Here is a 46,199-nt window from a genome sequence, read left to right as displayed (position 1 = left end):
CAGCGCGATTAAAGGAAAGAACCATGAATTAAGGGCAGGAAAGGTCTGTTTTTCGACCGACGCATGATTTTTTGAACCTCAAGTAGCGAGGGCATGAAAAATCGGCGGGTACTTCAGACCTTCCCTAGACAGGAACCCTATGAAGTGAACAAGCGAATTTACATAAGCGGAGCATCTGGAGCCGGAGTGAGTACGCTGGGAGCGGCATTGGCAGTAAAGCTTCAAGTACCTCACTTTGATGTCGATGATTACTATTGGCACCCCACAGAACCACCATTCGAGCAATCACGACCTCCCGCAGAAAGAGTCAACCTACTCAACCGGAGCCTGGCTGATGACCAATGGGTGCTTTCCGGCTCATTAGATGGCTGGGGAGACGAAGTGATTCAGTGCGCTGATCTGGTTGTTTTCATTGATACGCCGACACTGCTTCGAATGGAGCGTCTGAAATCGCGCGAATCACAGCGTTATGGTGAGCGTGTCCTGCCGGGTGGGGACATGCATGCGAACCATCAAGCGTTCCTCGCATGGGCCGAAAGTTATGAAACCGGCGCTCAAGCTGGTCGCAGTCGGCCACGGCATGAGCAGTGGCTCAAGCAGCTGACGCTACGCTCCCTTAGGGTAAGCGGAGAGATGCCGGTTGAGCACTTGCTCGCAGTGGTAACTGCTGCAATTCCGAGTTGATTTGACTTCGCAAGACCAGCGACCAAAGAGTGAATCAAAAAACGTGTCTACCGGACGGTTACGGCCGTGCTGCTGCATGACCGCGTGCTCGAAAGCGGTTGGCTTGCGGAGCCGCCGGAGGATGGCCAGGAATATCAGTTGAGCGAAACCGGTGAGCAGTTCTTTTCCGGGCTGGGCATCAAGGTCAAAGCGCTGAGTGCGCTGCGGCGACGTTTTGCTTGCCCTTGCCTGGATGGAGCATGCGCCGTCCGCATCTGGGCGGGGCCTTGGGCTCGGCGCTGTTGCAAACCGCCATCAAACGCAAGTGGGTGACGCAAGATCTGGACAGTCGCGCGCTGGCGTTGACGACGGTGGGGCGTAAAGAGATTGCTGCGCGGTTTGCGATTGAGGTTCCAGACCCGTCGAGTGAGAAGGTTCATTTGAGTTCAACCAGAACGCAAAAACACTCAAGTGACCTTCGAACGCCATAGCCGCTCAGGCCCTATTTCAAAAGGCTCTACGACCTATAGCGCAATAGCCTTTTGCGTTATGGCAGGTCAGCTATCGTCTTATTCGCCAGACCGAGATGCGCCATGACGGTGGTCGAGACCGGCGGGATCTGGGTTGATCAGTACGTCACACATGCAGGCATGTGTGGCGCTGACATGTGGCACCCCGACGCATTGCGTCGAAACCTTACAAGGAGTTTTTTACATGGCTATTCCGACAAAAAACTGCGACGTCCAGATTCAAATCTGGGTCGATGACAACGCAGTCACCAGTGGCAGTACCGCAGGCGTTTATCTGGTCGACAATCGGGTTGCAAGCGGCACCTCCAACGAGGGCACGGTAAACCTCAACACTGTTGCAACGAAGGGCAGCAATGTTTGCTGGCAGGTGTACCTGATCAATCCGAAGTCCACCTCCTCAGTGTCCATTGCCGCCATTGGCAACTCGGCCGCCTGGGGGTTCAGCGGTCAGCCACAAACAGCCCCGGATGATCCGAGCGCGTTTACCGGCACGCTGGAGAACGCCGTTTCGGCGTCCTACCCGGTGTCCATCAACGTGCAGGTTCAGGGCGGGTCCGGTGTGACCGTGAAGCTGAACCCCAGTGTTTCCGTTGCAGCATAAGGAAGGAGAACGACAATGACTGTCCAAAAGAAAACCGCCACTGTCTGGTCCGTTTATCCAGGCCTGGTGGGCGGCGCCCCCAATCCACAGACCTCTATCACTATTGCCATTGATACCTCGTATGTTCTCGGGACCGGCGGCGGTAACATTTCGAACGGCGTGTACATGTTCGATAACCGTCTGACCAATGACAGCAGAGGTGAAGGTTCACTTGAGCTGTACACCCACTGTAATCAAGGGGATTACATAGGCTTCGAGGTTGTGCCTATCAACCCGAACACCGGAGACTCGGTCGCCATAACCGGCTTCCAGGTCTCACAGGGCAGCGTGTTCGGCAGTGATGGCTATCCGATGCAGAAATCGGACGATGGTAGCTACTGGGTCGGTCTGGCGCGTAATGCGTCGTCCCAGACGACCTACCAGATTCAGGTCAAGGTGACCTCTGGTGGGCTGCGGCCATCGGTGCGATTCATTCAGTGGGACCCCTTCATCGGCACAAACTGATTAGCTGATCGCGGGCGGAAGGGGCATGGCTCCTTCCGTCATCAGCTGTTGTGGCGTCAGTCGGTTTTTCCTATTGAGTGGCCGAGGCCATGAAAACCCCAAAACAAAAGAAGGTCATGCCTGATAGCTTTCCTGCCAGCCAGCAAACTGTAGGAACAGACCAGTGCGAAGAACTGCCTGTAATAATTCCCGGAAGGTTTGATGAACTGCGTAAACACCGCCAGGAAGAAGTGGACGATGCCGATCGGGGACTGGAAAGCGGCCTTGAATCGCTTCAGTATCCAGTTCGAAGATCGGCTGTTTTTAACAGAAGTCCCGTTTACACAAAATCGGGTACACCCTCAGACAGATCTGAACGCAATTGGGGCATGATGTTTCCCGCTAATTGAACTAACCCAGGACATCCAATGCTCATCGTCTTCAGCGGATTACCCGGCACAGGAAAAACAACCATTGCCCGTGCGCTTGCGAGCCAATCAGCTGCGATTTATTTGAGGATCGATACCATCGAGCAGGCAATACGTGATGCGGGCATTCTGGTCGGTGACGTAGACACGGCGGGTTATAGAGTGGCGAATGCGCTTGCTCACGCCAATCTTTCCCTCGGCAATACGGTGGTCGCTGATTGCGTCAATCCGGTCGCAGAAAGTCGTCAAGCCTGGCAAAAAATCGCCGAGCAAAACGGTTCGTCATTGATTGATATCGAGGTTGTCTGCTCTGACATCGCCGAGCACCGACGAAGGGTCGAAACCCGCGAGCTAGATGTTCCTGGTCTGATCCCTGCGACCTGGCAATCGGTGCTCAATCATGAATATGAAGCATGGGGTTCCGGACCGTTGAGGCTGGATACCGCTGTTCTATCGCCAGAGGAGGCGGTGAACGCGATCATCGAGCATATTGGCATTTAATGTTTTAGATAAGCGCCCAGCATCGACGGCATTTCCTTCGGAATAAAAAAGCCCATCCACCGCCGAAGCGATGGATGGGCTGAGTGTTGCTTGGGGCCAGGTACCGCTAAATCAGACCTTGACGATCCAGCCCTCTGGCGGTTCGACATCGCCTGATTGCACGCCAGTCAGCTCGTTGTAGAGCTTTTGGGTGATCGGGCCGACGTCTGTCTTGCTGTAGAACACGTGCAGGTTGTCGTTGTACTCGATGCCACCGATCGGCGTGATCACGGCGGCAGTACCGCAGGCGCCAGCTTCCTTGAAGTCGCTGAGGCGGTCGATGAAGACGTCGCCTTCGGTGACTGTCAGGCCCAGACGGGTTTGTGCCAGTTCGATCAGCGACAGGCGGGTGATACCTGGCAGCACCGAAGGTGACTTCGGTGTGACGAACACATTGTCGTGGGTGATGGCGAAGAAGTTGGCCGAGCCGACTTCTTCGATCTTGGTGTGGGTTTGCGGGTCCAGGTAGATGCAGTCGGCGAAGTGCTTCTTCTTGGCCTCGGAGCCCGGCATCAGGCTGGCGGCATAGTTGCCACCGACCTTGGCGGCGCCGGTGCCGTTAGGCGCGGCACGGTCGTAGCTGGAGACCAGGAAATTGTGCGGGGTCAGGCCACCCTTGAAGTAGGCGCCAACCGGAATGCAGAAGATCGAGAAGATGAACTCGGGTGCGGTGCGCACGCCGATGTTGTCGCCCACGCCGATGACGAACGGACGCAGATACAGCGCGCCGCCGGTGCCGTAAGGCGGGATGAAGCGCTCGTTGGCGCGCACGACTTCCTTACAGGCTTCGATGAAGTCTTCGGTTGGCACGTGCGGCATCAGCAAACGGTTGCAGCTGCGCTGCATGCGCTTGGCGTTCTGGTCAGGGCGGAACAGGTTGATCGAACCGTCCTTGCAGCGATAGGCCTTCAGACCTTCGAAACATTGCTGGCCATAGTGAAGGGCAGTGGAGCCTTCGCTGATGTGCAGCACGTTGTCTTCAGTCAGGGTGCCTTTCTGCCAGGCACCGTCGCGCCAGTACGACAGAAAACGCTTGTCTGTCTTGATGTAGTCAAAACCCAGCTTGTCCCAATTAATGCTTTCGTTACCCATGACACCCTCTATCACTTAACAACCGTCGGAACGGTTCAAGGCTTCTGACGTTTTTTTGGATGGGGACAACAATACTTCATTCTTGGGCTATTTCGCAGCCCGAAAACGCGTTCCTTGTAGGAGCCGAGCTTGCTCGCGATGAACGATGATGCGGTGTATCAGACATACGGTGGTGCATTCATCGCGAGCAATCGAGCGTCGACCGGCTGCTCCTACAGGGGCGGTTACAGGTGCAACGCATGCCCCAGCGCCCGCAGTGCCGCTTCCTGGACCGCTTCACCCAGTGTCGGGTGGGCGTGGATGGTGCCGGCGATGTCTTCCAGCCGTGCGCCCATTTCCAGGGATTGGCCGAACGCCGTGGACAACTCCGAAACACCGACCCCGACTGCCTGCCAGCCGACAATCAGATGATTGTCGCGGCGTGCCACAACCCGTACGAAGCCGCTTTTCGACTCCAGGGTCATCGCCCGGCCATTGGCGGCAAACGGGAAGTTGGCGGTAATACACTCCCAACCTGCTGCTTTGGCTTCATCCGGGGTCTTGCCGACGACCACCAGTTCCGGGTCGGTAAAGCACACGGCGGCAATGGCGGTGGGGTTGAATTCGCGGTGTTTGCCCGAGATCAGTTCCGCAACCATTTCCCCTTGGGCCATGGCGCGGTGGGCGAGCATCGGTTCGCCACTCAGGTCGCCGATGGCCCAGACGTTACGCATGCTGGTCTGGCAACGGTTGTCGATCTTGATCGCCGAACCGTTCATGTCCAGGTTCAGGGCTTCGAGGTTCCAGCCTTGGGTGTTGGGCTTGCGACCGACGGCTACCAGCACCTGATCGGTTTCCAGATTAAGGATTTCGCCGTTTGGATCGCGCACTTGCAGGGTATGGGTCTGCGCATCGAAGCCTTCAACGCTGTGCTTCAGGTGCAGCTTCACGCCCAGCTGTTTCAGCGCTTCAGCGACCGGTTGGGTCAATTCCTGATCATAGGCCGGCAGAATGCGATCTTGAGCCTCGACCACGCTGACTTCAGCGCCGAGCTTGCGATAGGCGATCCCCAGTTCCAGCCCGATATAGCCGCCACCGACCACGATCAGCCGTTTCGGGACTGAGGTTGGGGCGAGCGCTTCGGTGGACGAAATGATTGGCCCGCCAATCGGCAGCATCGGCAGGTTGACGCTTTTCGAACCGGTGGCCAGCAGCAGGTGTTCGCACTGGATGCGGGTGTCGGCGCCTTCGACCTCAACGGTTTTGCCGTCGATCACTTTCGCCCAGCCTTGAATGACCTGGACCTTGTGCTTTTTCAGCAACGCAGCGACGCCGGTGGTCAGGCGATCGACGATGCCGTCCTTCCACTCGACGCTTTTGCCGATGTCCAGGGTGGGTGCTGAAACTTTGATCCCCAGCGCCGAGTTTTGGCTGTGGTGTTGGGTTTGATGGAACTGTTCTGCGACGTGGATCAGCGCTTTCGACGGAATGCAGCCGATGTTCAGGCAGGTGCCGCCCAGCGATTGGCCTTCCACCAGAATGGTCGGAATGCCCAGTTGCCCGGCACGAATCGCCGCCACATAGCCGCCAGGGCCGCCGCCGATGATCAGCAGCGTGGTGTTCAGAGTCTGTTGCATGCCTTGCTCCACAAATGCTTATTCCACAAACAGCGTGGCAGGTTGTTCGATCAGGCCGCGAATGGCCTGGATGAATTGCGCCGCGTCCATGCCATCGACCACGCGATGGTCGAAGGAACTGGAGAGGTTCATCATCTTGCGGATCACGATCTGGCCTTTGATCACCATTGGCCGTTCGACGATTTTGTTGACGCCGACGATCGCCACTTCCGGCAGGTTCAGCACTGGGGTGCTGACGATGCCACCAAGGGCACCGAGGCTGGTCAGGGTGATGGTCGAGCCGGACAGCTCATCGCGGCTGGCCTTGCCGTTGCGCGCGGCAGTCGCCAGGCGGGAGATTTCCGCGGCGCTGTCCCACAAACTGCGGGCTTCGGCGTGACGCACAACCGGCACCATCAAGCCGATGGCGCTTTGGGTGGCGACGCCCACATGCACCGCGCCGAGGCGGGTGATGACTTGGGCTTCGTCGTCGTAACGGGCGTTGATCTGCGGAAAATCTCGCAGGGCCACAACCATGGCGCGCACCAGGAACGGCAGCAAAGTCAGCTTGCCGCGCGTCGCACCGTGCTTTTCATTCAAGTGCGCGCGCAGTTCTTCCACAGCGGTGACGTCGATTTCTTCGACGTAACTGAAGTGGGCGGCGCGTTGAGTGGATTCCTGCATGCGCTGGGCAATCTTGCGGCGCATGCCGATGACCGGGATCTGTTCTTCGTCGTTACGTTCGGCGTAAGCGGCCACCGAAGTCGATGCATTCGATTGACCCTGAGCCAGATAGGCATCCAGGTCTTCATGCAGCACACGACCGGCAGGGCCGGTGCCGCGCACCAGACGCAACTGGATGCCGAGATCCAGCGCGTGTTTGCGCACGGCCGGGGAGGCCAGCGGACGCTCATCGGCATCGCGAGCGACCATCGGGCCCTGGCACACGGCCGGGCGAGGGGCGGCGACGGGTTTGCTCTGAACAGCCGCTTCAACCTTGGGCGCTGCAACCGGTGCAGGTGCTTCTTTAACCGCTGCAGGCTGAGCCGACTCTTTCAGGTTGCCCGCGCCTTCAACTTCAATGCTGATCAGGATGCTGCCCACTGCCATGACTTCGCCAGGCACACCGCCAAGGGCAATGACCTTGCCGTGAACCGGCGAAGGGATGTCGACCATCGCCTTGTCGGTCATGACATCGGCCAGCACCTGATCTTCGACGACCATGTCGCCGACCTTGACGTGCCATACCGACAATTCAACTTCTGCAATGCCTTCACCAATGTCCGGCATTTTAATAACGTGCGTGCCCATTCAGACCTCCATAACCCGATGCAAAGCCGCGCCCACACGGGACGGACCAGGGAAATACGCCCACTCTTGTGCGTGCGGGTAGGGAGTGTCCCAACCGGTGACGCGCTCGATAGGCGCTTCCAGGTAGTGGAAGCAATGTTCTTGCACCAGGGCGACCAGTTCGGCGCCGAAACCGCAGGTGCGGGTCGCTTCGTGAACAATCACGCAACGACGGGTTTTCTTCACCGAATTGACGATGGTTTCCAGGTCCAGTGGCCACAGGCTGCGCAGGTCGATCACTTCAGCGTCGACACCGGTTTCTTCGGCGGCGACTTGCGACACATAAACCGTGGTGCCGTAGGTCAGGATGGTCACATCCTTACCCGGACGAGTGATGGCAGCGACGTCCAGTGGCACGGTGTAGTAACCGTCCGGCACTTGAGCGGCCGGATGTTTCGACCACGGGGTTACCGGGCGGTCGTGATGGCCGTCGAACGGGCCGTTGTACAGGCGTTTTGGCTCGAGGAAGATCACCGGGTCATCGTTTTCGATGGAGGCGATCAATAGGCCTTTGGCGTCGTACGGGTTGGACGGCATGACGGTGCGCAGGCCGCAGACCTGGGTGAACATCGCCTCAATGCTCTGGCTGTGGGTCTGGCCGCCGTAGATGCCGCCGCCGCACGGCATGCGCAGGGTCATCGGCGCGGTGAACTCGCCGGCCGAGCGATAGCGCAGACGCGCCGCTTCGGAAATGATCTGGTCCGACGCTGGATAGACGTAATCGGCGAACTGGATCTCTGCCACCGGCCGCAGACCGTAGGCGCCCATGCCCACGGCCACACCGACGATCCCGCTTTCGGAGATCGGCGCGTCGAACACCCGGGAGGTGCCGTACTTGCTCTGCAAGCCTTCGGTGCAGCGGAATACGCCGCCGAAGTAACCCACGTCCTGGCCGAAGACCACGACGTTGTTGTCGCGCTCAAGCATCACGTCCATGGCCGAGCGCAGGGCCTGGATCATGGTCATGGTGGTTGTGGTCATGGCGGTTTCCGTGTCCAGCTGAATAGTGTTGTTGTGATCGTTCATGTCAGATCCCCAACTCCTGACGCTGGCGCTTCAAGTGCTCCGGCATCTCTTTGTAGACGTCTTCGAACATCGTCGCGGCGCTTGGCGTCTGGCCACCGGCGAGGGTGCCGTACTGTTCGGCTTCTTTCTGCGCAGCAATCACTTCGGCTTCCAGTTCGGCGCTGACGGCGGTGTGTTCCTCTTCGGACCAATGGCCGATGCGGATCAGGTGCTGCTTGAGGCGCACGATCGGATCGCCGAGGGGGAAGTGGCTCCAGTCATCGGCCGGGCGGTATTTGGACGGATCATCGGAAGTCGAGTGCGGGCCGGCGCGGTAGGTGACCCATTCGATCATGGTCGGGCCGAGGTTGCGGCGAGCGCGTTCGGCGGCCCAGGCAGAGGCGGCGTAGACGGCGACGAAATCGTTGCCATCGACCCGCAGGGAAGCAATCCCGCAACCGACGCCACGACCGGCGAAGGTAGTGGCTTCACCACCGGCAATCGCCTGAAAGGTCGAGATCGCCCACTGGTTGTTGACCACGTTGAGGATCACCGGCGCGCGGTAAACGTGGGCGAAGGTGAGGGCCGTGTGGAAGTCCGATTCGGCCGTAGCACCGTCGCCGATCCAGGCCGAGGCGATTTTGGTGTCGCCCTTGATCGCCGAAGCCATGCCCCAGCCCACGCCTTGTACGAACTGCGTGGCGAGGTTGCCGGAAATGGTGAAGAAGCCGTAGTCGCGCACCGAGTACATGATCGGCAGCTGGCGACCTTTGAGCGGATCGCGCTCGTTGGACAGCAGCTGGCAGATCAGGTCGACCAGCGGCACTTCGCGGGCCATCAGGATGCTTTGCTGGCGGTAGGTGGGGAAGCACATGTCGTCGATGTTCAGGGCCAGGGCCTGGGCGCTGCCGATGGCTTCTTCGCCAAGGCTTTGCATGTAGAACGACATTTTTTTCTGACGCTGGGCGACCACCATGCGGTTATCGAAAATCCGCGTCTTGAGCATGGCGCGCATGCCTTTACGCAGGATCTCTACCGGCACGCCTTCGGCCCACGGGCCAAGGGCATTGCCCTGATCGTCGAGCACGCGAATCAGGCCTTTGGCCAGGTCGGCGGTGTCGGCAGGTTCTACGTCGATAGGGGGTTTGCGCACCAGGCCGGCATCGGTCAGACGCAGGTAGGTGAAGTCGGTTTTACAGCCTGGACGACCGGAGGGTTCAGGAACGTGCAGGTGCAACGGTTCGTACGGTTGGTTCATGGCTTCTACGCTCGATCTTGTGAATTTCTTGTAGTGGGCGCGCTTAGCTGACAGTCATTCTTCGGGTAAAAGAAATCTTGTCCTACAACAATCATAGGCCTCGCCAAGAAGAATATTTCTCTCTGTTTCGTTGCGCTTTAAGCTGTTTGAGGATAAAAAATCTGCATAAACACAAAAAACAGGTGGTTTTGTCTCATGCGCAAGCTGGATCGTACCGATATAGGGATTCTCAACAGCCTTCAGGAGAACGCCCGCATCACCAACGCCGACCTCGCACGTTCGGTCAACTTGTCACCGACGCCTTGCTTTAACCGGGTCAAGGCGATGGAAGAGTTGGGGCTGATTCGCGAGCAAGTCACGCTGCTCGACGCCGAGCTGCTGGGGCTGCACGTCAACGTGTTCATCCACGTCAGCCTTGAGAAGCAGGTAGAGGAGGCGCTGGCGCAATTCGAGGCGGCGATTGCCAACCGGCCGGAAGTGATGGAGTGCTACCTGATGGCCGGCGACCCGGATTACCTGATCCGCGTCCTGGTGCCGACCATCCAGTCGCTAGAGCGTTTCATGATGGACTTCCTGACCAAGGTTCCGGGCGTGGCGAATATCCGCTCGAGCTTTGCGCTCAAACAGGTCAGGTACAAGACCGCGTTGCCGTTGCCGGCCAATGGTTTGACGCTGGCGGGGTAGCTCCATTAGGGGTAGCTCCAATTAGGGTAGCTTCATTTGGGATAGCCCCGTCCCTCATGGCAATGCTGTTCAGTTAAGCGAACGCTGCGACCCTGTAGGAGCGAGCTTGCTCGCGATGGATGTTAACGATAACGCGCGTTTTCTGAATAAACGCGCCGCCCTTGAGTCCATCGCGAGCAATCGAGCGTCGACCGGCTGCTCCTACAAAAGAGACCTCATTTCCTTAAGTGAACAGCATTGCGTCCATCATGGGACTTTGCCATAACGCTTGCGCGGTGCTTTATTCATAAAGGTGCATAAGAGAGCCAGTCGTCCTCATCTGCGCAAGCTGAAAGGCGTTGCCGAGTCTGAGGTGATGAGATGGGCAAAAGGGAGGTTTGCGAGTGTAAGGGCGCAGCTTCCTGGTCGGGTTGGCACAGGTTGCTCCCGGCGCTGCTGTTGTGCGTTGCCTCGCAGGTTGTACCTGCTCAAGATCGGCCCGTGCTGATCGACATCGCGATTCCCCATAACCCGACATTTGACCAGGCCGCGGGCGCTATCCAGACGGACCTGGAAGGCGTCGCAACCGTTAGAAACCTCGATGTAGCGTCTGCCGATAGCGTGATCAAAAGTGTCATGCAAGGGGAGACGGATTTAGCCATTGTCCCCGTTTCTGCCCTGAGCGAATTTGTTCCTGCGTTCGGAATCTACGGCCTGCCATTCACGTTCTCAGAGAACAAACCCTTTGCATTTTTCACAAGGTCACAGTTGCAGCCGCATTTGGCGGATCAACTTAAACAACAAGGATTACAGGCATTAGGAGGCGTCTGGTACGGGGGGGCACGGGTTATCGCCAGCCAGCTTCCCCGCCGTTCACCGCAGGACTTCAAGGACACCAAACTCGCGGTTGCCACCGATGATGGGCAGTTGATGGATTTTTCAGGCGTCGGCGCCACGTCTATCAAGATGGCGGATACGGACATGGCGTCGGCATTGGCCACCGGGGCGGTTGATGCGGCAGAAGTCCCCTGGGATCGTGTGACGAAAATCAATGCCGCATTCGTGACGCAAAGCGATCACCGATTCAGCGGGTTGATTGCCATCTACAAGGTTTCGCATTTTTCAGCATTGCCTGATCCAGCGCGTGAGCGCATCACTCAGGTGATGAATGACGCCGAGGAATATGTCACCTCGAATGTTGTCGCTCGGGAGCGTGAGGCGATCGATGCGGTGCAGTCGTCCCCGACCATCACCTGGATGGGCATTGATGAGGGTGTGCGTACTCAATGGCAGGTGGCATTGGCCAGTCGTCAGGCATCGGCTATCGAGAAGATTGGTCCATCGCTGGTGAGTGAGGCGAGAAGCACTCCGAGCTACACAATGAATTTGAGCAAGGCGAGTCCTACCTTTTCCATCAACTGGAATGCCTGGTTTCAATCCTCGCCCAGGCAGCTCAAGAATGTGTTGGTCGCAGGCAAACCCTATGATTTTGTGCTGGATCTTGGCCGGGGGATCTATCCCGGGGCATTGAGCAGCGGGATCAGTGGCCTGCTGCAGGAAGAAGTTGCGGCGGACCCGGACAGCGACGAGATCCACTTGCTGGTTCGGCCAGTGCTGATGGGCGCAATACTTGAGCCAGCACCTGAGTCGGATTTTCGGGCGCGCAGATTCGATGTCCACCGGGATCGCCTGGCGGCCAGGATCAATGACAAGTCTGTGCGGGATAAAGCGCGCAATCACCTCATCAGCTTGAGCGATCTGGCCAAAGAGTTGAGTGTCGATGCGCCCATGGTGTGGCCGCTTATCGCCCGTCGGGCGGGTTGTGCGCAGGTAGTCCTCTCGATTTGGGACGCTGCAGGGCTGCGCCCGCTGGACTACATCGTGGTCAGCGTTCCGGTGAGCGAAGTCGGTCAGCAGAATCCGCAGGCGTGCGACACCAGCCTCAGAGGCGGCGAACGGGTGTCCGGGTTGGAGAGGCTGCTGGAAGTGGGGAAAACTGCGCGGCAAACGTCGCCCACAGACGCGGCTTTGCATCTCTTTGACTCGATCCCGAAGGGCGAGGGGGACGCAACGACGGTGGCGGTGTTCGTCGATCGCTCGGAGTTTGACGCTGCAAAGCGTCAGGGCAAGACACCGCCCGTCTATGCGTGGGAGCTTGCCGGCAATCTGCCGCATTTTCTGGGGCAGGACTCGATGTTGCCGGCGTCCATTGCCAGCACCCGCCAACACTTGAAGACCCCCCAGCCTTATACCGAGGTCGTCAGGCAGATGAACAATATGCTGTTCAACGGCCGTACCCCGGCAGATCAGCGCAATGCCGATGGCGCAAGGGCGGCGATGCGGCGCCTGACCCAGCGGGTCGAAGCTCCGGTGGTGTTGGTGCGTTATTTCGATCCCTTTGGAGACATGCAGAACCTGCCGCTGGCCTTGTTGGGAGCCGATGCGCCTGACCAACTGTTCTCCCGTCGTATTACCGTTGTCCAGCCGTTACAGGACGTTCAGGTGCTCCAGCCCGGTGCCTGTTTCAGCGGTTGGGACTTTGCCATTCCCCGGGCGTTGGACGGTGTGAATGCCGAGTCCGCAGAGTTGTTGATGCAGGATGACTGGCGGATGCAAGGGCGTGACGTCAACTGGTACCAGGACAACACCGACTTGCTCAAATTCATGACCCAGGCTGACCCGCCTTCTGCGGTCAGCAGTGCCTTGGTCCTGCTGGCCCATCATGGCAAGGGCGATGTGACGTTTTCTGCGTCAGGGCTTCCCGGGAGGGTGCTGGACTCGGACATGAGAAGGCATTTCGCACCGGGTAGCGTGGCAGTCCTGGCGGCGTGTTCCACCCTGGGTGTCTCGGCGGCCAGCCAGACGTTCGCCAACAGGCTGGTGCGTCGAGGCGTGGGCGCCGTGGTGGCGTCACCTTTCGCGGTGGACAGCGATTTCGGCACGCGGCTGTCGGTCAGTTTCGTTGCGGTGGCTCAGCAGCTGCGGGCAAGCGGTGCGTCTGCCCGTGTCATCGATATCTTCAATCAGGCCTTGCAGAAAACCATCGATACCTATGGCAAAGGCTCGGGCTATGCCGATATGGCCCTGGAATTCCAGATCATAGGTGATCCTGAATTACGCATGTGTGCTGCCCCGACAGCTTCCAATCAGCAAACCGGAGGTCTGCAATGACCCGGTAACGCCTTATAACCGATTGATCGGAATCTTCAGATAAACAACTCCATTGTCTTCCGCGGGTGGCAGATTCCCTGCGCGCACGTTGACCTGGATGGCCGGCAGCAACAGCGTCGGCATACACAACCCGGCGTCGCGTTGAGTGCGCATGGCGACGAACGCGGCTTCGTCGATACCGTCATGTATATGAACATTGCTTTGGCGTTGTTCGCCGACCGTGGTCTGGCACTGCGCGGCGCGGCCGGCGCATGGGTAGTCGTGGCAGACGTATAGGCGGGTGTCGGGGGGAAAGGCCAGCAAATTGCGGATTGAGGCGTACATCTGGTTCGCATTGCCGCCGGGAAAGTCGCAACGTGCAGTGCCCACGTCGGGCATGAACAGCGTGTCGCCCACGAGAATCAGCTCATCCTCGATCAGGTACGCCATGTCCGCCGGGGTGTGGCCCGGGACGTGCAACGCCTTGGCCTTGAGGTTGCCGATGGCGAACGTCTCGTCTGGCGCAAACAGATGGTCGAACTGCGAACCGTCGACGGGAAACTCCGGCTCAAGGTTGAACAGGCGCTTGAACACCTCCTGAACCTTGCTGATGGACTGACCGATGGCGATTTTGCCACCCAGTTCCTGACGTAAATAGGCCGCCGCGGACAGATGATCGGCGTGGGAGTGGGTTTCCAGCAACCACTGCACCTGCAAGCGGTGTTCGTGGACGAAGGCGATCACTCGATCAGCCTGGGTGGTCGCAGTCCGTCCTGAGGCGGGATGGTAATCGAGCACCGAGTCGACGATCGCGCAGTGTCCGCCATCGTGCTCAAAGATTACGTAGGTGTAGGTCGACGACGCTTCGTCCAGGAAGGCTTGAATCAGGGCAGGCATGAGGGCGGATCCTTTCGGGATGTCCCCAAAGGTTAGGTACTTTATCCGCACACTGACTAGTCTTAATGTGATTTAAATGATGGACGCCCTTGTGGGCTGTATCGTGGGCGCCATTCCAGTGCCGGGTTACTTCCGGTTGTCTTTAAAGTTGATCAGAGCGTTTTATGCTGCTTGCAACATTCTTTGGTGTGGTCATGGGATTGGTCCTCGGCTTGACGGGGGCCGGTGGCGGCATTCTCGCGGTGCCAGCCCTGGTGCTGGGGTTGGGGTGGAGCATGACCCAGGCAGCGCCAGTGGCGTTGTTCGCGGTGGGCAGTGCCGCCGCGGTCGGCGCAATCGATGGCCTGCGACACGGCCTTGTGCGTTACCGCGCGGCGTTGTTGATCGCGTTACTGGGGGCTCTGTTCTCGCCGATTGGCATCTACTTCGCCCATCGTCTGCCAGAAAAGGCTCTGATGATTCTGTTCAGCCTGCTGATGATGGTTGTGGCGTGGCGAATGCTCCGGCGCGAGTCGCGAGATCCCGGGCCGAGTGATCATGGCAGTGCTTCCTGGGGGCAGAAAAACTGCATGCTTGATCAACAGACCGGGCGCTTCTCCTGGACCGCGAAATGCACGGCGACCCTGGCCGCCTTGGGCGCTGTCACGGGTGTTGTTTCCGGGCTGCTGGGTGTCGGCGGCGGTTTTCTGATCGTGCCGGCCTTCAAGCAACTGACCGATGTGCAGATGCGCGGGATCGTCGCCACCTCGTTGATGGTGATCAGTCTGATCTCGGCGATAGGTGTCGTCGGTGCGTTCCAGGCCGGGGTGTCCATTGATGCCACTGGATGGGTGTTCATTATTGCGAGCATTGTCGGGATGCTGTTTGGCCGACGGCTGACATCCTACGTTTCGGCCAGAGGATTGCAGGTGGGATTTGCCAGCATTTGCATCGTTGTGGCGGGCTACATGCTATTCAAGGCGTGACGGGGGAAAGCCTCTTTGAAGTAGGCGCAGGGCCTTGCTGATAGAAGTTCCTAAAGGCACATAATGTCGGATGCACCGGTGTAAACGGTGCAACTGGCAAGATGCACTCTGCTCAGGTTTACTAACAGCTCTGCAATGGCATTACTGTGCGTAGCCGTGGTCACAACGTGCGAGCACAGACATCAAGGTTTTTGAATGGACCACTACGCCCCACGTGCCTGGCAACCCCATGAGCGGCCCAGCTTGCCGGGTTCGCCGTCGACCCCGCTGCACTCCAACCGCAAGCGCCTGGCCTATGCGCTGGTCGGGCTGCTGGTGGCGTTGACCGGCGGCCTGGGTAACTCGCTGGTGATCGCCAATCTGCCTTACTTGCAAGGTGCGCTGGGGGCGACCACGGCGGAGATGGCCTGGCTGCCGGCGGCCTACGTCATGACCAACGTATCGATGAACCTGCTGCTGGTGAAGTTTCGTCAGCAGTTCGGTCTGCGGGCGTTTACTGAGGTGTTCCTGGTGCTGTATGCGCTGGTGACCTTCGGCCATTTGTTCGTCAATGACCTGAGCTCGGCGATTGCGGTGCGGGCAGCCCACGGCATGGTCGGTGCGGCACTGAGTTCGCTGGGGTTGTATTACATGATCCAGGCCTTCCCGGCGAAGTGGCGGATGAAGGCACTGGTGCTGGGGTTGGGTGCTTCACAATTGGCGTTGCCCTTGGCCCGGTTGTTTTCAGAAGACCTGTTGCAGATCGCTGAGTGGCGTGGGCTGTATCTGTTCGAACTGGGGATGGCGCTGACCTCGCTGGGTTGCGTGTTTTTGCTCAAGCTGCCGCCTGGCGACCGCTTCAAAACCTTTGAGAAACTCGACTTCCTGACGTTCACTCTGCTGGCCAGCGGCGTCGCTTTGCTCTGTGCGGTGTTGTCGTTGGGGCGTATCGACTGGTGGCTTGAGGCACCGTGGATCGGCATGGCTTCGGCCGGCTCGATCGTGCTGATCATGGCCGGGCTGGCCATCGAGCATAACCGCAGCAACCCGATGCTGATGACCCGATGGCTGGGCAGCGGGGCGATGATTCGTCTGGCGTTGGCGGTGATCCTGATTCGCATGGTGCTCTCGGAGCAGTCCACCGGGGCGGTGGGCTTTCTGCAGGCGCTAAACATGAGCAGCCAGCAGATGCGTACCCTCTATGCCGTGATGCTCCTGGGCAGTATTGCGGGCCTGGCTACCAGCGCCCTGACCATCAACCCTGCACACCTGCTCATGCCCTTGATCATCTCCCTGGCGTTGATGGCTGTGGGCTCGGTGATGGACAGTTTCTCGAACAACCTGACCCGCCCGGCCAACATGTACCTCAGCCAGTTTCTGCTGGCCTTTGGCGGGACGTTTTTTCTCGGGCCGACCATGGTACTGGGCACCCGCAATGTGCTGACCAATCCGCGAAATCTGGTGAGTTTCTCGGTGTTGTTCGGGATCTGCCAGAGCCTCGGCGGCCTGATTGGCGCGGCGCTGTTGGGAACGTTCCAGATCGTGCGCGAGAAGTTTCACTCCAACAACATCGTCGAGCAGCTGACCCTGCTTGACCCACGGGTAGCCAGCCGTGTGCAGAGTGGTGGTTCTGTTTTCGGATCAATTATCGCCGACCCGGACTTGCGCACCCTTCAGGGCATACGCAGCCTCGCCACTGCGGCGACCCGTGAAGCCAACGTGCTGGCCTATAACGATGTGTTCATGCTGATTGCGGTGATCGCCGTGCTGACCATGCTGTGGATTTTCGTCCGCAGCCTGTGGCTGATGAGCACCACCAAAGCGCTCGAACCCGCGGCTGCCGCCCGATCTCCCATTCAACCCAGTGGTGCCACTTCTCCATGACCGAACCGACGACCACGACCACCAATGCCATTGCCGCAACCCCCGAGGGCACCGAGCCGCCGTCAATGCCGGCAACCGAGCCGCGCTCGCTGCGGGTGCGGATTATCTCGTCCATGGGCTTTGCCGCCATTGCCATCGTCGGAGTGCTGATCGTGCTGTATGCCTGGCAATTGCCACCGTTCAGCAGCGCCGTCGAGACCACGGAAAACGCGTTGGTTAGGGGGCAGGTAACGATCATCGGTCCGCAGCTCAGCGGCTATGTGTACGAAGTGCCGGTGCAGGATTTCCAGTTCGTCAAAGCCGGGGATCTGCTGGTGCGTCTGGACGATCGCATCTACAAGCAGCGTCTGGATCAGTCGCTGGCGCAACTCGCGGTACAGAAGGCCGGGTTGGCCAATGTGGTGCAACAACGCAACAGCGCCGAAGCGACCATTAAATTGCGCCAGGCCGCATTGGTCGACAGCCAGGCCCAGGTCCGCAAGAGCGCGGCCGACCTGCGGCGCAACGAAGAGTTGATCAGCGACGGTTCGGTTTCCAGGCGCGAACTGGACGTGACCCTCGCGGCCAATGCGCAAACCGTCGCCGCCGTGGCCCAGGCCCAGGCCTCCCTGGAAATTGCCCGACAGGACCTGCAAACGGTGATCGTCAATCGCGGCTCGCTGGAAGCCGCAGTGGCCAGCGCCGAGGCTGCGGTAGAGCTGGCACGCATTGATCTGTCCAACACCCGGGTCATCGCCCCACGGGACGGTCAGCTCGGGCAGATCGGCGTGCGTCTCGGGGCCTACGTCAATTCCGGTGCACAGTTGATGGCGCTGGTGCCGAACCAGCTGTGGGTGATCGCCAATATGAAAGAAACCCAGATGGACAGTATCCATCTAGGCCAACCGGCGACCTTTACCGTCGACGCCCTCAATCACCAGAAATTCCATGGCCGGGTGCAGCGCATCTCGCCGGCCACCGGTTCCGAGTTCAGCCTGCTGCAAGCCGACAATGCCACCGGCAACTTCGTCAAAATCGCCCAGCGGGTGCCGGTGCGGATTACCGTCGACGCCGGTCAGCCACAAAGCGAACGGCTAAGGCCGGGGATGTCGGTGGTGGTCAGTATCGATACGGCGGGGAAGGGCGAGTATCAGGCAACAAGTGATGGGCAATAACAGGGAGTCGTGGTGCGCCGAAAAGATCGTCCGGACGATCTTTTCGGGCGCCCCATAATTCTACCGGTTACCCGCCAGCCACCATCGGTGGCATCGTTCCCAGCAGCGAAACCGCCGCCACGGCGGCAACGCCGAGCAGCCACTCGATCATCACACTGGTGCGCAGCGCCGGCAGGCGCTGCCCACAGTCGTTCACTTTCAATCGATTAAGCAGCGCGAGCGCGAGCATGCCGCTGACGAGGGCGACCTTGATCAGCAGGATCAGCGCAAAACCGGACAGCAACGGGGTCGGCCAAAAGGCGCCGGTGAGGACGCGGACGTTGATCAATCCAGTGACCAGCAAGCCCGCCACCAACCCGTAACCGATGCCACTGAAACGCAGCAGTATCAAACCCAGCGGATAGCTTGTCGGTTGCTGCAGGATCAATATCAGCAGCATCAATCCGCCTAGCCAGGCGCCAACGCACGCCAAATGAATGACCTGATTGAGGATCAACAGTTGGCCGCTGAGGCCGTCGAGCATGGCGCCGTGGCCGACCGGTGCCAGTGTTGCCAGCAGCAGACTGCTCAGGGCCAGTCGCAGTGCAAACGAGGTGCTTAACCGCGTGATCAGGCACACCACCAACAATAGATTGAGCAGCAGGTGCCAGCTCCAGACCTGCCCGAAAAAGGTATTGCTCAGGACTACTTGCACAGTCGGCAAGTCGAACGCCGCCTGCCACGATCCCGCCATGCTGGCGGTGATCAGCAGCAGCCAGCAGACTCCGCTGGCCAGGGCCAGCGAGGCAAGCAGCCGGGTGATGCGAGCCAGACGTCGATCCAGCGTGGCGAGCGCTTCAGTCAGCGGCTCGTGACCTAACAGCAGTGGCCTGAAGACACAGGCGCCAAACAGCATCAACACCATTGCGAAATGCAGGAAACGGCACAGCACCAGCGCGCTCGACATGAATTACTGGCCGACCTTGAAGGTGTAAGCACCATCGCTTTTGTGGGTGTCGACCGATACCGCGTGCCACTCGACCTTGTAGTCGCCCGCTGCCAACGGAGCTGTCGGAGTCACGATCAGGGTCTTTTTGTCGGCGCCTTCAGTGGCAATGCTTTTGACCACGACAGCCGTACCGTCCTTGCTGAGGCTGACTTTGGTGAAGGCAGCTTCCACCCCTTCGGAGAACACCAGACGCAGTTCCTTGGGCGCAACAACGGTGCTGTCAGCGGCTGGTGTTGAACTTTTCAGGTGGGCGTGGGCAAACACTGAGGACGCGGCGAGTAGCGAGCTCAGGAGGGCGGCGGTGGTCAGGGCTTTTTTGATCAGCATCGCTGGGTACCTTCAATGAGTACGAGGGGGCGTTAATAGAACATGAAGCAAGGGAGGTGTGAAATGGCATTCGCATTTTTCGCGGGGGAAGTCTGGCAAACGAAGTTTCGCTCTCGGCTGTCGCCCCGAGCTAGAGCGGATGCTAGTCTTGACCAACGCTGTCGTCAGGGAGCCCTCATGGGCAATCACAAGATTGAGATTCGTCGCAGTAACGTCGAGAAAATTCTTCTGGCAGCCGAAAAGATCTTCGCCGAGAAGGGCTATGGCAGTACGGCGATGGCCGACATTGCCAAAGAAGTACAACTGCCGCGCTCCAACCTGCATTACTACTTCAGCACCAAAAGCGAGTTGTACAGCGCTGTGTTGTTCGACCTGCTGGAAGTGTGGAAGCAGGACGCGTTGTGCTTCGAGATGTTTGATGACCCCCGGGTGGTGCTGAGCAGCTATATCCGCGCCAAGATGAATCACTCCCGCAGTCGGCCTTACGGCTCGAAAGTCTGGGCCAATGAAATCATCCACGGTGCACCGACCTTGGGGAAGGCGCTGGATGTCAGCCTGTACGACTGGGCGAAAATGAAGGAAGCGAAAATTCGCCAGTGGGTGGAAGACAAACGCATCCTGGCGGTGGAACCCTCGGCCCTGCTGTACATGATCTGGGCCTCGACCCAGCATTACGCCGACTTCGATCACCAGGTGATGATCCTCAACGATCACCAGCCGCTGTCGGACATGCAGTTCGAGCGAGCGGTGCAGACCGTGACCAGTGTGATTTTGCGGGGGATTGGGTTGGAGCCTTGAGGGTTGTGGTGTTCTCAAGGGCCCCATCGCGAGCAGGCTCGCTCCCACAAGGGATCTCCTTCATACACAAATCTTGTGAACGTCAGAGACCAATTGTGGGAGCGAGCCTGCTCGCGATAGTGGCGGAACAGACAACAACTATCTCGGCTCAAACCACCACGCTGTACGGATTCCTCGGATCGTGGTTCCAGTCCAGGAACGGCTTACCGGTGTCCATGGGCACCATCTCGATGCAGTCCTGAACCGGGCAGGTGATCTGGCACAGGTTGCAGCCCACGCACTCGTCGTCGATCACTTCATATTTATGCGTGCCGTCAGGTTGCTTGAGGCTGGCAATGGCCTGATGCGCGGTGTCTTCGCAGGCGATGTGGCAACGACCGCAACCAATGCAGGCAGCCTGGTCAATTTTAGCGATGACCTGGTAGTTCATGTCCAGGTACTTCCAGTCCGTGGTGTTGCCCACTGCACGTCCCGAGAATTCCTGTAGGTTGGCGTAGCCTTGGCTGTCCATCCAGCGCGACAGGCCGTCCTTCATCTCCTCGACGATGCGAAAACCATGCAGCATCGCAGCGGTACACACCTGCACCGCGCCGCTGCCCAGGGCGATGAATTCTGCTGCATCACGCCAACTGCCAATCCCGCCGATGCCGCAAATCGGCAGGCCACGGGTTTGTGGGTCACGGGCGATCTCGGCAACCATATTCAACGCAATCGGTTTGACCGCCGAACCGCAGTAACCGCCGTGGGTACTTTGGTTGCCGACCATCGGATGGGCGACCATGCGGTCCAGGTCGATGCTGGTGATGGAGTTGATGGTGTTGATCAGTGACACCGCATCGGCACCGCCACGGTAGGCGGCGCGGGCGGCAACGCGGATGTCGGTGATGTTCGGCGTGAGTTTGACGATCACCGGTAGCGAGCAGTAAGTCTTGCACCAGCGGGTTACCTGCTCGACGTATTCCGGAACCTGGCCGACCGCTGCGCCCATGCCGCGTTCAGGCATACCGTGGGGGCAGCCGAAATTCAGCTCGATACCGTCGGCGCCAGTGGCTTCCACCAACGGCAGGATGGCTTTCCACGACTCTTCGACGCAGGGCACCATCAACGACACGATCAGCGCGCGGTCCGGCCAATCCTTTTTGACCTGAGTGATTTCCCGCAGGTTGATTTCCAGTGAGCGGTCGGTGATCAGCTCGATGTTGTTGATGCCCATGACTTCGCGGTTGGCGCCGAAGTGGGCGGAGTAGCGCGACGATACGTTGACCGCCGCCGGGTCCTCACCGAGGGTTTTCCAGACCACGCCACCCCAACCGGCCTCGAAGGCGCGGACCACGTTATAGGCTTTGTCGGTGGGTGGCGCGGAGGCCAGCCAGAACGGATTGGGGGCTTTGATACCGGCGAAGACAATCGAAAGATCGGCCATTTACGCAGCCTCCACATTGAGCATGAGTTGGGTATTGATGGCTTCAGCGGCCAGCTTGCCGTGCTGCACGGCCTGGACCGTGAGGTCCTGCCCGAGGCTGGTGCAATCGCCGCCCGCGTAGACGCCGGGGATACTGGTCCGCAGTTGTTCGTCCACTAGAATCCGCTCGCCCTGGCGCTTCAGCTCACGTGCTAGCGGATCGTTCAGCGCCGCGTCATCGAAGGACTGGCCGATGGCTTTGAAGATCGCATCGGCGGCCAGCTCGAACGTCTCGCCAGTGCTTTGCAGGCGACCGTTCTCCAGTCGTGTGCGGGCAAAGCGCATGCCGCGTACCTGGCCCTTTTTGTTGAGCAACACTTCTTCGGGCTGGGCCCAGGTCAACAGACGGACCTGATTGGCCTTGGCAATGTCCTGTTCGTGTTCGGTGGCGCCCATTTCCTCCAGGCCACGGCGATACACCAGGTTCACGTCGCGAGCACCAAGGCGGGCCATTTGCACGGCCATGTCGATAGCCGTATTGCCGGCACCGAGGACGATGCAGTGATCAGCCAGTGGTAATTGAGTCAGGTCATCGGCCTGACGCAGTTCGCGGATGTAGTCGGTGGCGGCGAGCATACCGGGAGCATCTTCATGAGCCAGGCCGAGTTGCTTGCTGGCGGCCAGGCCAAGGCCGAGGAACACCGAATCGAATTGCTGATGCAGTTCAGTGAGACTGAGGTTATCGCCGAGTGTGTGCCCGTGACGGATCTCGATCCCGCCGATACCCAGCAGAAACTCCAGCTCTTGCTGGGCAAAGTCGTCCACCAGTTTGTACTTGGCAATGCCGTATTCGTTGAGTCCGCCGGCTTTCTCGCGGGCCTCGAAAATCACCACCTCATGACCATGCATGGCCGAGCGGTGAGCGCAGGACAAACCCGCAGGCCCGGCACCGACCACCGCGATGCGTTTACCGGTCGGCGCGGCGCGTTTGAACGGGTGTTCGCTGAACTGCGCATTGTCTACGGCGTAGCGTTGCAACAAACCAATCAGCACCGGCGCGCATTCCTGGGCGTTGTTGCGCACGCAGGCTTGCTGACACAGGATCTCGGTCGGACAGACCCGTGCGCAACTGCCGCCGAGGATGTTTGCCGAGAGAATCTTCTGTGCGGCGCCCTGAACGTTCTCCTGATGGATATTGCGGATGAACGAGGGGATGTCGATCTCGCTGGGGCATGCATTGACGCACGGTGCGTCGTAGCAATACAGGCAGCGCGAAGCTTCAAGTGTGGCCTGACGGGCGTTGAGCGGCGGCGCCAGATCGGTGAAATGACCGGCGAGAGCGGCTGCGTCCTCATGGGGATGCGGGAGGTGGTTCAGGGTCTTGATCACGGTGATGGCCTCACAGTTTTTGAGGTGCTGCCTCTGATGGGCATTGGTTGTTTCAGCGGGCGCGTTGCGCCCTTATCGCGAGCAAGCTCGCTCCTACAAATACCGCTCTTATGTAGGAGCGAGCTTGCTCGCGATCGGGCCGAAGGCCCGCTTATCGCTTCACGGCAACCGGCCTGTGCAACTCAGCCCGCTTACTCAGCAGATCGAACACCGCCGGGTAGGCCGGGCGCTCGATGTAACGCCCGGCACCGCGTTCGGCCCGCAGATCGCCGTCGACCCAGACCAGCCGACCCTGGCTGATGGTGTGGCTGGGCACGCCGCGCACGGTTTTGCCTTCGAAGATGTTGAAGTCAACCTGCTGGTGATGGGTCTTGGCAGAAATGGTCCGGGTGCCTTCCGGGTCCCAGAGCACCAGGTCGGCATCGGCACCGACGCGAATCGAACCTTTGCGCGGGTACAGGTTGAAAATCTTCGCGGTGTTGGTGGAGGTCAGGCCAACGAAATCCTGCATCGACAGCCGCCCAGTGTTCACGCCTTCATGCCAGAGCACGGCCATGCGGTCTTCGATACCGGCAGTGCCGTTGGGGATCTTGCTGAAATCGTCACGGCCGGCGGCTTTCTGCTCGGCGCAGAAACAGCAATGGTCGGTGGCGGTGGTGTGCAGGTTGCCCGATTGCAGGCCATGCCAAAGCGCTTCCTGGTGACCGCGAGGGCGGAAGGGTGGGCTCATCACATAACCGGCGGCGGTTTGCCAATCCGGGTGCTGGTAAACGCTGTCGTCCAGCAGCAGATGCCCGGCCAGGACTTCGCCATAGACCGGCTGGCCTTTGCTGCGCGCATAGGTGATTTCATCCAGCGCCTCGCGGGTCGAGACGTGGACCAGATACAGCGGTGTACCGAGGGTTTCGGCGATACGGATAGCACGGCTGGCGGCTTCGCCTTCAACCTGGGAGGGCCGCGATAATGGATGGGCTTCGGGGCCGGTGATGCCTTGAGCCATCAGTTTGCGTTGCAGGTGATAGACCAGATCGCCGTTCTCCGCGTGCACCGTCGGTACGGCGCCCAGTTCCAGACAGCGTTCGAAACTGGCCACCAGCGTATCGTCGGCGGCCATGATCGCATTCTTGTAAGCCATGAAATGCTTGAAACTGTTTACCCCATGGTGGCTGACCAGCTCAGCCATTTCCTCGCGAACCTGTTCGCTCCACCAGGTGATGGCGACATGAAAACCGTAGTCTGCGGCGGACTTCTCAGCCCAACCGCGCCACTGATGAAATGCCTCCAGCAATGATTGCTGCGGGTTGGGAATCACGAAGTCGATGATCGAGGTGGTGCCGCCCGCAAGGCCGGCTGCCGTGCCGCTGAAGAAGTCCTCACTGGCGACGGTGCCCATGAAGGGGAGTTGCATGTGGGTGTGGGGATCGATGCCGCCGGGCATCAGGTACTGACCGCTGCCATCTAGCACTTCGCAGTCGGTTGGAACATCCAGGTTGTTGCCGATTGCCTGGATTAAACCGTCAGCGCAAAGCACGTCAGCGCGGTAACTTTCATCATGGGTAACAACGGTGGCACCACGGATCAACAGAGACATTCCGAGTTCCTCACAGGCTTGACCGGCTAATGCCAGCTCTTGGTGTTGTAGTTGCGGCAAGCTGTAGGAAGTTGTATTCCTGTCAGCGCTGTCAGGAATAGACGCTAGCTGGTGTTATTGGATTGAGCAAATTTATTTTTTATAAGCTTATATCTGAATTAACTTATTGAAATTTAACGATTAATTATACGAATCACCAAAATGGTGAGGCCCCTCACCATTTTGACGCACTTGACAGGATCCAAATATGGTCAAGATTTCTTATGTGAAATCAGCTGCTTGAGCTATGCCTATGAGCGGGAGAAATCTTTTAAAAAAAGAGTGATGCACCAGATTGAGTCCTGACTGAATGGACAACCTGTCTGGCATTCGGCCTGAGTGTCTGAACACATACCGAAGGGCTCGATAATGTTGTGAATAAAACTGATAAACATCAGTTAGTTGTATGAGTCGTACGGATTGGATGGGCGAATACGCGGCAGAGTCGGCACGTTTATTGAGTGCCGCCGCTAGCAAGCTGGCCGGTCCGTATGAGTCGTGTTGGACGTGCAAGTACTCCGGCCATCGTTTCGGTTCGCGGCTTAATCCGCCAGCCAGCCCGATGAGCAAAAATAATCAAAAGAACAGTGGAGCGGCCATGCAACAGATCAGATCACAGGTGACCGAGCGCAACGGCTTGTACGAGCTCGAAGCCGGCAGAGACGTACTCGACAGCCCCCGTTACAACCATGACATCGCGCCGACCAAGGTGCATGAACGCACCTGGAACAAATGGCACATCACGGCGCTCTGGATCGGTATGTCGGTCTGCGTGCCGACCTACACGCTCGGCGGGGTGCTGACCGCATACTTCGGGCTGTCGGTCGGTGAGGCGTTACTGGCGATTCTGTTTGCCAATCTCATCGTATTGATCCCCTTGACCCTTAATGCCTTCGCTGGAACCAAGTACGGCATCCCGTTTCCGGTACTGCTGCGCTCCTCATTCGGTGTGATTGGCTCCAATGTGCCGTGTTTGATTCGGGCCCTGGTGGCCTGCGGCTGGTTTGGCATCCAGACGATGTTCGGTGGCCTGGCCATTCACTTGTTTCTCGGGTCGATTTTCGAGGGCTGGAAGTCCCTGGGCGGCACCGGCGAGGTGATCGGTTTCATGATGTTCTGGGCACTCAACCTGTGGGTGGTGTTGCGCGGGGCGGAATCGATCAAGTGGCTGGAAACGTTGTCTGCACCGCTGCTGGTACTGGTGGGCATCGGGTTGCTGGTCTGGGCCTTGCCGAATGTCTCACTGACCGAATTGATGGCGATCCCGCCGAAACGCCCGGAAGGCGCCAGCGTGACCAGCTACTTCTGCGCCGGGCTGACCGCCATGGTCGGGTTCTGGGCGACACTGTCGCTGAACATTCCGGACTTCAGCCGCTATGCGAAAAGCCAGAAAGACCAGATCCTTGGACAGATTTTCGGTTTACCGCTGACCATGTTCCTGTTCGCCGCGCTGGGTGTGGTGATGACCGCGGCCTCCGCGAAGTTGGTAGGGGTGACGGTCTCTGATCCGGTGACCCTGATTGGTCATATTCAAAGTCCCGTCTGGGTGGCGCTGGCCATGGCCTTGATCATCATCGCGACCCTGTCCACCAACACTGCGGCGAACATTGTTTCGCCGACCAATGACTTCCAGAATCTGGCGCCCAAACTGATCAACCGGACCAAAGCGGTGATGTTGACCGGGTTGGTGGGGCTGGCGTTGATGGCTCATGAGCTGCTGAAAAAACTCGGCCTGCTGGTTTCAGATATCAGCTTGGAAACCGTCTATTCCAACTGGTTGCTGGGTTATTCCAGCCTGCTCGGGCCGATTGCCGGGATCATGGTAGTGGACTATTTCCTGATCAAAAAACAGCAGCTCGACCTGGCCGGCCTGTACCGCGATGACGTGTACCCGGCGTGGAACTGGAACGGCTTTATCGCCTTCGGCATCCCGGTGGCGCTGACCTTGATGTCGTTGGGCAGTGATGCCTTCAGCTGGTTTTACAGCTACGGCTGGTTCACCGGCTCGGCGCTGGGCGGGTTGTTGTATTACGGGCTTTGCACGATGGGCCGTAGCGACACGGCGGTGGCCAAAACGACGGTGTGATGGCCAAAAGCTTCGCGGGCAAGCGAACATCGCCCGGCCCTTTCCACATGACTGGTGCAATACCTGTGGGAGCGGGCTTGTCCGCGAAGACGGACTCATAAACTCCGAAAATTTCAGCAGGAGTCGAGATTTCAGATTCGCTCGAGAAAACCAATAAATTGCCTGAGGAGATCAACATGAACGCTGCCCTTGACGTTCTACAGTCCACCCATCAGCACATCAATCGCGACCGTCTGTGGCAGTCGTTAATGGAGCTGGCCAAGCTCGGCGCCACGGTCAAAGGTGGCGTCTGTCGTCTGGCCCTGACCGACCTTGATCGCCAGGCTCGTGACATCTTCGTGCGGTGGTGTGAGGAGGCTGGCTGCACTGTGAGCATCGACGCGGTCGGCAATATCTTTGCCCGTCGTGCCGGGCGCAATCCGCAACTGCCGCCGGTAATGACCGGCAGCCATATCGACACCCAGCCCACGGGTGGCAAATTCGATGGCTGCTTCGGCGTGTTGGCCGGTGTGGAAGTGCTGCGCACGCTCAATGATCTGGGCATCGAAACCGAAGCACCGCTGGAAGTGGTGGTCTGGACCAACGAAGAAGGCTCGCGGTTTGCTCCCTGCATGATGGGCTCTGGAGTGTTTGCCGAGAAATTCACCCTGGAAGAAACCCTGGCCAAGACTGATGCCGGAGGCGTGACCGTCGGCCAGGCGCTGAATGCCATCGGTTATGCCGGTAGTCGCAAGGTCAGCGGCCATGCAGTGGGCGCCTACTTCGAAGCGCATATCGAGCAAGGGCCGATCCTTGAGGATGAGCGCAAAACCATTGGCGTGGTGATGGGCGCGCTGGGGCAAAAGTGGTTCGATCTCAAACTCAAGGGCGTTGAAGCTCATGCCGGTCCGACCCCGATGCATTTGCGCAAGGACGCACTGGTCGGCGCGGCGGTGATAGTCTCTGCCGTCAACCGCGTCGCTTTGGGTCATCAGCCCCATGCCTGCGGCACGGTCGGTTGCCTGCAAGCCTACCCCGGCTCGCGCAACGTGATTCCCGGCGAAGTGCGGATGACGCTGGATTTCCGTCATCTCGAACCCGCGCGGTTGGACTCGATGATCGCCGAGGTCAAACACGTGATCGACACTACCTGCGAGGAGCACGGCCTGAGCTTCGAACTGACGCCGACCGCCGATTTCCCTGCGCTGTATTTCGACAAGGGCTGCGTCGATGCTGTGCGCAGTGCCGCTCAGGGGCTGGGCCTGTCGCACATGGACATCGTCAGCGGCGCTGGGCATGACGCGATCTTCCTCGCTGAACTGGGCCCGGCGGGGATGATCTTCGTGCCGTGTGAAGGCGGCATCAGCCACAACGAAATCGAAAACGCCTCGCCGGACGACCTGGCGGCAGGTTGTGCGGTGTTGTTGCGGGCGATGTTGGCGGCATCGCAAGCGATTGCCAGCGGGAAGCTGGCAGGTTTATAGGCGTCGTTACCAAGATCTGAAGCGATAGGCGGGTGGGATTTGAAGCAGTGGTTTGCTTCGAAGCCCACCGTGCCAGAGCGCGCAGTTACACCTCATTCACCTTGACCCAGCGCTGCTCCAGCGCGGCCAACCGAATGGCCGTCGCCAGACGTTCCACTTCCCAGGCTTCTTCAAAGTCGGTCCCTTCCGAGCCTTCTCCGGCCAGCGCCATGATCAGCCCATGCACCTCCAGCGTCTTCAACTCGTTGTAGCCCAACTGATGGCCCGGCGCCGGACTGAAGGCGTCATAACCGGGCAGGGAAGGGCCGGCCAATAGACGCTGAAAGCCGTCCTGACCTGCGCGGCACAGGCGCAGTTCATTCAAACGCTCCTGATCGAACGCCAGAGTGCCGCGCGTGCCGCTGATCTCGAAACTCAGGTGATTCTTGTAACCATGCTTGAGCCAACTGCTGCTGAACGTGCCGCGTGCGCCGTTGGTAAAGCGCAGCAAGGCATGGGCCTGATCATCCACGGCGATGCTGCGTTGTTCATGGCTGCCAGTGGTGGCAGGACGTTGTCGGTGCACGGTTTGGGTGTCGGCACATACCGCTTCCACATCTCCGACCAGATACCGGGCCATTGCCAGCAAATGACTGCCCAGATCCGCCAGAGCGCCACCGGCATGTTGCGCTTCGCAACGCCAGGACCAGGGTGATTGCGGGTCAGCCATGAAGTCTTCGCTGAACTCGCCCTGAAAACTGATGATCTCGCCGAGTTCGCCGCGCTGAATCAATTCACGGGCCAGGCCGATGATTGGATTGTGCTGGTAGTTGTAGCCGACCCGCGTCACCACACCGGCGGCCTTGGCGGCGCGGTGCATCTGGTCGGCCTGTTCGAGGCTGACGGCCAGTGGTTTTTCGCAGTACACGGGTTTGCCCGCGGCCAGGGCGGCCATGGCCATGGGGTAGTGCAGGTGGTTGGGGGTGGTGATTGCTACGACGTTGACCATGGGATCGTCGATCAGTTGTTGCCAGTCGCTATGGGCTTTTTCGAAGCCCCAGGCTTTGGCGCAGTGTTCGGCGCGTTGGGTGTCGGCGTCGGCCAGTGCGGCCAGGTGCAGGTGTATGGGGAGTTCGAAGACTGCACTGACGTTGCGAAAGGCCAGGGCGTGGGCGCGGCCCATGAAGCCTGTGCCGATCAAACCGATTCCGAGTTCGCGCATCGTTGGGGTCCTTTTGGGTTTTTGTTTTCAGGATGCGTATTAATGGAATAAATATTCCTAATATTCAATAGGTGGAATAAATATTCATTATTTGTGGGGGCGAGGTTTGCTCGTGAAGGCGGCTCTACAGCGGACCTATCGTTCTTCGGGTGTACCCAATCCCACTGTGGTGGCTGGCTTATTCGTGAAGGCGGCCTGACAGCCGGCCTGCCTCATGCGAATGTACACAATCTCACTGTAGGAGCTGCCGCAGGCTGCGATCTTTTGATCTTGGCTTTTGGCCGGTGTACATGTCCATTCCTACGGTAACGGATATGTGCTCGGTCAAAATAAACAGTGAATGTGCCGCCGCCATCGCGAGCAAGCTCGGCTCCTACAGGGGCGTGCGGTAACGTTGAAGCCCATGCAGGAATCACAATCGCCGGAAAAACAAAAGGCAGTCCGAAGGCTGCCTCTTACGCATCCAAACCCTAAATCAGGACAAAAAACCACCATCCACATTCAACGAAACCCCAGTGGTATAGCTCGATGCTTCACTGGCCAAATACAACACCGCACCCGCCATCTCACTCGGCGCAGCCACCCGCTTCAGCGGAATCTGCTGCAAAGCGGTATTGAGAATCGCATCATTCTTCACCAGCGCCGAAGCAAACTTGGTGTCGGTCAGACCCGGTAGCAACGCATTGCAGCGAATACCGAACTGCGCGCACTCCTTGGCGAAGACCTTGGTCATGTTGATCACCGCAGCCTTGGTCATCGAGTAGATGCCCTGGAAGATCCCCGGCGAGATGCCGTTGATCGAAGCGACGTTGATGATGCTGCCGCCACCGTTCTCGCGCATCAGCTTGCCGGCTTCGACCGACATGAAGAAGTAGCCGCGAATGTTCACATCGACAGTTTTCTGGAACGCGCTCAGGTCGGTATCCAGCACGTTGCAGAACTGCGGGTTGGTCGCCGCGTTATTGACCAAAATATCCAGACGACCGAACTGTTCACGAATCCCGGCGAAGACCTGGGTGATCTGTTCCATTTCGCCGATATGACAGGCGACGGCTGTGGCCTTGCCGCCATCGGCGATGATCGCGTCGGCAACATGCTGGCAACCGTCGAGTTTGCGGCTCGAGACGATCACATGGGCACCTTGCTGGGCCAACAGTTTGGCAATCGCCTCACCGATACCGCGACTGGCGCCGGAAACGAAAGCGATCTTGCCGTCGAGGTCGAACAACTGAGTCTTGGACATGGTTTTTTCCTTATTGTATGCCGGGCGCCAGGCGCGCAGTCAGAGGCTGGATTTCTGGATGACTTGCAGGCTCATCTGCTCCAGCTGTTTGTTCATGTGAATGAACTGCGCGAAGCGTTTGTCCTGGGTCTGGCCATGGAAGAAGCGGTAGTAGATCTGCTGCACGATACCGGCCAGGCGGAACAGCCCGTAGGTGTAGTAGAAGTCGAAGTTGTCGATCTGGATGCCGGAGCGTTCAGCGTAGTAATCGACGAACTGACGGCGGGTCAACATGCCGGGCGCATGGCTCGGCTGGCGGCGCATCAGTTGCACCGGTGCCGGGTCGCCGGCTTCGATCCAGTAGGCGAGGGTGTTGCCCAGGTCCATCAGCGGATCGCCGAGAGTGGTCAGTTCCCAGTCCAGCACGCCGATGATCTGCATCGGGTTGTTTGGGTCGAGGATCACGTTGTCGAAGCGATAGTCGTTGTGCACGATGCTCGAGGTCGGGTGATCGGCGGGCATCTTGTCGTTGAGCCAGGCTTTGACCGTTTCCCAGCTTGGTGCGTCGGGGGTCAGCGCCTTGTCGTAGCGATCGCTCCAGCCACGAATCTGCCGTTCGACGTAACCTTCAGGCTTGCCCAGATCGGCCAGGCCACAGGCCTTGTAGTCGACCCGATGCAGTTCGACGAATTTGTCGATGAAGCTCTTGCACAGCGCTTCGGTCTTCTGCGCATCAAGGCCCAGTTCCGGCGGCAGGTCGGAACGCAGGATGATGCCCTTGACCCGCTCCATCACGTAGAACTCGGCGCCAATCACCGACTCGTCGGTGCAGTGCACGTAGGCTTTCGGGCAATACGGGAAGCCGTCTTTGAGCTGATTGAGAATACGGTATTCACGGCCCATGTCGTGAGCGGACTTGGCCTTGTGGCCGAACGGCGGTCGGCGCAGGACGAACTCCTGCTCGGGGTATTCCAGCAGGTAAGTCAGATTCGAAGCGCCACCCGGGAACTGGCTGATGTGCGGTGTCCCGCTCAGGCCGGGAATATGCGCCTTGAGGTACGGATCGATGAGGCTGACATCGAGTTCTTCGCCGGAGCGAATACGGGTGGACTGGTCAGTAAGCGCCATGCTTATCCCTTCTGCTTATTTTGGAGGCAAGACTTCATTGGCTAATCTAATGCGCCCACCCTGGGCCCACAACCACGGCAAGCCTTTATAGGTGAGCGTGTTGCCGGACAATCATTGCTTTTGATACAAACGTTTGAAGTCCCGTGAGCTCATTTACGATCATTGTGCTGGCGGCAAGTCGATGGGTGTCAGCAGGGGACGGCCGGAGAAATAGGCCAGCAGGTTCTTGCCCACCAACTCCACGGTGCCTTGGGTCGCTTCTGGAGAGAGTCCGGCGACATGCGGCGTGAGGATCACGTTGGTCAGCACCTTGAGCGCGTTCGGTACCTGCGGCTCGGCATCGAATACATCCAGTGCGGCACCGGCGATCCGTCGTTGTTCCAGCGCGGTGATCAGATCGGCGGTGACAATGACGCTGGCCCGGGCGATGTTGACGATAAAGCCGTTAGGGCCCAGCGCTTCCAGCACCTGTTTGTTGATCAAATGGTGCGTGCCGAGGCCGCCGGGGGTGGCGATGATCAGAAAGTCAGAGGCCCGGGCCAGCTCGGTGGGTGTAGAGCAAAAGCTATAAGGCACGTCGCTGCGCAGCTGGCGATTATGGTAACTCACCGTCATTTCGAAGCCGTTGACAGCGCGTTTGGCGATGGCCATGCCGACGGCACCAAGGCCGAGAACGCCAAGGCGTTTACCGGCGAGTGAGGGGCGCATGACTTTTGGCCACTCACCGCGCCGGACTGCGGCATCCGCCCGTGGGATATCGCGCACCAGGGACAGCAGCAAGGCCATGGCATGGTCGGCGACCGACGAAGCATTCACCCCGGCACCGTTGGTCACGCGGATACCCCGGTTGCTGGCGGCCTGCAGGTCGACATGTTCATAGCCAGCGCCGATCACACAGATGATTTCCAGATGCGGCAGAGCAGAGATTTCTTCGGCGTACAACCCAAGCGGACCGCGGGTCAGCACCGCTTTGATCTGTCCGGCGTGGGTCTGAATGGCCTGAGCTCGCTCGGTGGGGGTTGGCGCAAGAATCAGGTGAAAACCGCTGTTTTCGAGGATCGGCAGGTAATCGTTAATGGTTTCAACCAGTACCAGAACGGTGACGGGCATGCTGCGCTCCTGAGGGGTTCAATCGGTGGATGTGCCGGCGTTGGAATTAATGTTTTTCCCATCCCTAGGACATCTCTGAAAAAGACACAAGACTGCTGGCTCGCGAGATGTTTGACAAGGGTAGCTGGCGCGGCACGGCGTGGGTCCAAAGATCGCAGCTTATCGGAGTAGTTGTTCTTGCGGACCTGGCGCATTTATAAATCCGGAGCCAGATCAAAAGATCGCAGGCTGCGCCAGCGCCTACAGGGGATAGGTGTTCAACTGTAGGAGCTGCCGCCAGGCTGCGATCTTTTAGCGGCTGACACTCAGCCCGTCAGAATTGAACATCTGCCGTGTTCAGCAGCTTCACAAAAGCCCCGCCAAGCGTCGCATTATGGTGTTCGATGATCGCTTTGGCCGGCAGCGTTGGCGTGTCCATGCAGGTATGGGCGTCTGCTGCCAGGGTGGGTTGAAACCCCAGTTCGACGGCAACACGGCAAGTAGTGTCGATGCAGTACTGGGTTTTCATGCCGACGATGACCAACTCATTGATCCCGACTGCCTTGAGTTCTTCTGTCAGGCGAGTACCGAGAAAGCAGCTGGGCCTGGTTTTATCGAACAGCGTGTCAACGTTCGTGTCCAGTTCAAGGGCGGGCAGCAGTTGCCACAACGGGCTCCCGGGGGCGATGGGCGAACCTTGGGGGCCGGTATGCCTCACCGCAAAAATGGGGGCGCCGTTCTGGCGAGCCTTGCCGATCAGTTGATTGATGTTGGCCAAAACGCGCTCCCCATCATGGGGTTTCTCCGGTCCATTGAATAGCCTGACCTGCATGTCGATGATCAACAGAGCGGGGTGCCTGGCATTGATTGACGGCATGGTATTTCTCCTTGCGTGCCAGGTGAACGGAGAAACAAAAGGCCCCGTCCATTGCTGGCGGGGCCTTGGGTTCACTGCGCGATGTTCAATCCACGTAACGACCTCACGACCCGCCGGAGGCGGTCGTGGTGGTGCGGGTGAGATTAAACGCGAGAATGTTCATGGGGCGATCATGCTGTTGGCCACCCGAACGTGTCAACGGTACTGTCAGCCGTGTCAGTGCTGCGATGTCAGAAACGCCCGGGCGGCGTCGAGTATTTCATCGGACAACGCCTCGCCGCGAGTGGCCCGCGCCAGGGTCAGGGCGCCGACCATCAGCGAGTACTGCACCAGCGCGGCTTGGCGGTTGGTCACGGGATTGTCGGACTCCATCTGTGAGGAGAAAGTCTGCAGCAGTGTTTCCAGGCCTTGTGTAAAGGTCTGATGCAATCCGCTTTCGCTAGCTTCGTGGCACATGTCCCCGACGAATGCCGCCACCGGACAGCTTTCCCCTGGGTTGTCGCGATTGGCGGGGGACAGGTAGGGCTCGACGATGGCCTGGCGCGCAGCACGTTTGTCGGCACTTGCGTCGATCTTGTCCTGCCAACGCTGCGCTGATTGCTCGAATGCTCGGCCACAGGCTTCCTGCGCCAGGGCTTCCTTGGAATCGAAGTGACCGTAGAAACCACCATGGGTCAGCCCGGCCGCACCCATCACCTCAGCCACGCTGATGCCGTGCAGACCACGCTCGCGAAACAGGCGCGTCGCAGCCTCGGCGATGATCTCGCGGTTGAGTTCGGCTTGCTTGCGGGAGACTCGGGGCATCAGCGGCTCACATAAAAGGGTAGTAAACAGGTTCAAGTCGCCATGCTGGGATCAGCTGGCGTACTGAGCAACGCCGTTGCCGAACGACCAATTCTCTTTCTTGACCTCCACCAGGTTGATGAACACATCTTCCAGGCGCACGGCCAACTCACTGTTGAGGCTTTCAGCGATGGTCTTGTAGAGCAGTTTCTTCTGCTCAAGGGTGCGGCCTTCGTTCAGGGTGATCTGGATGATTACCAGGTTGTCGGTGCGGTTGATGCCCAGATAGACCGGGTCGTAGATGAAGTGCTGTTCATCGTGTTCGGCAAGGATCTGGAAGTTGTCGTGCTCGGGGACGCCGATGGTTTCTTGCATGGCCTTGTAGATCAACTTGCCGATCTGTTTTACGTAGGTGGGGTCCTGGTGCTTTTTGATGTCGACACGAACTAAAGGCATGGAATGACTCCGGAGGAGGGTGTCTGTCGAGTGGATCTAAAATACATGTTTAGTAACCTTTATAAAATAGATTCCATTAGACATCTATTTTATGAGGGGGCGGCAAAACTGATCCGCCTTACCGCTCCTCAGCTAAGTCTTTGCTTCTGTTACTTAATCCCGGACAATCGCGCCCCTGTTACGGCCGGGGCGCTGCCTGTCAGCTTTTCTGACTCGCTCCGACTGTGTGGCAAATGACCGGAATGCGGAGATCCGACCGGATGAATGATCAAGCCAATAGCGTCGACGAACGCTATGAAGCGGCGGCACCAGCGAGCCTCAGTAGCTGGAATCGCCATGACACCACCTGGATGCTGGGCCTGTTTGGCACGGCTATCGGTGCGGGAACCCTGTTTTTGCCCATCAACGCTGGCCTCGGCGGCTTTTGGCCGTTGTTGATTCTGGCGCTGCTGGCGTTCCCGATGACTTTTTATGCGCACCGCGGCCTGACCCGCTTTGTGCTCTCCGGTCGCGCGGGCGCGGACATCACCGAAGTGGTCGAAGAGCACTTCGGGATCAAGGCCGGCGCACTGATCACCTTGCTGTACTTCTTCGCGATCTTCCCGATCCTGCTGATCTACAGCGTAGCTCTGACCAACACCGTGGGCAGTTTCCTTGAGCACCAACTGCACATTACGCCGCCACCGCGGGTGGTTCTGTCGTTCGTGCTGATTCTTGGACTGTTGGCAGTGGTGCGTTGTGGAGAGCAGGCGATCGTCAAGGCCATGAGTCTGATGGTCTATCCGTTCATCGTTGCTTTGTTGTTCCTGGCAGTGTTTCTGGTTCCGCACTGGAACGGCGGCATTCTCGCCACCGCGACCACGCTGCCTGAGCCCTCGGCCCTGCTGCACACCCTGTGGCTGGCGATTCCGGTGATGGTGTTCTCGTTCAACCACTCGCCGATCATCTCGTCCTTTGCGGTGGACCAGAAGCGCCGTTATGGCGCCCATGCCGAAGAGCGTAGCTCGCAGATTCTGTCGCGCGCCCACGCCTTGATGGTGGTAATGGTGCTGTTCTTTGTCTTCAGCTGTGTATTGACCCTGTCACCGGCGCAACTGGCCGAAGCCAAGGCTCAGAACCTGTCGATTCTGTCGTACCTGGCCAACCACTTCAGTAACCCGACGATCGCTTTCGCCGCGCCGCTGATTGCGTTTGTGGCCATCTCCAAGTCGTTCCTGGGGCACTACATTGGCGCCAGCGAAGGCCTGAAGGGCTTGATCGTCAAGAGTGGACGTCGCCCGGCGCCGAAGACTCTGGATCGCATGACCGCAGCGTTCATGCTGGTAGTGTGCTGGATCGTCGCGACGCTCAACCCAAGTATCCTCGGCATGATCGAGACCCTGGGTGGCCCGATCATCGCAGCGATTTTGTTCCTGATGCCGATGTATGCGATCCGCAAGGTTCCTGCCATGGCCCGTTATCGCGGTCAGGCCTCCAACGTCTTCGTGACATTGGTAGGACTGGTGGCGATTTCGGCGTTGATCTATTCGCTGACCGCTTGAATGCGTGGTGGTTCGGCCGGATAAGCCCGTGCCGAGCCGCTTCGTCGCAACGCCTGATTCAGTGATGCAACGGCCGCTGACTGCGCATAATGCGCGGCGCGGCCGTTTTTTTTGCCGGCCGGAAAACTCAGGGCCATCCATGTGCGCAATCTCCGTTCGCTCAACGCCGACGGGTGATACGCAGCGGGCAGCAGAGCCGGACGTTGAAGTGTCGAGGTAGCTGAAGGTGGAAAAAGGACTACGCTTGTGCTTGCATTTCAGCGTGATAGAACGTCTGCTCTGGTACCGCCGCCGACGGCCTCGTTGGCATTTCAACTGCTTGTCTGGAGACGCCCGATGGCCCGTGCCCACCCGCAATTGATCACTGGCAAGCTGGAAAAACTGCACCCGACGCAGCTCACTGTCGGTCTGGCCGAAGTGAGCGCCAAGCGTCAGCAATGGAAAAAGCTCAAGCGCAAGGAGCGTAGCGCTGCTCTGGACAACCACTGGTTTCCTTGTGTCCTTGGCCCGCAAGGGCGCTATTACATCGTTGATCACCATCATTTCGGTCTGGCGTTGCTTCAGGAAGAGGTCGAGACGGTACCGCTGCTGGTGCTCAAGGATTTATCTTTTGTCGAGCCAATGACGTTCTGGAATGTCATGACCTTCAACCAATGGGTGCATCCCTACGATGCTCGCGGGGTACGGCACTCATTCGAGGCGATTCCCAGGCGTATCGTCGATTTGCAGGATGATCCTTATCGCAGCCTGGCGGGGCAAGTACGGCGTGGCGGTGGGTACTCCAAGGATACGACGCCCTACAGTGAATTCCTCTGGGCGGACTTCTTTCGCAGCCGGATCTCCAGCGATCTGATCAACGATCAAGGAAGCAAACTGCAAACCAAAGCCATGAGTCTGGCGCGTAGTCAGGAGGCTAGGTATTTGCCGGGTTGGGCAGGTCCGATTGTTGACTGAGCCACCAAAGTCGTCAGTTCAGACGCCTGGCGAAAAACCGAGCCGCTGGCAGGACACATTGGCTGGCCTGTCGATTGCCGGTCTGCTGCTGCCCGAGGCTGTCGCGTATTCGAGTATCGCCGCCCTGGCGCCGCAGGCCGGGGTTATTGCACTGTTCGCCGGGTTGCTCTGCTATGGACTGTTTGGCACTAGCCGGTTTGCCATCGTTTCCGCGACTTCTTCGTCAGCCGCCGTGCTGGCTGCCGCCACCGCGACGCTGGCCAGTGGCGATCCGCAACTGCGCGCGAGCCTGGCCATCGGGCTGGTCCTGGTCACCGGCGCGTTCTTTTTGCTGGCCGGGTTGTTCAAGCTCGGCAGCGTGACGTCGTTTATCGCCAAGCCGGTATTGCGCGGCTTTGCCTTTGGCCTGGCGCTGACCATCATCCTTAAACAACTCGCCAGCGTGGTCGGGGTGCACTTGAGCGACGGCAACGTGATTCGCTTTTTGCCGCAGTTGCTGGAGCAACTGCCTCAGTGGAACTGGGCCGCCGCCGGTGTGGCCGCGGTGGCGTTGGCATTGTTGTGGTTGTTTGGGCGGTTCCGGCGCTTGCCGGGTGGGTTGCTGGTGGTGGTGATCGGCATCGCGGCGGGACAATGGCTGAATCTGCCGGCTTACGGGGTCAGGCTGATCGGGGTTATCGACCTCGGCCTGGAGGTTCCGAAGCTGCCGGTGCTGCCCTTTGCCGACTGGTTGCGCCTGGGAGAGTTGGGCTTTGCCATGGTGATGATCCTGTATGCAGAGTCCTACGGCTCGATCAGCTCCTTCGCACTCAAGCACGGTGATCGGGTGTCCTCGAACCGGGATCTGCTGGCGCTCGGGGCATCCAACCTGCTGTCCGGATTGTTTCATGGGATGCCGGCAGGAGCGGGGTATTCCGCGACTTCCGCGAATGAAACCGCCGGCGCGACTTCGCGTTTGGCTGGTGGCGTGGCAGCGTTGGTGGTGCTGATCATCGTCCTGACGGTGCTGCCTTATATTGCCTTGACCCCTGAGCCGATCCTCGCCGCGATCGTCACCCATGCACTGGCTCGAGGCTTGAGCCTGCAACCGTTGGGACGTTATTTCATCTGGCGACGTGATCGCCTGCTGGTGATCTGCGCCGTGGCGGCCGTGTTGGTGTTGGGGGTGCTGGACGGTTTGCTGGTGGCGGTGGCGATCAGTGTGCTGCTGATGCTCAAGCAAATGTCGGCGGCGGATATCCAGATTCTCGGGCACATCGGCACCGGGCATGACTTTGTCGACGTGCAACGTCATCCATTGGCCAAGGCAGTGCCGGGGATGTTGATTGTGCGACCGAGCGAGGCGTTGTTTTTTGCTAACGTGGAGCGAATTCTCGGTGGCGCATTACGTTTGATCCGACACTCTGAAACGCCGATTCACACGGTGATTCTCAGCCTGGAAGAGTCGCCAGACCTGGATGGCACCAGTATCGAGGCGTTGGAGGAGTTCTTTCTGCGAGTACGCATCGAAGGCAAACGGTTGCTGCTGGCACGGCTCAAGGACGAGGCTCAAACGGTGTTGTCGGCGTTGCCCGAGGCCGAGCGTTCGCAGGTTGTTCTCTGCGGCTTGAGTGTGGATGGCGCGGTACAGCTGGCGCTCAATGATTCAGGGCAAAATCTTCCGGCATAAAAAAACGCCGTGCACCTTACGATACGCGGCGTTTTCTATGGCGTTGTAACGTTAGGCTTGAATGACCGGAATGTTGGCATTCGCAGCAGCTTCACGGAACTCGGCGATCTGGTCGAAACTCAGGTAGCGATAAACATCGCTGGCCATGGTGTCGATTTCTTTTGCGTAGGCCATGTACTCCTCGACGGTCGGCAGGCGACCCAGGATGGATGCGACAGACGCCAGCTCGGCCGAAGCCAGGTAGACGTTCGCGCCGTCACCCAGACGGTTCGGGAAGTTACGGGTCGAAGTCGACACCACGGTGGAGTTCGGTTCAACGCGAGCCTGGTTACCCATGCACAGCGAGCAGCCCGGCATTTCCATGCGCGCGCCAGCCTTGCCGTAGATGCCGTAGTAGCCTTCTTCGGTCAACTGGTGAGCGTCCATCTTGGTCGGCGGCGACAGCCACAGACGAGTTGGCAGCGAACCTTCGACTTTTTCCAGCAACTTACCGGCAGCGCGGAAGTGACCGATGTTGGTCATGCACGAACCGATGAACACTTCGTCGATCTTCTCGCCAGCAACGCTGGAGAGCAGACGGGCGTCGTCCGGATCGTTTGGCGCGCAGAGCACAGGCTCTTTGATGTCGGCCAGATCGATTTCGATGGTTTCAGCGTATTCGGCGTCAGCATCGGCAACCATCAGCTCAGGGTTGGCAACCCAGGCTTCCATCGCTTGTGCGCGGCGTTCCAGAGTCCGTGCATCGCCGTAACCTTCGCCGATCATCCAGCGCAGCAGGGTGATGTTGGAGTTCAGGTACTCGGTGATCGACTCTTTCGACAGCTTGATGGTGCAGCCGGCAGCAGAACGTTCGGCGGAGGCGTCGGACAGTTCGAACGCTTGCTCGATGCTCAGGTTATCGAGGCCTTCGATTTCCAGGATGCGACCGGAGAAAGCGTTCTTCTTGCCTTTCTTCTCTACGGTCAACAGGCCAGCCTGGATCGCGTAGTAAGGAATGGCGTGAACCAGGTCGCGCAGGGTGACGCCCGGTTGCATTTTGCCTTTGAAGCGAACCAGGATCGATTCCGGCATGTCCAGTGGCATGACGCCAGTGGCTGCGGCGAAAGCGACCAGACCGGAACCGGCCGGGAAGGAGATCCCCATTGGGAAACGGGTGTGCGAGTCACCACCGGTACCGACGGTGTCCGGCAGCAGCATACGGTTCAGCCAGCTGTGGATGATGCCGTCGCCCGGACGCAGGGAAACGCCGCCGCGGGTCATGATGAAGTCAGGCAGGGTGTGGTGGGTGGTCACGTCGATCGGCTTCGGATACGCCGCGGTGTGGCAGAAGGACTGCATTACCAGATCGGTCGAGAAGCCCAGGCACGCCAGGTCTTTCAGTTCGTCACGGGTCATAGGACCGGTGGTGTCCTGAGAGCCGACGGTGGTCATTTTCGGTTCGCAGTAGGTACCTGGGCGAACGCCAGCTACGCCGCACGCCTTGCCGACCATTTTCTGCGCCAGGGTGTAACCCTTGGTGCTTTCAGCCGGTGCTTCAGGCAGCTTGAACAGAGTCGAAGGTGGCAGACCCAGCTCGGTACGAGCCTTCTCGGTCAGGCCACGGCCGATGATCAGCGGGATACGGCCGCCAGCACGGACTTCGTCGAGCAGAACCGGGGTCTTCATTTCGAAGGTGGTCAGGACTTCGTCGCTGTTGTGCTTGGTGACTTTGCCAGCATGAGGGTACAGGTCGATCACGTCGCCCATGTTCATGTTGGTAACGTCGAACTCGATTGGCAGTGCGCCAGCATCTTCCATGGTGTTGTAGAAGATTGGAGCGATTTTGTTGCCGAAGCAGAAACCACCGGCACGCTTGTTCGGTACATAAGGAACGTCGTCGCCGAAGAACCACAGCACCGAGTTGGTGGCCGATTTACGCGAAGAACCCGTACCGACCACGTCACCGACGTAGGCGATCGGGAAGCCTTCGCCGCGCATGGTTTCGATTTGCTTCATCGGACCGGTGACGCCTTGCTCATCCGGAACGATGCCGTCACGGGCCATTTTCAGCATGGCCAGGGCGTGCAGCGGGATGTCAGGACGGGACCAGGCATCAGGAGCAGGGGACAGGTCGTCGGTGTTGGTTTCGCCGGTGACCTTGAACACGCGCAGGCTGATTTTGTCGGCCAGAACCGGGCGCTTCTGGAACCACTCGCCGTCAGCCCAGGATTGCAATACGCCTTGAGCGTGAACGTTGCCGTTCTTGGCTTTTTCCGCGACGTCGTGGAAGGCGTCGAACATCAGCAGGGTGTGCTTGAGTTCTTTGGCGGCGACGGGTGCCAGCTCGGCGCTGTCCAGCAGGTCAACCAGAGTCACGATGTTGTAGCCGCCCTGCATGGTGCCGAGCAGTTCAACAGCGCGTTTCTTGTCGATCAGAGGGGATTTGGCTTCGCCTTTGGCCAGCGCGGAGAGGAAACCGGCCTTTACATAGGCAGCTTCGTCAACGCCAGGCGGCACGCGATTGGTGATCAGGTCAACGAGGAAAGCTTCTTCGCCAGCCGGGGGATTCTTCAGCAGCTCGACCAGGCCTGCAGTTTGTTCGGCGTTAAGCGGCTGGGGAACGATACCCAGGGCTGCACGCTCTTCGATATGTTTGCGGTAGGCTTCAAGCACAGTTATTACCCTCATCAGTGGTCCCAAATGGGTGTCCGGGACGCTCATCCAGAAATTCAAGGGACTCATGCGCTTGAGGGGCTTTTTGGGCCGCTTAGCCAGAGTTACTTGGAATTCCTCACAGAAGCTGCTTTCAAAGTTTTACGCCTGCAGAACGGAGCTGATGAGGGTTGGCGCTGAGTTTTCCCCGCTGGAAATACTCCTCGCCAACACCGCTCTGAAGGAACGACTGTGCTCGTGACGCTTTGAAAACAGCTTCTAACGGACATTGGCGCCTTAAAAGGCTGGCTGATTCTACGGCAAAAATTTTCTAAAGGTAAGTTAGCCTCTGAAGTTTGAGGGGTGATGAATGTTAGACAAAGGGCTAACATGCGGGCCTGTTTTGCTTTCCCGCGTTCTGCCTACTATGCCCAATCAGACTATCAAGACCCCCTGTATCGGCCTCTGCTCCACTGTTTACGGTGATTTGGTGTGCCGTGGCTGCAAGCGTTTCCACCATGAAGTGATTCGCTGGAACGGCTACAACGAGGAAGAAAAACGTGCGGTCTGGCTGCGTCTGGAGCAGCTTTTGGTGCAGGTGATGGCCGGGAAACTGGAAATTTTCGACCCCAAACGGCTGCGTCAGCAGCTGGAGCAGCGAAAAATCCGCTTCGTGCCCCATCAGTCCGAGTATTGCTGGGCTTACCAGTTGATTGCCCGTGGCGCGCGGGTTATCAGCCAACTGGACGCCTACGGGATGGTGTTACTGCCGGAATTTCGCGGCTGGAGCTTGCCAGAGCTGCGTGATGCCATTGATCGGGAATTTTTCCTGCTGTCTGAAGCCCATTATCAGCGCTATATCGCGCCGGGTTTCCTCAAGGACGCCTTTGGCGCCTGATATTTGAGACCGCTTCGCGGTCTATCGCGAGCAGGCTCGCTCCCACATTGAATCTTCAGCGGACACAAATATTGTGTACGACGTCAATCAAATGTGGGAGCGAGCCTGCTCGCGATGGCAATTTGCCGGGCACCGCAGATTTCAATGCTTCGTAACAATCTCTTCCAGATGGTCCATGATCCCGTCCGGCTTGAGCACCAGCACATCGCTTTCCAGCGAGTCGAGTACCACTTCCGCCGTATTGCCGATCAATGCACCTGACAATCCGGTGCGCGCCACCGTACCGATGACAGTAACCGCTGCCTGCAATGTGTGAGCGGTATAAGGAATCAACACATCTGCCGGGCCTTCTTCGATATGCAAATGTGCGTCATCAATATCGAACTCGGCCTGGAACGCCTTGCACTGCTCGCGGTAGCGGGCTTCGATGGTTTCCTTGAGCTGGAACACCGGATCGGCCGCCGACAGCATCGGTGACGGATGGGCGCTGATGACATGCAGCTGCGCCTTGGCCAGGCTGGCGATGTCGAAGCCATGATCGACAATACTGGCGTGCAGGGTGCGGTGTTCGCCATCGGTATTGCCGACGTCAATGGCCGCCAGAATGACTCCTCCGGTCCAGGGCTTGGACGTTTTGACCAGCAGCACCGGCGTTGGGCAGTAGCGCAGCAGTTTCCAGTCAGCCGGTGTGAGCAAAGCCTTTTTCAGCGGGTTGTCAGGGAAATGCTGCTTGACCACCAGCCCGCAGCCTTCGGCCTGCTGCACGTCGATGATGGTTTCGTGCAGGCTTTCATTCCAGGCCTGCTCGGTGGTGATGCTGTAGCCTTCCTCGAGCAGGCTGCTCTTGAGCACGCTGAGGAGCGCCGAGTGATCATGCTTTTTGTCGCACACCAGCAAATGCAGGTGCGCCTGGGTCACCCCGGCGATCAGCTTGGCGCGTTTGAGTGCGAGGCTTTCCGAGTGCTCGGGCTCGATGACCACCAGGATGCTGCGAATGGCTTGCATGATCGGGATCTCCAGAGAGTGATAGACGCTGCGTTGCACAACTATAGTTGCTGTGCGCTGACTGTGATGTTGATGCACATCAAGTCTGCCGGCTGGTGGTCTGCGGCCCGGCCGGTATAATCAGCGCCCTTCGCTGTGAACCTTTCTCTCGTGAGCCTCATGTTACTGATCCTTGAAGTCGCTGCCATCCTGCCTTGCCACGCTCCTGAACGTTCGGAAGTGTCCCTATGATTTTTCCGGAAATTCACGAGTTTTTGGGTTGCCGCACCCCGGACGGTTGGGTCCAGGCCGCGCTGGCGGATCAGGAAACCCTGCTGATCGACCACAAGAATTGTGAGTTCAAGGCCGCTAGCACTGCTCTGAGCATGATTGCCAAGTACGGTGCTTACTCTGATCTGGTGATCATGATGTCTCGGCTGGCCCGTGAAGAACTTGTGCATCACGAACAGGTTTTGCGGCTAATGAAAAAGCGTAAAATCGAATGGCGCCCGCTGTCGGCTAGTCGGTATGCCTCTGGGCTAAGAGCTGTTGTACGAAGCCATGAGCCAGTGAAGCTCGTTGATACGTTGGTGGTGGGAGCCATTATCGAGGCCCGTAGCTGTGAGCGCTTCGAAGCGCTGGTGCCGCATTTGGACGATGAGTTGGGGCGATTCTACTTCGGCTTGCTTAAAAGCGAAGCACGGCACTTCCAAGGCTATCTAAAGCTTGCGTATCAGTACGGGGATGCCGCTGACGTGGATCGTGTAATCGAAAAGGTTAGGACGGTTGAGGCTGGCTTGATTGACAGCCCGGATAGCGAATTCAGATTCCATAGTGGTATCCCGACGCTGACGTGACGTAGTTTTGAATCATGATCTGTCCGCCATATATAGAAAAGCCCCGCAGATTAAGGTCTGCGGGGCTTTTTAATTTTTGCATTGAACGCACCCCGAGGGAGTACTCTCGCTCGCCGACCCAGTGCAGCCAAGCGAGAGCGCTCGGTTGTTTCAGGTGGGATCGCTATCGAGAAAGACATAGAGCGCCGCTATCTTCCCATCGCGAACGATGATCACATCCCAACCCGTGTAGTCGGGTGACTCGCCGCGCGGACCGGAGCCCCATGCCAGGCGACCGGCATTATGGAGCGCCTGCGGTTTGCTGTGTGGTGTGTACACGAAGTGCGGGTGCATCGCGCGAAGATCTCCGGCAAGTTTGTCCAGCGCGTCGTGCCCGACAAACACACCTGGAGGCACGTAGATCATGCAATCCTCTGTGTAGAGCTCCATGATGGCCTCACGACGACGGGACGCGTCACCTTCACCAAAGACCTCCTGAAGATTGCGAAGAAGCAGTTCATTGATGTGAGCATTCATGATTCTTTTCCTTAGTCATTGACTGTTGAGCCGATTCCGGGCGTATGGCGTGGATCACTCTCGCATCCGGCGCCCTCAAGTGGCCGCTTTGCCCCAGCAGGTTGAGAGAGTGGGCGTTGCGTTATTGAGCAAGCGCCAAGGTCTTCTTGATGGCCGTAACGACTGCGGGCCGCGCCGAGACTTCTTCGTACCAGCGAGTCACGAACGGGAACCGGGCGAGAGATGCGCCGATTGCCTGGTGACGCCACACCCACCCGAAATGTGCGATGTCCGCAATGCTGTACGTCTCACCAGCCACATAAGGACGCTGCTCAAGGTTGTGGTTGAGCACCCCCAGAACTCGATCTACTTCCGATAAAGCACGCGCTTGGGCCTCAGCTTGCGGTGACGACTGCAGGTTGACCAGGAACGCCTGCTGGAACGCGGGACTCAGGCCGGACGCGTGGAAGAAGAGTTGTTCGAATACCTTGCCGCGATGAATGCCATCATTCGCAAGCAGTTGCCCGGTTTTCTCTGCGAGGTAGACCAGGATGGCGGCGGACTCGCCGAGCACCACATCGTCGACGCCTGGCTCGGAGGAGCGGTCAATAAGCACGGGCACTTTGGCGTTGGGATTCAAGGCTCGGAAGGCTTCGCTCTTCTGTTCCCCCTGACGCAAATTGACGGGGACGAGCCGGTAGTCCAGCCCCAACTCTTCCAGCGCGATGGAGACCTTGAGGCTGTTGGGCGTGGCAAAGGCAAACACTTCAAGCATGGTCATATCCTCTTTCATTCAATTGACGAACCAGCCGCCCAGGCCAGTCGTCAGACTTGGGCCTGCCCTCCATCGACGAGGAGCATCCGTACCCGCGATGCAAGCTGCGTCGGAGGAAGTTGGGTGAGACAAATCTATGGCCATGCGCTATTTTTCAAAATAGAAATGAATGAAAACCATCGTTGCAGGAATGTCATGTCGAAGCTGCCAGATTTCGAAGGACTCGCGATGTTCGGGAAGGTCGCCGAAGAAGGTTCATTTGCGGCGGCGGCGACAGCCATGGGTGTCTCGGTCGCGACGGTCTCGCGGGCCGTTACCC

The 46,199-nt window shown here is 58.8% G+C and carries 41 protein-coding genes and 1 pseudogene (1 of these 42 running past the window's edge); 20 read left to right on the top strand and 22 right to left on the bottom strand.

The genetic code is table 11. From position 1 onward, the window contains the following. Positions 1-144: 144 nt before the first annotated feature. The 6 genes and pseudogenes from ACZYSM_RS17615 to ACZYSM_RS17590 all read left to right on the top strand — a co-directional run bounded on the left by ACZYSM_RS17615 (position 145) and on the right by ACZYSM_RS17590 (position 3,206). On the top strand, positions 145-684 hold the full coding sequence (locus ACZYSM_RS17615; protein ID WP_489072946.1) for a P-loop NTPase family protein: 540 nt from the start codon (positions 145-147) through the stop codon (positions 682-684). 63 nt (positions 685-747) lie between these two features. Next, positions 748-1,154, top strand: a pseudogene (locus ACZYSM_RS17610) (transcriptional regulator); the annotation flags it as partial. Positions 1,155-1,377: 223 nt separating this feature from the next. Beyond that, complete coding sequence (locus tag ACZYSM_RS17605) at positions 1,378-1,794, top strand: hypothetical protein (protein ID WP_489072944.1); 417 nt, start codon at positions 1,378-1,380, stop codon at positions 1,792-1,794. A 15-nt stretch (positions 1,795-1,809) separates the two neighbouring features. Then, positions 1,810-2,298, top strand: coding sequence for a hypothetical protein (locus ACZYSM_RS17600; RefSeq protein WP_489072942.1), 489 nt, complete (start codon positions 1,810-1,812; stop codon positions 2,296-2,298). A gap of 89 nt (positions 2,299-2,387) precedes the next feature. Next, positions 2,388-2,687: a hypothetical protein gene (locus tag ACZYSM_RS17595; RefSeq protein WP_489072954.1), complete on the top strand. Its 300-nt coding sequence runs from the start codon at positions 2,388-2,390 to the stop codon at positions 2,685-2,687. An 18-nt stretch (positions 2,688-2,705) separates the two neighbouring features. After that, the gene (locus ACZYSM_RS17590) at positions 2,706-3,206 is read left to right on the top strand and encodes a P-loop nucleotide/nucleoside kinase family protein (protein ID WP_489072940.1); all 501 of its coding nucleotides are present in this window, start codon (positions 2,706-2,708) and stop codon (positions 3,204-3,206) included. Positions 3,207-3,317: 111 nt separating this feature from the next. On the opposite strand, the gene ACZYSM_RS17585 is transcribed toward ACZYSM_RS17590, so the two are convergent. From ACZYSM_RS17585 to ACZYSM_RS17565, 5 genes are all read right to left on the bottom strand, one after another. Further along, positions 3,318-4,337 (bottom strand): branched-chain amino acid aminotransferase, encoded by a 1,020-nt coding sequence (locus tag ACZYSM_RS17585; protein ID WP_489072938.1) that lies wholly within the window; start codon positions 4,335-4,337, stop codon positions 3,318-3,320. Between the two features lie 224 nt (positions 4,338-4,561). After that, positions 4,562-5,953 carry a dihydrolipoyl dehydrogenase gene (lpdA, locus tag ACZYSM_RS17580; protein ID WP_489072936.1) on the bottom strand — a complete coding sequence of 464 codons (1,392 nt, stop codon included), beginning with the start codon at positions 5,951-5,953 and terminating at the stop codon, positions 4,562-4,564. An 18-nt stretch (positions 5,954-5,971) separates the two neighbouring features. Next, a complete protein-coding gene (locus ACZYSM_RS17575) occupies positions 5,972-7,243 on the bottom strand; it encodes a dihydrolipoamide acetyltransferase family protein (RefSeq protein WP_489072934.1) in 1,272 nt (423 codons plus the stop codon). Then, positions 7,244-8,308, bottom strand: a complete 1,065-nt coding sequence (locus ACZYSM_RS17570) for an alpha-ketoacid dehydrogenase subunit beta (protein WP_489072932.1) — start codon at positions 8,306-8,308, stop codon at positions 7,244-7,246. A gap of 1 nt (position 8,309) precedes the next feature. After that, entirely contained in the window at positions 8,310-9,545 is a 1,236-nt protein-coding gene (locus ACZYSM_RS17565; RefSeq protein WP_489072930.1) for a 3-methyl-2-oxobutanoate dehydrogenase (2-methylpropanoyl-transferring) subunit alpha, read from the bottom strand. Positions 9,546-9,740: 195 nt separating this feature from the next. Here ACZYSM_RS17565 and bkdR point away from each other — a divergent pair, with 195 nt between their 5' ends. After that, a complete protein-coding gene (bkdR, locus tag ACZYSM_RS17560) occupies positions 9,741-10,229 on the top strand; it encodes a Bkd operon transcriptional regulator BkdR (protein ID WP_489072928.1) in 489 nt (162 codons plus the stop codon). A gap of 480 nt (positions 10,230-10,709) precedes the next feature. After that, positions 10,710-13,379: a TRAP transporter substrate-binding protein gene (locus ACZYSM_RS17555; protein ID WP_489072926.1), complete on the top strand. Its 2,670-nt coding sequence runs from the start codon at positions 10,710-10,712 to the stop codon at positions 13,377-13,379. A gap of 12 nt (positions 13,380-13,391) precedes the next feature. Here ACZYSM_RS17555 and ACZYSM_RS17550 read toward each other — a convergent pair whose 3' ends face one another. Then, complete coding sequence (locus ACZYSM_RS17550) at positions 13,392-14,255, bottom strand: MBL fold metallo-hydrolase (RefSeq protein ID WP_489072924.1); 864 nt, start codon at positions 14,253-14,255, stop codon at positions 13,392-13,394. Positions 14,256-14,419: 164 nt separating this feature from the next. Between ACZYSM_RS17550 and ACZYSM_RS17545 the strand changes: the two genes are divergently transcribed. The 3 genes from ACZYSM_RS17545 (at position 14,420) to ACZYSM_RS17535 (ending at position 18,237) form a co-directional block, all read left to right on the top strand. Continuing rightward, on the top strand, positions 14,420-15,220 hold the full coding sequence (locus ACZYSM_RS17545) for a sulfite exporter TauE/SafE family protein (RefSeq protein WP_489072922.1): 801 nt from the start codon (positions 14,420-14,422) through the stop codon (positions 15,218-15,220). A 195-nt stretch (positions 15,221-15,415) separates the two neighbouring features. Beyond that, entirely contained in the window at positions 15,416-17,083 is a 1,668-nt protein-coding gene (locus tag ACZYSM_RS17540; protein ID WP_489072920.1) for an MFS transporter, read from the top strand. Next, positions 17,080-18,237 (top strand): HlyD family secretion protein, encoded by a 1,158-nt coding sequence (locus ACZYSM_RS17535; protein WP_489072918.1) that lies wholly within the window; start codon positions 17,080-17,082, stop codon positions 18,235-18,237. Before ACZYSM_RS17540 ends, ACZYSM_RS17535 begins: the two co-directional genes overlap by 4 nt. Positions 18,238-18,304: 67 nt before the next feature. Here the strand turns inward: ACZYSM_RS17535 and copD are convergent, their stop codons facing one another. Both copD and copC read right to left on the bottom strand, forming a co-directional pair. Continuing rightward, entirely contained in the window at positions 18,305-19,183 is an 879-nt protein-coding gene (gene copD / locus ACZYSM_RS17530; protein WP_489072916.1) for a copper homeostasis membrane protein CopD, read from the bottom strand. A 3-nt stretch (positions 19,184-19,186) separates the two neighbouring features. Further along, positions 19,187-19,552 carry a copper homeostasis periplasmic binding protein CopC gene (copC, locus tag ACZYSM_RS17525; RefSeq protein WP_489072914.1) on the bottom strand — a complete coding sequence of 122 codons (366 nt, stop codon included), beginning with the start codon at positions 19,550-19,552 and terminating at the stop codon, positions 19,187-19,189. A gap of 177 nt (positions 19,553-19,729) precedes the next feature. On the opposite strand from copC, the gene ACZYSM_RS17520 reads away from it, so the two are divergent. After that, entirely contained in the window at positions 19,730-20,350 is a 621-nt protein-coding gene (locus ACZYSM_RS17520; RefSeq protein ID WP_489072912.1) for a TetR/AcrR family transcriptional regulator, read from the top strand. Positions 20,351-20,498: 148 nt separating this feature from the next. Here the strand turns inward: ACZYSM_RS17520 and preA are convergent, their stop codons facing one another. From preA to hydA, 3 genes are all read right to left on the bottom strand, one after another. Continuing rightward, positions 20,499-21,773 (bottom strand): NAD-dependent dihydropyrimidine dehydrogenase subunit PreA, encoded by a 1,275-nt coding sequence (preA, locus tag ACZYSM_RS17515; protein WP_489072910.1) that lies wholly within the window; start codon positions 21,771-21,773, stop codon positions 20,499-20,501. After that, positions 21,774-23,141, bottom strand: coding sequence for an NAD(P)-dependent oxidoreductase (locus tag ACZYSM_RS17510; RefSeq protein ID WP_489072908.1), 1,368 nt, complete (start codon positions 23,139-23,141; stop codon positions 21,774-21,776). 151 nt (positions 23,142-23,292) lie between these two features. Then, positions 23,293-24,732, bottom strand: coding sequence for a dihydropyrimidinase (gene hydA, locus ACZYSM_RS17505; protein WP_489072906.1), 1,440 nt, complete (start codon positions 24,730-24,732; stop codon positions 23,293-23,295). Between the two features lie 637 nt (positions 24,733-25,369). On the opposite strand from hydA, the gene ACZYSM_RS17500 reads away from it, so the two are divergent. Together ACZYSM_RS17500 and ACZYSM_RS17495 are read left to right on the top strand one after the other, a co-directional pair. Next, positions 25,370-26,857 carry an NCS1 family nucleobase:cation symporter-1 gene (locus ACZYSM_RS17500; protein ID WP_489072904.1) on the top strand — a complete coding sequence of 496 codons (1,488 nt, stop codon included), beginning with the start codon at positions 25,370-25,372 and terminating at the stop codon, positions 26,855-26,857. A 176-nt stretch (positions 26,858-27,033) separates the two neighbouring features. Beyond that, positions 27,034-28,320 carry a Zn-dependent hydrolase gene (locus ACZYSM_RS17495; RefSeq protein WP_489072902.1) on the top strand — a complete coding sequence of 429 codons (1,287 nt, stop codon included), beginning with the start codon at positions 27,034-27,036 and terminating at the stop codon, positions 28,318-28,320. An 85-nt stretch (positions 28,321-28,405) separates the two neighbouring features. Here ACZYSM_RS17495 and ACZYSM_RS17490 read toward each other — a convergent pair whose 3' ends face one another. The 7 genes from ACZYSM_RS17490 to ACZYSM_RS17460 form a co-directional block, all read right to left on the bottom strand. Beyond that, complete coding sequence (locus ACZYSM_RS17490; RefSeq protein ID WP_489072900.1) at positions 28,406-29,521, bottom strand: Gfo/Idh/MocA family protein; 1,116 nt, start codon at positions 29,519-29,521, stop codon at positions 28,406-28,408. 475 nt (positions 29,522-29,996) lie between these two features. Further along, positions 29,997-30,764: an SDR family oxidoreductase gene (locus tag ACZYSM_RS17485; protein ID WP_489072898.1), complete on the bottom strand. Its 768-nt coding sequence runs from the start codon at positions 30,762-30,764 to the stop codon at positions 29,997-29,999. A 39-nt stretch (positions 30,765-30,803) separates the two neighbouring features. Beyond that, positions 30,804-31,871, bottom strand: coding sequence for a phosphotransferase family protein (locus ACZYSM_RS17480; RefSeq protein ID WP_489072896.1), 1,068 nt, complete (start codon positions 31,869-31,871; stop codon positions 30,804-30,806). 159 nt (positions 31,872-32,030) lie between these two features. After that, positions 32,031-32,981: a 2-hydroxyacid dehydrogenase gene (locus ACZYSM_RS17475; protein ID WP_489072894.1), complete on the bottom strand. Its 951-nt coding sequence runs from the start codon at positions 32,979-32,981 to the stop codon at positions 32,031-32,033. A 313-nt stretch (positions 32,982-33,294) separates the two neighbouring features. Further along, positions 33,295-33,837: a cysteine hydrolase family protein gene (locus ACZYSM_RS17470; RefSeq protein WP_489072892.1), complete on the bottom strand. Its 543-nt coding sequence runs from the start codon at positions 33,835-33,837 to the stop codon at positions 33,295-33,297. Positions 33,838-34,053: 216 nt separating this feature from the next. After that, a complete protein-coding gene (locus tag ACZYSM_RS17465) occupies positions 34,054-34,641 on the bottom strand; it encodes a TetR/AcrR family transcriptional regulator (protein WP_489072890.1) in 588 nt (195 codons plus the stop codon). 51 nt (positions 34,642-34,692) lie between these two features. After that, entirely contained in the window at positions 34,693-35,076 is a 384-nt protein-coding gene (locus tag ACZYSM_RS17460; protein WP_489072888.1) for a tautomerase family protein, read from the bottom strand. A 260-nt stretch (positions 35,077-35,336) separates the two neighbouring features. On the opposite strand from ACZYSM_RS17460, the gene ACZYSM_RS17455 reads away from it, so the two are divergent. The 3 genes from ACZYSM_RS17455 to ACZYSM_RS17445 all read left to right on the top strand — a co-directional run bounded on the left by ACZYSM_RS17455 (position 35,337) and on the right by ACZYSM_RS17445 (position 39,240). Next, complete coding sequence (locus ACZYSM_RS17455) at positions 35,337-36,617, top strand: HAAAP family serine/threonine permease (protein ID WP_489072886.1); 1,281 nt, start codon at positions 35,337-35,339, stop codon at positions 36,615-36,617. A gap of 336 nt (positions 36,618-36,953) precedes the next feature. Further along, a complete protein-coding gene (locus ACZYSM_RS17450) occupies positions 36,954-37,571 on the top strand; it encodes a ParB-like protein (RefSeq protein WP_489072884.1) in 618 nt (205 codons plus the stop codon). After that, on the top strand, positions 37,564-39,240 hold the full coding sequence (locus tag ACZYSM_RS17445) for a SulP family inorganic anion transporter (protein WP_489072882.1): 1,677 nt from the start codon (positions 37,564-37,566) through the stop codon (positions 39,238-39,240). Before ACZYSM_RS17450 ends, ACZYSM_RS17445 begins: the two co-directional genes overlap by 8 nt. Before the next feature lie 51 nt (positions 39,241-39,291). Here the strand turns inward: ACZYSM_RS17445 and acnB are convergent, their stop codons facing one another. Then, positions 39,292-41,892: a bifunctional aconitate hydratase 2/2-methylisocitrate dehydratase gene (gene acnB, locus ACZYSM_RS17440; protein WP_489072952.1), complete on the bottom strand. Its 2,601-nt coding sequence runs from the start codon at positions 41,890-41,892 to the stop codon at positions 39,292-39,294. A gap of 406 nt (positions 41,893-42,298) precedes the next feature. On the opposite strand from acnB, the gene ACZYSM_RS17435 reads away from it, so the two are divergent. After that, complete coding sequence (locus tag ACZYSM_RS17435; protein WP_489072880.1) at positions 42,299-42,769, top strand: DUF1289 domain-containing protein; 471 nt, start codon at positions 42,299-42,301, stop codon at positions 42,767-42,769. A gap of 141 nt (positions 42,770-42,910) precedes the next feature. On the opposite strand, the gene ACZYSM_RS17430 is transcribed toward ACZYSM_RS17435, so the two are convergent. Beyond that, positions 42,911-43,774, bottom strand: a complete 864-nt coding sequence (locus tag ACZYSM_RS17430) for a universal stress protein (protein WP_489072878.1) — start codon at positions 43,772-43,774, stop codon at positions 42,911-42,913. A gap of 227 nt (positions 43,775-44,001) precedes the next feature. On the opposite strand from ACZYSM_RS17430, the gene ACZYSM_RS17425 reads away from it, so the two are divergent. Beyond that, positions 44,002-44,610, top strand: coding sequence for a MiaE family protein (locus ACZYSM_RS17425; RefSeq protein ID WP_489072876.1), 609 nt, complete (start codon positions 44,002-44,004; stop codon positions 44,608-44,610). 150 nt (positions 44,611-44,760) lie between these two features. Here ACZYSM_RS17425 and ACZYSM_RS17420 read toward each other — a convergent pair whose 3' ends face one another. Both ACZYSM_RS17420 and ACZYSM_RS17415 read right to left on the bottom strand, forming a co-directional pair. After that, complete coding sequence (locus ACZYSM_RS17420; protein ID WP_489072874.1) at positions 44,761-45,126, bottom strand: nuclear transport factor 2 family protein; 366 nt, start codon at positions 45,124-45,126, stop codon at positions 44,761-44,763. Positions 45,127-45,247: 121 nt separating this feature from the next. Then, positions 45,248-45,880: a glutathione S-transferase family protein gene (locus ACZYSM_RS17415; RefSeq protein WP_489072872.1), complete on the bottom strand. Its 633-nt coding sequence runs from the start codon at positions 45,878-45,880 to the stop codon at positions 45,248-45,250. A gap of 195 nt (positions 45,881-46,075) precedes the next feature. On the opposite strand from ACZYSM_RS17415, the gene ACZYSM_RS17410 reads away from it, so the two are divergent. Further along, positions 46,076-46,199 carry the beginning of a LysR family transcriptional regulator gene (locus ACZYSM_RS17410; RefSeq protein ID WP_489072870.1) on the top strand. The gene runs 833 nt beyond the window's last position, so 124 of the gene's 957 nt are visible here — the first part of the coding sequence; it begins with the start codon at positions 46,076-46,078; its stop codon lies off the right edge, out of view.

This window comes from Pseudomonas sp. F220, assembly GCF_057813935.1.
Note: the sequence above shows the minus strand (reverse complement) of the source record. Positions and strands in the feature narration are given on the sequence as shown.

What these genes read in the sequence shown, in the direction of transcription:
- ACZYSM_RS17605 (WP_489072944.1), top strand. Translation starts at nt 1,378, where the DNA reads ATGGCTATTCCGACAAAAAACTGCGACGTCCAGATTCAAATCTGGGTC.
- ACZYSM_RS17600 (WP_489072942.1), top strand. Translation starts at nt 1,810, where the DNA reads ATGACTGTCCAAAAGAAAACCGCCACTGTCTGGTCCGTTTATCCAGGC.
- ACZYSM_RS17595 (WP_489072954.1), top strand. Translation starts at nt 2,388, where the DNA reads ATGAAAACCCCAAAACAAAAGAAGGTCATGCCTGATAGCTTTCCTGCC.
- ACZYSM_RS17590 (WP_489072940.1), top strand. Translation starts at nt 2,706, where the DNA reads ATGCTCATCGTCTTCAGCGGATTACCCGGCACAGGAAAAACAACCATT.
- ACZYSM_RS17585 (WP_489072938.1), bottom strand. Translation starts at nt 4,337, where the DNA reads ATGGGTAACGAAAGCATTAATTGGGACAAGCTGGGTTTTGACTACATC.
- lpdA (WP_489072936.1), bottom strand. Translation starts at nt 5,953, where the DNA reads ATGCAACAGACTCTGAACACCACGCTGCTGATCATCGGCGGCGGCCCT.
- ACZYSM_RS17575 (WP_489072934.1), bottom strand. Translation starts at nt 7,243, where the DNA reads ATGGGCACGCACGTTATTAAAATGCCGGACATTGGTGAAGGCATTGCA.
- ACZYSM_RS17570 (WP_489072932.1), bottom strand. Translation starts at nt 8,308, where the DNA reads ATGAACGATCACAACAACACTATTCAGCTGGACACGGAAACCGCCATG.
- ACZYSM_RS17565 (WP_489072930.1), bottom strand. Translation starts at nt 9,545, where the DNA reads ATGAACCAACCGTACGAACCGTTGCACCTGCACGTTCCTGAACCCTCC.
- bkdR (WP_489072928.1), top strand. Translation starts at nt 9,741, where the DNA reads ATGCGCAAGCTGGATCGTACCGATATAGGGATTCTCAACAGCCTTCAG.
- ACZYSM_RS17550 (WP_489072924.1), bottom strand. Translation starts at nt 14,255, where the DNA reads ATGCCTGCCCTGATTCAAGCCTTCCTGGACGAAGCGTCGTCGACCTAC.
- ACZYSM_RS17545 (WP_489072922.1), top strand. Translation starts at nt 14,420, where the DNA reads ATGCTGCTTGCAACATTCTTTGGTGTGGTCATGGGATTGGTCCTCGGC.
- ACZYSM_RS17540 (WP_489072920.1), top strand. Translation starts at nt 15,416, where the DNA reads ATGGACCACTACGCCCCACGTGCCTGGCAACCCCATGAGCGGCCCAGC.
- ACZYSM_RS17535 (WP_489072918.1), top strand. Translation starts at nt 17,080, where the DNA reads ATGACCGAACCGACGACCACGACCACCAATGCCATTGCCGCAACCCCC.
- copD (WP_489072916.1), bottom strand. Translation starts at nt 19,183, where the DNA reads ATGTCGAGCGCGCTGGTGCTGTGCCGTTTCCTGCATTTCGCAATGGTG.
- copC (WP_489072914.1), bottom strand. Translation starts at nt 19,552, where the DNA reads ATGCTGATCAAAAAAGCCCTGACCACCGCCGCCCTCCTGAGCTCGCTA.
- ACZYSM_RS17520 (WP_489072912.1), top strand. Translation starts at nt 19,730, where the DNA reads ATGGGCAATCACAAGATTGAGATTCGTCGCAGTAACGTCGAGAAAATT.
- preA (WP_489072910.1), bottom strand. Translation starts at nt 21,773, where the DNA reads ATGGCCGATCTTTCGATTGTCTTCGCCGGTATCAAAGCCCCCAATCCG.
- hydA (WP_489072906.1), bottom strand. Translation starts at nt 24,732, where the DNA reads ATGTCTCTGTTGATCCGTGGTGCCACCGTTGTTACCCATGATGAAAGT.
- ACZYSM_RS17500 (WP_489072904.1), top strand. Translation starts at nt 25,370, where the DNA reads ATGCAACAGATCAGATCACAGGTGACCGAGCGCAACGGCTTGTACGAG.
- ACZYSM_RS17495 (WP_489072902.1), top strand. Translation starts at nt 27,034, where the DNA reads ATGAACGCTGCCCTTGACGTTCTACAGTCCACCCATCAGCACATCAAT.
- ACZYSM_RS17490 (WP_489072900.1), bottom strand. Translation starts at nt 29,521, where the DNA reads ATGCGCGAACTCGGAATCGGTTTGATCGGCACAGGCTTCATGGGCCGC.
- ACZYSM_RS17485 (WP_489072898.1), bottom strand. Translation starts at nt 30,764, where the DNA reads ATGTCCAAGACTCAGTTGTTCGACCTCGACGGCAAGATCGCTTTCGTT.
- ACZYSM_RS17480 (WP_489072896.1), bottom strand. Translation starts at nt 31,871, where the DNA reads ATGGCGCTTACTGACCAGTCCACCCGTATTCGCTCCGGCGAAGAACTC.
- ACZYSM_RS17475 (WP_489072894.1), bottom strand. Translation starts at nt 32,981, where the DNA reads ATGCCCGTCACCGTTCTGGTACTGGTTGAAACCATTAACGATTACCTG.
- ACZYSM_RS17470 (WP_489072892.1), bottom strand. Translation starts at nt 33,837, where the DNA reads ATGCCGTCAATCAATGCCAGGCACCCCGCTCTGTTGATCATCGACATG.
- ACZYSM_RS17465 (WP_489072890.1), bottom strand. Translation starts at nt 34,641, where the DNA reads ATGCCCCGAGTCTCCCGCAAGCAAGCCGAACTCAACCGCGAGATCATC.
- ACZYSM_RS17460 (WP_489072888.1), bottom strand. Translation starts at nt 35,076, where the DNA reads ATGCCTTTAGTTCGTGTCGACATCAAAAAGCACCAGGACCCCACCTAC.
- ACZYSM_RS17455 (WP_489072886.1), top strand. Translation starts at nt 35,337, where the DNA reads ATGAATGATCAAGCCAATAGCGTCGACGAACGCTATGAAGCGGCGGCA.
- ACZYSM_RS17450 (WP_489072884.1), top strand. Translation starts at nt 36,954, where the DNA reads ATGGCCCGTGCCCACCCGCAATTGATCACTGGCAAGCTGGAAAAACTG.
- ACZYSM_RS17435 (WP_489072880.1), top strand. Translation starts at nt 42,299, where the DNA reads ATGCCCAATCAGACTATCAAGACCCCCTGTATCGGCCTCTGCTCCACT.
- ACZYSM_RS17430 (WP_489072878.1), bottom strand. Translation starts at nt 43,774, where the DNA reads ATGCAAGCCATTCGCAGCATCCTGGTGGTCATCGAGCCCGAGCACTCG.
- ACZYSM_RS17425 (WP_489072876.1), top strand. Translation starts at nt 44,002, where the DNA reads ATGATTTTTCCGGAAATTCACGAGTTTTTGGGTTGCCGCACCCCGGAC.
- ACZYSM_RS17420 (WP_489072874.1), bottom strand. Translation starts at nt 45,126, where the DNA reads ATGAATGCTCACATCAATGAACTGCTTCTTCGCAATCTTCAGGAGGTC.
- ACZYSM_RS17415 (WP_489072872.1), bottom strand. Translation starts at nt 45,880, where the DNA reads ATGCTTGAAGTGTTTGCCTTTGCCACGCCCAACAGCCTCAAGGTCTCC.